We start from the raw sequence: 43,486 nt of genomic DNA, 5'->3' as shown, positions 1-43,486 counted from the left end.
CTCTACCACTGAGCTATTTCCGCATCTCATCTTTTGTTTTCGTTCAGCCTCAGGAGAACTTGTGTCTCGCTGACTGACAAAAACTATTTTACTCAGTCCTGCCCTATTTGTCAACACCTTTTTTGAAAAAAGATAAAAAAATATCGCCTCAGCTTGAGGCGATATCCAGGAAGTCATGCTTTCGGCGGTTTCCTGCGGCGGAAGATGCGGCTGCTCGGCCTTGGATGGTAGAGCTGCCATCCGTAATGGATCGCAAAGCCGCGCAGCAGCAACACAAAGAAGAAGCAGAGCCAGGATGCCGTATCCGCTCCCCAGCGCGGCCAGCTCCAGCACATGAGCCAGGCTCCGGCCAAAGAGGCCACGGCGTAGACATCCATGCGCAGGACGACGGGCACGCGCTGCGCCATGAGATCGCGCAGCATGCCGCCGCCGACAGCCGTGATGACGCCGAGCATCATCGGGAAGACATAGGGATCGCCCGTGCCGAGCGTCAGTCCGCGCAGCGTTCCCGTGACGGTGAACGACGCAAGGCCGATGGTGTCCGACAGCTCGTAGAGCAGCGTCATCGTGTGGCGCTGCTTGCGGTCAATCGAGAGCGCCGCGTAGCCGCCCGAGACGAGGACGGCCATCACCACTGACAGCAGCAGGTCAGTCGGTTCCGTCAGAGCCACAGGCGGCGTGATACCGGCCAGGACGTCGCGGACCATGCCGCCGCCGACAGCCGTCAGCAGGGCCAGCACCGTGACGCCGAAGATGTCCATGCGGCGCGACAGTCCGACCATCGCGCCGGACACAGCAAAGGCCAGCGTCCCAGCCCAGTCAAACAACATCCAAGTCATACGTTTCCCTTTCTCTGCGCATCAAAGCCCTCTCAGCGCATCTCAGCGGCCTCCATGACGATGGCAAGTGCCCAGGCCGCCGCGCGATAGAGGTCTTCTTCCTCGATGTACTCATCCTTCGTGTGGCAGTTCGTCATGCCGACGCCGAGCACAACGGTCGGCACGCCGTACGTGTTGAAGTGATTGGCATCCGAGCCGCCGCCCGACTCCTCGAGCTCGACGGGGAAGCCGAGCTTCTCTGCCGCGCGCGCCGCCGCCTTGATGGCAGGCGCATCCTTCGCGATTTCATAGGGGCCATAGTCGGGGCTGACCTCTGCCGTGATCTTGCAGCCCGTGCTCTCCTCACCGAGCCTGAAGTGGTCGATGATGCGCTGCGTGATGCGCTCGAGCTTTTCCGTGTCGCGGCTGCGCGACTCGTAGTAGATATCGCAAGAGTCGGCTACGACATTCGTCGCACTGCCGCCCGCGATGCGGCCGATGTTGCACGTCGTCTCCACGTCGATGCGGCCCTGCGGTGCATCGGCGAGCAGTACGCCGGCCGCCTGTATCGCGTTGATGCCGTTCTCCGGTTCGACACCGGCATGAGCGGCCTTGCCCGCGATATGGATGTGGATCTGGTTCTTGCCCGGCGCCTTGTAACTCATGACGCCCGGATGACCGTGCGTGTCGAGCGTGAAGCCCATGTCCGCGTGCAGCAGGCTGCTGTCGAGATGCTGCGAGCCATGCACGCCGTTCTCCTCGGCCACTGTGAATACGACCTGCAGCGGGCCGTGCGGAATCGCGTGCTCGCGCAGCTGGCGCAGCGCCTCCAGGATGGCCGTGACGCCCGCCTTGTCATCCGCGCCGAGGATCGTCGTGCCATCCGAGCGGATGATGCCATCCTCGATGACCGGGTGGATGCCCGCACAGGGCTCCACGCAGTCCATATGCGCCGTCAGCATGACCGTCGGCAAGGCTTCAAGCCCATCTGTAGCCGGGAAGTCCGCGACGAGATTGCCACAGTTGCCGCCGATTGCCTCACCGGCCTTGTCCTCGCGCACCGTGCCGCCGAGCTCCTGCAGGCGCTTCGTCAACAGGTCACCAATCTGCCGCTCGTCATGTGTCGAACACGGAATGGCGATGAGCTCCAAAAACTCCGAGAGCACGCGCTTTTTATCGATCATATCTTCATATCCCATCGAAAAAATCTCCTTTATAAAACCTACACGTCCATTATAACAGAAGCATCAGCACAATGGCAGAGGCCAGGCACGGCAAAGCATTGCGCTTCGACACCTCGATCGGGTTGACCTTGGCGAGGCCAGCACAGATGATAGCGGCACCGGCAATCGGCGACATCGAGCGGCCCATCGCACCAGCGATCTGCGCGAGCGAGCCGAGGTCCATGATGGAGAGGCCGAACTGCTCCGCAAACGGCGTGATTGCTCCGTTGAAGGCAAAGGCCGCCGCATCGCCGGAGCCTGAGATGACGGCGATGAAGAACGGGCCGAACGTGCCAGCAGCCGCGGCGGCCGCCTGCGAGCCCTCCATGAGATCCGTCAGTGCGCCCGTCAGACCGATGGCCGTCATGCCCGTCGTGAAGACGCTGGCGCAGACGATGAGGCCGATGACATCAGCATAGGCATTGCCCATGCCCTCGAAGAACTTGCGGCAGATCGCCTGCGCATCCTGAAGCGTGACGAGGAAGCCGAGCGCGACGCCGATGAGCATCGAGAGCGGCACACTGATCTCCGGCAGCAGGCCGACCTGCTTCGAACCGAGGATCAAGAGGAAGAGCGGCACAAGCGGCACGATGGCAAGCAGCGGGCGCACGTGGAACGCCTCTTCCTTCGCCCCTTCCTCCCCGAGTGCCTCAAGATACGCAAGGCGGCGTTCTTCCGTCGCGCCTTCCTGGCGAAGGACAGCATAGACCGTCATGACAGCGACGCAGGCGATCGAGGCAATGACAGACGCCGGCGTCTCATTGATGATGACCGTCATCATGTCCGTACCCGCAAGATCGGCTACAAACGGGTTGTGAGCATTGCCCGGGCTGATGGCGCTGCCCCAAGTGCCCGCGAGCACCGTCGCCGCTGCCATCGCCGGATGGACACCAGCTGCGATGAGTGTCGGGATGAGGATACTGCCGACAGCAGCCGAGCATCCCGACGCCGACGGGATGGCCAGGCTGATCCACCAGGTCAGGAAGAACGAAATCGGCACGAGCAGAGCCCGGCCGCGCTTCAGGATGCCCGAGATGGACTGTACGAGGTGCTGGTCACACGTCGTTAGGCGCATGACGTACGAGAAGCCCATGACGGTGCAGATCGTCGGCACAAGCGAATTGTTGACCATCGCCTTCGTGAACGCCTTCATGACATCCCCCGGCAATCCCCCAATCAGGCACATCAAGAGACCGGCCAGGAACAGCACGAGTCTCGCTTCGTACTTCTTGACGATCAGCACGAACGTCAAGATGACAATAAGACCTCCAGCAAATAACATAGTGAAAACCTCCGTTCAAATTTATTTGACTTTTCAGTTCTTTACTATGTATATATTCTATATATTTTCTGTTTATCTTTCAATAACTATAAATAATTTTATTGTCCATCATGAGTGTACCAGAAAAGGATGCATCCTGTAATCGTGTATCATCTTTGCCATTCCCCCACGGAAAATCACATGCTATAATGAATCAGACAAGCAAACGAAAGGATCATGCCATGAAGAAACAGAAATTACTCTTTGTCTGCCACGGCAACATCTGCCGCTCGACGATGGCGGAATTCGTCATGAAGGGCCTCGTGCAGAAAGCGGGGCTTGCGGATGTTTTCACGATCGACTCTGCGGCCTGCCGGCGCGATGAGATCGGCTCCGATACCCATTGGGGCACGAAGCAGAAACTCCGCGAGATGGGCGTTCCCTTCACGCCGCGCCATGCGCGCCAGATCACGAGCGCAGACTACGCGAAGTACGACTGGATCATCGCCATGGACGGCGAGAACATGCGCGACCTCCAGCGCCTGACGCACGGCGACCCTGCGCACAAGACGGCCCTGCTGCTCGACTTCGCCGGCGAGCACCGCGAAGTCGCCGACCCCTGGTACACCGGCAATTTCGACGCGACATACGACGACGTCCTCAAGGGATGTCGGGCCCTGCTGTCTTCCCTTACGAAACCAGCGCGATAAGACAAAAAAGCCTTCCCGAGAGGAACCCCTCTCGGGAAGGCTTTTTGCAAGATGCGATTGGCCCGCTGGCCAGCTGCGCATCAATAATTCTCGGCGTGAACCTCGAAGAAGCTCTGCGGATGAGCGCAGGCCGGGCAGATCTCCGGCGCTTTCGTGCCGATGACGATGTGACCGCAGTTGCGGCACTCCCAGACCTTGACTTCGCTCTTCTCGAAGACCTGAGCCGTCTCGACATTCTTCAAGAGGGCGCGATAGCGCTCCTCATGATGTTTCTCGATCTCTGCGATGAGGCGGAACTTCGCTGCCAGTGCCTTGAAGCCCTCTTTCTCGGCCGTCTCAGCAAAGCCCTTGTACATGTCCGTCCACTCGTAGTTCTCGCCTTCAGCGGCGCTCAGCAGGTTCTCTGCCGTCGTGCCGATGCCGAAGAGCTCCTTGAACCAGAGCTTTGCGTGCTCGCGCTCGTTGCTCGCCGTCTTGAGGAACAGAGCGGCAATCTGCTCATAGCCGTCTTTCTTGGCGCGAGAAGCGAAGTACGTGTATTTATTCGTCGCTTCACTCTCACCTGCCAGTGCTGCTAAAAGATTTTTCTCAGTCTGCGTGCCTGCATACGGATTTTTCTTCTCTGCCATTTCGTTTCCTCCTAATCAATAATTGTTATTTTTTATTTTAATTCATTATAACATAATCGATTTGATAAATCCAGCCATTTTGAGATTTTCTTGATACTCAGTCAAGGCTGATGACATCGCTGACGGCCGGGATGCGGCAGAGACGCTCCGTACCCGGATCGTGATGGTGGAATTCCTTCAAGTACTGGCTCTCGATGCGGTAGACATCGATGTCGAGGCAGGCTGCTGCCATAGCCGCGGCCGGCGCGGCGAGCGACGAGCCGCCCGTGATATCGATAGCCGTGCGCCCGACCGAATCCCAGATATCGTGCTGCTTCTTCATGACACGGTAGAGCGACGGGATGTCCTCGCCCTGGATGTAGGTGCAGCATAGGCTGCCGTCATCGAGGCCGAGGTTCTGCTGCAGGAGCTTGACCTGCAGTGCCTGCTCCTTCCGGCAGAAAATATGTACGTTCTGCGGCTCGAACAGCGCGACCGTGAAGGTCGAGAGCTCCCAGAGCGGCCCCATGAGCAGGAAGAGGCCGTAGTAATCGCGCTTCTCCGCTGCGTAATGGCCACGGAAGCGCTCCTGTGCCATGGGCATGAGCTCCGCATCGTAGTAGTTGTCCGCCCAAAGCTGCTGTTCCGGCGTTTCCTGAGGCATGCCGCGCCATATCTCTTTCTTGTCTGACAAACTCATCATGCCACATCACCCCTGAATCACTTTACTCTATAGGAGTATTCGACCCAGCCCCCGCTCTTCCCTGCTTGTCTGAAAAAAACTCTGCCACCCCGGCAAATTCTCGCAGCTCGCGGCAGAAAGCGGCGTATACATCTGTGTAGATGCTGCCCTTCTCCCAGATGAAGTCGAAATCGTGCTGCATGGAGAAACCCGCGAGCGGAATCTCGCGCAAGAGGCCTGCCTGCAGCTCTTGCTCGACGGCAATCCTGTAGAGAAAGGAGATGCCGGCATCGCGCATCAGCAGGCCGATGATCGTGTGCATGTTGCCGACCTCCGTATAATGCACGAAGTCGCTGACCTTCATGCCGCAGAGCGCGAGGTTGCGCTCGAGGATGTTGCGCGTGCCAGAGCCCGGCTCGCGTATGAGCAGGCGCTCTGCCAGCAGGTCGTGGAAGTGCCTGGGCTCCGGCATGGCGAACGCGTGATGCGCGGCGCAGACGCCGATGTATGTTTCCGTACTATAACGGACGTGCTCGTACTCATCCTGCGGGTAGTAGCCCTCGACGAGTGCGAGCTGTATGCTGCCGTCTGCAAGCATCTGCAGCAGCTGTTTCGTATTGCCGAAGACGAGACGGACATTGCGCTGCGGATGGGCGCGCAGCATCCGTGCAAGCGGCTCCATGATGGCGTACTCGCCGACTGTCATGGTCACGCCGAGCGAGATCTCCTCGATGCCAGACACCTGGTTCCGGAGTTCTGCGAGCAGTTCCTCCTCGTCGTTCTTCATCGCGACGAAGCGCTTGCGCAGGATCTTGCCGGCCGCTGTCAGCGAGAGCTTCTTGTTCTCGTAGCGGAAGAGCGCCATGCCGTAGGCCTCCTCCAGGAAGTGGATGTGCTGCGAGACAGCCGGCTGCGTAATGTTCAGGATGCGGGCCGCCCGCGTGAAATTCATCGTCTGGCAGACGCAGAGAAAGGTGCCAACGCGAAAGTCCAGCATTGTATTCCCCCTTATCGATAAGATTATCTTATCGATATATTATAATACATCATTTTACATATTCAATCCCTTCTCCTATAATTCGGATTGTCGCAATCACATTGCACGGAAATCTGCAACCACCACGAAGATAAGGAGTTATACTATGCAATCCATTCATCTCTACTGGCGCCGCGCGAGCATCGGGCTCATCGTGACGCTCATCTGCTCGATTGCCGGCCAGGCTCTCGCCAAACTGCCAGGCTTCTCGCTGATTGGCCACCTCGTGCTCGCCCTCGTGCTCGGCATGTGTCTGCAGTTCGCGCGCTCTCTGACGACCGCCGCTCAGCAGAGCACGCCGTTCATCGCCAATAAATTCCTGCGCGCGGGCATCATCCTCCTGGGCTTCAAGCTCAACCTCGTCATCCTCATGAGCGCCGGCCTCAAGAGCCTCGAGGCTGCCGTCGTCATCGTCGCCGTCATGATCCCGCTCAACTATTTCGTCGCCCGCTTCTTCAAAGTCGAGCACACGCTCGCCATCTTGACGGCCTGCGGCTGCAGCATTTGCGGCGCAGCGGCCGTCATGGGCGTCTCGAGCGCCGTCAAGGCCAAGACTGACCAGTCTGTCCTCGCCGTCGCCATCGTCGCCATTCTCGGCACGCTCTTCACGCTCATTGAGGTCGGCCTGCAGCCATTCCTCGGCTTCACGGACGCGCAGTTCGGCGTCATGGCCGGCCTGAGCCTGCACGAGATCGCGCATGCCGTCGCCGCCGGCGGTGCGGCCGGTGCCGTCGGCACGGACAGCGCCATCATCGCCAAGCTCTCCCGCGTCCTGCTGCTCGCGCCTGTCGCCATCATCATCGGCATCCTCGAGGCGCGCCGCTTCCGCAAGCAGGACGGCGCGAGCGAGGGCAAGATGACGGTGCCGATCCCGTGGTTCATGGGCGGCTTCATCCTGGCCAGCGCCGTCGGTTCTTACCTGCCTTTTGTCAACGATTTCGTTCCGTCGCTCGTCCAGCTCGCCTATTTGCTGCTCGGTATGGCCATGGCCGCGCTCGGCCTCAACGTCAACTTCGGCGTCATCCTCGAGAAGGGCGTCCGCCCGATGCTCGGTGCCATCCTCTGCTCCTTCGTCATCATGGGGCTCGCCATCAGCATCGTTCACATGTTCTTCTAATAATAAACTAATCTGGTGCTGAGCCAAAATTCACACCGTTTTGCTATCATAGAGGCAGGTAAAGAAAGGAGGAACCATCATGAAGAAAATCATCATGGCCATCACCACGGCTCTTGTCGTGGCTGTCTCTGTACCTGTCCTGGCGGCTTCGTCCGAGGACAACACCTGCCCGGTCGAGAGCTGCTGGCAGAACAATGCCTCCTGCAACAACGGAGCGTATTGCCGGAACGGCCGGTCCTATTGCCAGGATGACTCGTACGGCTGCGCACCGGCTCGCGGCTGCGGCGGCTCGCGCTACGCCTACTGCCGCTGAGCGGCAAAAAAAGAGAGATGCCTCATGGCATCTCTTTTTTATTGCACATCTTTCTTGCTGGACTTCTCCGCATTCACCGCCTTGCCGGCGCTGTCTTTCGCATCGGCCTTAGCGGCCTGCTTCTCTTTCTGCTTCTTCTTCCAGGCCTCCTCGCGCGCCTTGTCCTTCGCGGCCTTCTCCTTCTGGTACGTCTTGTAGTCCTTCGCCGAGATCTTCTCGAGATATTCCGGCGGGATGCGGCGGAAGGCAGTGGGGCGCAGGCGGTGGAATTCCCTGTAGTCGGCCAGCGCTTCATCTGTCTTTGCCATCTCGTCCTCGATCTGTGCGCTCATGAGATAGCTGTAGGGATTGTCGGCATCGACCTTCTTGGCCTGCGCGCAGTCGGCGAGTGCCGCCTCACGGTTGCCAATCATGCGGTAGATGTCGGCACGGTTCAGGAAATTGTAGACGTTCTTGCTGTCCTGCGCGACGCCGCGGTTGGCGTAGTCGAGAGCGCCTGCATAGTCGCCCTCGACGGCCTTGGCGCGGCCGCACATGACGAGGCTCGCCGCCTCATCATCCAGGTTCTTGGCCGAAAGCACGCGCGCAAATTCCCAGAGCGCCTGCTTGCCCATAGCGTAGTCGCTGTAGGCGTCGCCGTTCTCGCGCATCTTCTTGACCGCCTTTTCATCGGCCTCATAGACACTCTGGAGCGCATCAGAATGTTCCTGACGGCGCGCCGCTTCTGCAGTCTTCATCTTGGCCCGCGCGCCGGAGGCAGTCTCGCCCGCGTACGCCTCTGCTACGAGCTGCTGCAGGCGGCCGCCGAGATTGCCCGCAGCCACGAAGTGGCGCAGCGGCCCGTAGATGCGGTCATCCGTCAGGAAGGTAACGCCGCCCTCGCCGTCCGGGCGGAAGTCCCAGCCTGCAAGCGAGTCATAGTCATGGAAGGCCCTGGCCAGGCCGCCCGCAACATAGTAGGCATTCTCGACTGTATTGTCGTAGTCATCGCGCGTCCAGTCCGCCGTCAGGAGTTCCTGCCCGTCAATATAGACAGTCTTGCGATCCTTGACCGTCACATGGCCGCAGCCGTAATCCGTCATCATCTGCGCCAGGCGCTTCTCGCGCAGCTCCGTCTCCGGGTGATCGGAGAACGTCTCCTGCCCCTTCGCCTTTTCGTCGAGGTCCTGGTATTCGAGCACATTGCGCGTCTCATACGTCAGGTAGTAGGCCATGCGGTACATGGCCGCCGCAGGGCCGCCCGGGTTGAAGCCGGCGCTCGTCATGATGTAGAAGCCGCCTGCATCAGCCTCGTACTCCGTCGGCAGCGTGACGTTCTTGGCGATGGAGTAATTGGCCAGCGCATTGAGCTTGTTCCAGTCCATGAGTCCGGCGTCCATGTTGAGGAAGCTCATGCCGTAGTACTGCGCGACAGCCTTGGCATAATTCTTGGCGCTGTGCTGCTCGATGCCATGCGTCATCTCGTGGGCGAAGACGGCGGCGAGCTCATCTTCATCGCACTCGAGGCCGCGCACGAGCGCCCTGTTGATGCTGATGTAGTCTGTCGGGAAGCAGGCTGTATTGAAATCGTTGCTGTTGTTGACGCCCCAGACGAACGGCAGCGAGTTGACCTTGAGCACGTAGTCGCCCTTGTCGATGAGCTGCTTCATGACCCGGTTGACAACCTCGACATCGTGGTGGTTGTCGTCCTCCCCGTTCTCACGCAGGTCCTGACGCGCGCTCTGCACCTGCGCGCTGACATCATTGCCGAGCGCGAGGATACTCGCAAGGCTAGACTTGTAGGCCGCAAAGATGCCGAGCGACTGCGCGGCAACGGCCCAGGCATCAACGGCCTCCGCCCGCCCCGCCGGCAAAGAGACTGCCGAGAAGCCCAGCATGCCGCAGACGAGCACCGTCAGCAATTTCTTCTTCCAAGGATACAAATAAAGCACCTCCTCGTTTCTACTGCCCCGATTATAACAGATAGAGCCCCTGATGGGAATACTTTGTTGAGTCAATTATTAGCCATGCCTTGAAAGCCCCTGCCCTGCATTGTATAATTTTAATGGAATTTTATCTAGTATAGTCTCGCTTCATGAAGAACAGCAGAAAAAGGAGGCAGGATCATGGAGACGAAAGACGAAAAGGTGCTCAAGGAGCCCTTCGCCGAAATCGGCACGAAGATGCATCTCTTGCTGCACACGGGCCAGATGTTGATGGAGAACGGCGCGGACAGCGACCGCACGGTGCGCGACATGATGCGCACCGCGGCCTACATGGGCATCCCGAAAGACCGCATCCACCAGCATGTCATGTACACGACGCTGATGCTCAATGTCAACGACGAGCAGCACTCTTACACGGAATTCCGCAAGTGCACGACACACGGCATCAACATGACGACGTTGACGGCCATCAGCAAGCTGACTTGGCGTGCACTCGAGAAGAATTACTCGCTGCACGAATTCGAGCGCCATCTCTTGCGCATCAAGAACAAGCCGCGCAACTACCCGGTCTGGCTCACGGCCTTCGGCGCCGGCGCGGCCTGCGGCGGCTTCTGCAAGCTCTTCGGCGGCAGCTGGCTCGACTTCGTGCTCACGGCCGTCTGCGCCTTCCTCGGCTTCTACGTCAGGAGGCTCTGTGCCAGCTATGCGTTCAACACGTACGCCGTCATCGCCATCACCTCGTTCGCGACGACGATGTTCGCCTGGGCCACGCAATTCCTGACGGGGTCCATGAACTGGTATCCTCTGATCTCCTGCACGCTCTTCCTCGTCCCGGGCATCCCGCTCATCAACGCCGTCGACGACTTCCTCAACAACTTCATCGTCTCGGGCATGACGCGGGCCATCCACACCCTGCTGATCGTCGGTGCGATGACGTTCGGCATCGTCATCGCCATCCGCCTCGGCAATGTCGCCGACTTCACGACGGTCAGCCTGCGGCCCGACAACATCTACTTCTCGCAAGCCATCGCCGCCGCAATCTCCGCGATGGGCTTCTCCATCATCTTCAACATCCCGCGGCGGCTGCTGCCCGTCGTCGCCGTCGGCGGCATCATCACCGTCCTGCTGCGCAACATCATGGTCCTGCAGCTCGGCTTTTCGCAGACGGCTGGTTCCTTCCTCGGCGCGGCTGTCGTCGGCGTCCTCGCGCTCAAGGCCATCCACTGGTTCCACGCGCCGAACATCATCCTGACCATCCCATCCGCCATCCCGATGATCCCTGGCGTGCTGCTCTACCGCGTGCTCTTCGCCCTGCTCAACATCCAGGACATCACCGCATCTGCCCTGCTCACTATGATGCGCAATGGTGTCGAAGCCGTCACGATCATCATCGGCATCGCCATCGGCGTCGCCATCCCGAACATCTTCATCCACCGCTACATCGAGAGCAACAAGCAGCGCACGGTCAAGGATCTGCTCGACAAGCGCTACATCCAAGAAGATTGAGGAGGCTCTGAAGCTATTCCCGCACGATGCTATCCAACTATTCCTAAAAAGAATCGTTTGGATAGCATTTTTCTATTGAAAAAGTTCAGATATTTCTATATCATAAGATATGTAACACAAAGACATGCGCAGTCAACAGGATATCCACTCAACATGAAACACGACATACAGAAAGGGAGGCATCATCCATGAACAAGATCAATCAAGAAGCCCTGGCCGTCAAGCGGGCGGAGCAGCTCTTTGACCGCCGCCGCCGCACGGTTGGCCTGTTCGGCGGCCCGCTGCTGGCCCTGCTCGTATTCTTCACGCCGATCGACGGGCTGACGCTCGAAGCGCATAAACTCCTCTCCATCATGGTCCTCGTCGCCATCTGGTGGATCACGGAGCCCGTCTCCATCCCCGTCACCTCGCTCATCGGCCCGACACTCGCCGTCATGACGGGCGTCGTCCCCGTCAGCATGGCATTCGCCGCCTTTGCCAATCCCATGATCTTCCTGTTCATGGGCGGCTTCATCCTCGCGAAGGCCATGATGACGCACGGCATCGACAAGCGCTTCGCCTACTGGCTGCTCTCGCGGTCCTGGGTCGGCTCCAATCCGCGCCGCATCTTCCTGGCCATCGGCCTCGCCGCGGCGCTCTGCTCCGGCTGGATCAGCAACACGGCCACGGCGGCCATGATGTTCCCGATCTGCCTCGGACTGCTCGCCTCCATCAAGGAGATGTTTGCCGCTAACGGCCGCAACATCGACCTCTACGACTACAAGTACGCGACTGGACTCATGCTCATGACGGCCTACGCCTGCTCGATTGGCGGCGTCCTGACGCCGATCGGCACGCCGCCGAACCTCATCATGCTCGGCTTCCTCGACCAGATGTGCGACATCCACGTCTCTTTCTTCGAGTGGATGACCTGGGGCGTCATCGCGATGATCCTCTACTTCATCATCGCCTACATCGTGCTCGCGCGCATGTTCCCGGCCGATGTCACGAAGATTGAGGGCGCTGAGCAGTTCATCCATGACAAGCTTCGCGAACTCGGCCACTGGACGCGCGCCCAGAAGAACACGGTCATCTGCTTCGGCGTCTCCGTCATTCTCTGGATCCTGCCGGGCTTTCTCTCAATCGCACTCGGCAGCACCTCGCCGGTGCTCAAGATGTACAACCGCCTCTTCCCTGAGGCTGTCGCCGCCATGCTCGGCGCCCTGCTGCTCTTCCTACTGCCCGTCAACTTCAAGAAGCGCGAGTTCACACTGACGTGGAAGGATGCGCGTGACGGCATCGAGTGGGGCACGCTGATCCTCTTCGGCGGTGGCCTCGCGATGGGCGGCATGATGTACAAGACAGGCCTCTCGAAGTGGGTCGGCGACAGCATCATCGCGATGATGGGCGGCGAGCCGTCTGCCATCGCCATGGTCGCCATCTTCTCCATCATGGCCCTGCTGCTCTCGGAGCTCACGAGCCACACAGCCGCGACAAACATGATCGGCCCGCTGGCCATCACGGCCGCCATCTCGGCCGGCATAAACCCCGTCCCCGTCTCGGTCGCCATCGCGCTCTCGGCATCGCTCGGCTTCATGCTGCCGGTCTCGACGCCGCCGAACGCCATCGTATACGCCTCGGGCTACATCCCCATCACGAAGATGATCCGCACGGGCGTCTACATCGATGTCATCGGCATCGCCTGCGTGACGATCCCGCTCTGCATCTACTTCGTCTCCTGGATCATCGGCTGACCGGCCAAAATTGCAATAAGAAATGCTACACCATGGATATGATGCAGCATTTTTTTGCCTCAATTATTGATGCGGTAATCCTCGAACGAGGCGATCATGCCGGAGTCGAGGCCCGCGATGAGCTCGCGCAGCACAGAGGGGGCCGTGTAGTCGAGCGGCAGGAAGCAGTCCTTCGCCTCATTGTAGTGGCGGCGTATCGTGTTCTCGATATCGCGGATGGCGCGCTCGTTCTGCCGAAGACACGATGCGTAATGCGAGGCGGAACGGCTGTAGCCGAAGTAGGAAATCACGCCCCAGAGCACGACGAAGATCCAGGCGGCCATCGCCGGCAGGTGGATGCCGACGATCAGGTAGAGCAGAAGCGCCAGCAGGAAGCCGCCGATAATCCAGCGCACCTTGGACGGCTGCTGCCAGTAGGCCGACTTGAGCCAGAGGTCGGCGAGCGTCGCGTACTTGTCGTCAAGCTCCTCAAAATACGGCGCAAGGCGCCGCAGCTCCACGAGCGTCTCCTTGCGCGTCGCCGGCACCGGCGCCAGATCCTTGAGCAGCACGAGCTCCGGCATGCCCTCCGAGACGGGGCTGGCCGCCAGCGTCGCGGGCTCGCCGCAGAAGGGGCAGATCCGCGTCCCCGATTCCAGCATACAGCCACATTTCCTGCAGATCATGATTGATCCCTTCTTTCTCACTTAACTCACTGAATCGAATACATTATTGATATTCGCCAGCCCACGAAAAAATCCTGCTGCAAAGCGATGCAGCAGGATTTTTTTATGGAAAGATGGGCAGATGGATTGCCTCGCTCATTTGACCGTGCGCTCCACTGTCTCGAGCTTGCCCTCCTTCTCGAGGCCCTCGACCCATTTTGCATGGTGGTGCTTGGCATAGCTCTCCTTGACCGTGCCGTCGCGCATGCCCTGGAACGAATCCGGGTTGACGCCGATGGCCAGGTAGATGTGGCCGATCGCTGCGGCAAAGCCGAGGCCGGCGCAGATGCTGTGCAGCGGGATCATCCAGGTGCGGATGGCCGGCGAGATGTGACCGGCACCGAGCCAGAGCGTGAGGCCCGAGACGACGAAGCCGAGCCACAGCAGCGCCTGCAGCAGGATGTTCATGCGCTCACCGCCGTTGTAGAAGCCCTGTTTCGGCATGCCCTCCGGCTCCTTGCCAATGAGCTCTGCCGGGAACTTCACGAGGAACTTCACATCGTCCTTGTCGAAGTGCAGGACCTCGCGGATCAGCGTCAGGATGCCGGAACGCGCCGTGATGAGCAGGGCGACGATCGGGTTCAGGATGAAGATGACGCCGAGCATGTGGTGCATGGTCTGCAGCGTCTCTGCACCGAAAGCCTCGTAGAGGAACAGGAACTTATTGGTGTAGAGCGGCATCGCCGTCAGGAATAGCAGGAAAAACGTCACGGCGTTGATCCAGTGGAAGTAGATGAACCCCTTCTTATGGCGCTTGATGTAGGTTACGTTCTTGGACATCACTTCTCCCCCTTCCCGTTCTCGTCATCGTCTTTCTTGCCCCTCATGCCCTTGACGGCAGCGAGGCCGAGCACGCCGACGAGCGCGCCGACACCGGCGACCTTGCCGAGCGGGCGCACGACGTCCTTCCAGATGTCGATGGAGACAGGCGTCTTGGCCTGCGGCTTGAAGCCGTAGACTTCCGGCTTCTCCGGCAGCACGTAGATCATGTGGACGCCGCCGACGCCCTGCGGGTTGAACACGTTGGCATCCGGATAGCCGTCTTCCTGGAGCTCCTTGACGCGCTGGCGCGCGATCTCCTCGATCTCCTCGTACGGTGCGAACTGCAGGGCATCGGCCGTGCAGGTCTTGGCGCACGACGGCGTCATGCCCTCTTCGATGCGGTCGAAGCAGAGGTCGCATTTCGTCGACTTGTGCGTCTCCTTGTTGATTTTCGGGACATCGAACGGGCAGTTGGCCACGCAGTAACCGCAGCCAACGCACTTGTCGGCGTTGATGACGACAGCACCCGAGTCGAGCTTGTCGATGGCTTCTTCCGGGCAGCCCTTCGCACAGGCGGGATCGCCGCAGTGCATGCACTGGACTTTGACGAAATCCCAGTGGAATTTGCCTTTCGCGTCCGTGCGCTCCGTCATGCGGATGAGGTTCCACGTCGTCGGTGTCAGTGTGGCATGCGACTGGTACTGACCCTCGAACGGGGTCGACATGTCAGCCGGCAGGTCATGCCACTGCTTGCAGGCGACCATGCAGGCCCTGCAGGCGCTGCAGCGCGCGATGTCGTGCAGCATTGCCATTTCTTGTGCCATTTACTTTTCCTCCCCTTCATCGAAAACCGGCGCAGCGGCCAGCAGTACACTGCCCCGCTTCACGAGCCCCTGCTCCTGAGCCAGGAGGTCAAGGTGGAGCGTCGCCCAGTCATGCCGGTAGATGATCTCAGATGCATCCGGACCGTCCGGCGCTTTCGGGTCCATCTGCTTGCCGCCCTGATACGTCTTGAGGTATGTGTGGCATTCCTCGCAGACATCGAGGCGCATCTCTTCTTCCCCCTCCGGCTCCAGCACCTTCATCTTCTCGAGGTCCTGGTTGCCGCAGTAGGCGCAGCCGACGCGCGCGTACGGCCAGACCGTGTGGCAGCCGTCACAGACGAGGAAGCGTGCGCGGCCCTGCTGCTCCTTGCGCAGGACAGCCAAGACAGGTGGCCTGCCGCAGACCGGACAGTAATTGCGCTTCCAGCCGATCTCTTCCCAGACGGCTGCATCCTTGGCCTCTGCCGGCACGAGCGCATCGACGACGGCCCAGCCGAGGAGGCGCAGGCCTGTCTCATGGAGTCCGCGCGCTTCTGCGAAAGCATGGATGCGCGCATCCGCCTGCTGAAGAAGCAACGCAAAGAAGGCAGCTGCCTCCTCCGGTGTATCGGTAAATGTGCGCATCGAGGCGAACGACTGGCGCAATCCATCCGGCATCGTCAGCTGCTCGCTCGCGAGCAGCTCGGATATGGCGCGGCCGAATGAGGCTGCCGCTGCTTCGGCCATATGCTCTTGCAGCTCGCTGTGCTGCAAGAGCGGCAGGCCGTCCTTCGTCATCGCCTTCCAGGATGCTTTCTCGGGGAACGCGACAGGCGTCAGCGCTTCGCCAAGCAGGCCCTCGAGTGCGAGCTGCCAGCCGGCCGTCTGCTCGAGATAGCCATGCTGCGCGAAGTAGTCCTGCCACATCGCCTGGCAATCCTTTCGATTCTTTTCCATCATCAATACCTCATGCCTTCTCTACGTTGACGAGGCAAGCCTTGAACTCCTGTTCCTCGGAGTTCGGGTCGAGCGCATCATTCGTCAGGTAATTCGTGCTCGGGCCCGTCGAGAGGCCCTTGAATCCGAAGGAGTACGGCATCCAGACCATGTGCGTCTCCTCGCCGTTGACCGTCAGCGGCTGCGCGCGCTTCGTGACCATCGCCTTGACGACGACAGAGCTGCGGGCCGAGCTGACCTTGACCTTGTCGCCGGCCTTGACGCCGATCTTCTTGGCGAGCTGTTCGCTGATCTCGATGAAGTTCTCCTTGACGAGCTCATTGAGCCACGGGATGTTGCGCGTGACCGTGCCGGAGCACCAGTGCTCCGCGATGCCCGAGCTGCAGAGCACGTACGGGAACTTGTCCTTCGTGCCGATTGGCTGCTTCTCCGGCAGGCGCGGGTACTTGATGCACGGGTTGTGCTGTGCGTTCTCATTCTCGTGCATCGCATTGTGCGTCGGGCTCTCGAACGGCTCGTAGTGCTCGGGGATTGGACCGTCGACCGGCGTCGAGGATGCGTCGCGCGTCGTACCGTCCGGATTCTTATCCTGATACGGTGCAGCGTAGATGCGCGCGATGCCCTCACCGTTCATGCGGAACGGCTTCTGGCCTGCCGGCGTCGAGGGACCGGCCGTGCGATTGCCGACATCCGGCACATCGTAGCCCGTCCACTTGCCCGCTGCCGCATCCCACCAGACAAGCGGATGCTCTTTGTCTGCGGGGCTGCCGTCTGCGAGGCACGAAGCGCGGTTGTAGAGGATGTGGATGTTGTCCGGCCATGCCCAGCCGAACTTCGGGAAGATGCCGACATTGCCCGGGTCTTCCTGACCGCGGCGCGCCGTCATATTGCCCTCGCGGCCGTAGTAGCCTGCGTAGATCCACATGCCAGAGGCCGTCTCACCGTTGTCCTTGAGCTCGCCGATGCCGTTGACGACCGTTCCCGTCGCGACATCGTAGCCGCTGATCTCCTTCATGATGTCCTCGAGGTAGTGGTCCTCACGGTAGTCCCAGGTCATGAACTTGATCGGATCGTCTTTCGTCTCCGTCGAGTCCGCGTAGAGCTCGCGGATGCGCTTCCAGAGCATGTCGTTGATCTCGTAGTCCGGCTTCGAATCGCCGAGTGTATCCGGGCCCTTCATGCGCCACTGGATCAGGCGCATCGAGTTCGTGATGGAGCCCTCGCGCTCGAGGTAGGAGCAGGCCGGCAGGAAGATGACCTCCGTCTGGATGTCAGCCGGATTGTCTCCCGGACGGTTCCAGAACTCCGCCGTCTCATTGATGAAGATATCCTGCACGATGAGGGAGTCCATCTTGCAGAGGCCGTCGTGGACGAGGCCGGCATTGGCATTCGTCACGTGCGGGTTCTGGCCGCAGAGGTAGAGCGCGTGCATCGTGCCGCGCCATGCATCCTCGAAGATCGCGTAGATGGAATCTGGATGATTGCCGTTGCGGATGGCGCCGTAATTGAAGCCGTAGTCATTCTCGGCCGTCGCGTGCTCGCCGAACCATGCCTTCGTCATGTTGACGTACCACTTGCGGCGGAACGTGCCGAAGGCATCCGTCCACTTCGCGAGCGTGTTCGTCTTGTGCGTCGGCGCGACGAGGTAACCCGGCTGCATGTTGAACTCGATGCCAAAATCCGTCGAGGCCTGAACGTTTGGCTGCCCGCGCATGGCGATGATACCGCCGCCCGGGATGCCGATGTTGCCCTTGAGCAGCTGCATGATCGTAAAGCAGCGGATGTTCTGGACGCCGATCGTATGCTGCGTCATGCCGAGCGCGTACATGATGATGGCCGGGCCCTCGTGGTTGACCCAGATGTCGGCAGCGCGCTGGATGTCATCGGCCGGCATGCCCGTGACATTCGAGACCATCTCGACCGTGTAGCGGCTGTAGAACTCCTTGAGACGCGAGAGGACCGTGTTCGGTGCAAAGAGATCATCGGCCTTCTGCGGCTTGCCGTCCGCGCCGAGCGCATAGCCCCAGCTCTTCTTGTCCGTGTACGACTTCTTGGCCTCATCGAAGCCGGAGAACAGGCCGTCGTGGAACGAGAAGTCGTCGCGCAGCAGGCAGGCAGCGTTCGTATTGCGCAGCACGTAATCCTTGTCGAACTTCTCACGCTCGAGCATCTGCGAGATGATGTAGCCCATGAAGGCGATGTCCGTGCCCGGGCGCAGCTGGAAGAACTCGTCCGCGATCTTCGACGTGCGCGTGTAGCGGACGTCGACGTGGACGATCTTGGTGCCGTTCTGCTCACGCGCCTTCATGACATTCTTGAGGCCCATCGGATGGCATTCCGCGAGGTTCGAGCCCTCGATCCAGACGAGCTTCGTATTCTTGAGGTCGCCCCACGGGTTCGTCATGGCACCGCGGCCAAAGGCAGCGCTCATGGCAGGCGGCGTATTGGCATGGCAGACGCGCGTCTGATTGTCGATGTAGACGACGCCGAGTGCGCGGGCCATCTTGATGTTCTGGTAGCATTCCTCGTTGTTGATCTGAGAGCCGCCGATAAAGGCGAGCCCGTCCGTGCGGCGGACCTCATACGTCTCGCCGTCAATCTCTTCGGTCTGCTTCCAGCCCTTCTCGCGGGCATTCTTCATGGCATTCGCCGCGCGATCGATAGCCTCATCCCAGCTGATCTCCTCCCAGTGATCGCTGCCCGGTGCACGGTACAGCGGCTTCGTCGCGCGCTCCTTCGAGTTCGGGATCGTCGCGTAGCCGAGTCCCTTGCTGCAGAGCGCACCGCGATTGATCGGGCTGTCCGTCGCACCCTCGAGGTTGATGAGCTTGCCGTCCTTCACATAGCCGATGACGCCGCAGCCGCAGGCGCAGAAGTGGCAGATTGACGTGAACTCACGTGCCCCCTTGAGCTTGAACGTATGAGCTGCTGCCTTGGCCTCATTGAGGTCGAAGCCGAGGCTGGAAAGTGCCAGACTGATGCCGCCGATGCCGGTGGCCTTGAGAAAATCGCGTCTGCTCAAATCCATCTTAATCTCTCTCCTTTGATACGTGTATTTATGTAAATGGTATTTACATCGACTTAAGCGACCGGTCAGCAGATGATGCGCTGCGGGTTCGTGTAGATGCAGAAACTGCCCGGGGCCATGCGCGCGACGAGCGTGATGCCGAGCTTCTTGGCGAGAGCCAGCGAGAGCGTCGTCGGCACGGACTTCGCCGCAACCGTCGAGATGCCCATGCGGCCGAGCTTCATCATCATCTCCGACGAGCAGCGCCCGCTGAAGATGATGATCTTGTCCGTGATGTCGACATGGTTGCGCAGCGTCCAGCCGTAGAGCTTGTCAAAGACATTGTGGCGGCCGATGTCCTCGCGGAAGACGAGGATCTTCTCGGCCTGCTGGTCCCAGATGATGCCGCTGTGGACGCCATTCGTCTTCTCGTGCGTGGCCGCGAGTTCTGCGAGCAGCTTGTCGGCACAGGCGAGGATATCGCCGGCCCTGAAGCGCACATCGCGCGGACGTTCGAAAATCTTCTCCGGCTCGCAGTCCAGGATCTCGCGGGCGCGGAAATAGCGCGGGTCTGTCGCATTGCCGGCGGCCCATGCCTGTGCCTCCGCCGTCGTCACGACCGTGGCCTGCAGCGTCTCCTCGTCGATATCCATGCGGACGATGTCGTCGTACGTGCGAATCTGGCCCATCTGCGCCAGGATGCCGATGACGAGGTCCGTGTGGTCACCCGGTGAACAGAATGATGTCGTAAAGCGCTTTCCATTGAGGTAGATGTCAAGATAGCACTCCATAGATGTGTACTTGTGATCGTCCACAAAGGAATCCTTCTCGCTCACATAGCGGATGACGGGGTAATCGATGAGTTCTTCCTCTCTTGCCTGCACCATAGCTTCCTCCTATTTTGCATTATTAAAATTTATTGATATGTTTTCGTATCATTTTTTATTATTATTGCACTTCTTAATCCGCTTGTAAACAACTTTTTTCACAGATGCGATGAAAAACTAGCCTGACACAAAAACAGCCTGCTCGAATGAGCAGGCTGTCACCTGATTTCAAACACCTATTCGCTTATTCCCCATGAGGAAGACGATGACCTCTGCCGCCTTCGCCGCATCGTCGAGGGCGTATTCCCTGACCTCCGTCAATCCCTGTTGCGGCTTGGTGAAGCAGGCCGCTGCATCACAAGGCAGCGTGAGCTCGCCGCGCTCGCGGAAGAGCTCGATGCGCGGGGCCGTGCCGTGGCGGCGGCTCTCGATGAGCACGAGGTCAACATCTGTGAGCCTTGCGGCTATTGCGGCGAGATCAGCCCTCGTTTTAGTCCGCTGCTCGATAAAGTAGCCGTTCGGCGAGACGACGGCGACGCCCGCAGCGCCCGCCTCCTTGAAGCGCCAGCTGTCCTTGCCCCGCTCGTCGACATCGTAGCCGTGGCAGTCGCCCTTGACGACACCGACGCGGATGCCCCGCGCGCGAAGCTCCGGCAACACGCGCTCGATGAACGTCGTCTTGCCCGTGTTCGAGACGGGCGCCGAGATCGTCACGAGCGGGCGGCTGCGCCGTTCGTTGGCCATGCGCCCGCAGGCCAGATGCCAGTCGGCAACGGTGTTGACATTGAAAAACAACGCCGCGTCCGGGAAATCCACATAAGCGTGCGGGACAGATTCTATGACGATACCGAGCTTGCGCTCCCCCCTCGCGAGGGCCTCTGCAAAGCGCGCTGAGAGGTCCCGGCGATAGAGGGCTGCCAGCGGCTGGCGGCGCCCTGCGCGAGGCAGGACGGCCTGACAGCTTCCCTCCTCCGCTGCCTTCAAGAGAGGCCGGAGCTCCGCGAGCTCGAGGAACGGCATATCGCACGAGACGGCCAGCGCATAGTCCGCTTCGATCTGCGACAGGCCGCGCATCAGGCCTTCCATCGGACCCCGGCCCTGCACACCGTCTTCGACGAGCGTCAGGCCATAGCGCTCAGCAATATCCTGCAGGGCAGGCGTCCTTTGCTCCACGCAGAGGCAGCGCTCCGCAAAGGGCAGGGCTGTCGCCCTGCGCGCGAGCCGCTCGAGCAGCCCCTCGCCATCATATGACAGGAAGCGCTTATCGCGCCCCATGCGCGAGCTCTTGCCGCCCGCGATGATCAGCAGTGAAGCATCCGAAAATTCCACGATTGTCTCTCCTCTATCGCGTCACTTGCGCGCACATTCGCTGGCATCGCCGCGCAGGATCTCGATGCCATGCAAGAGCTCCGGCAGCACGAAGCTCAGGCATTCCTCGACGGCCTTGCGGCTGCCTGGCAGATTGACAATGAGCGTGCGCTTGTAGATGCCGGCCTGTGCGCGGCTCAGCATCGCGCGGTGCGTCACCTGCATCGAGAGGGCGCGCATCGCTTCAGGGATGCCTGGCGCCAGGCGCTCGCAGACGGCAAGCGTCGCCTCGGGCGTGACGTCGCGGACCGAGAAGCCCGTGCCGCCCGTCGTGACGACGAGCGCGATGCCGCGGTCACCGAAGGAGCGCATCTTGTGCTCAAGGTCGTGCTGCTCGTCGGGCAGGATGACCTTCTCGGCCACCGTGTAGCCAGCTGCCTCGAGCATCTCCTGCACCTTCGCGCCGCTCTCGTCCTCGCGCAGCCCCTTGCTGCCCTTGTCGCTCGCCGTGATAATGGCCGCATCGAGCGGCATCTTCTCCTCGACGATCTCGAGCGAGTCGCCCTCTTCGATCCAGCCGCCGTGCAGCACGCGCGCGAAGACGCCCTCGCGCGGCATGATGCAGTCGCCGACCTGACTCCTTATCGCGCAGCTCTTGTGGCATTCCTTACCGATCTGCGTGATCTCGAACCAGACCTCGCCCGCGCGCAGGCGCGTGCCGACCGGCAGTTCCTTGAAGTGGAAGCCCTCCGCGACGATGTTCTCGCCGAAGGCGCCGAGCTTGACATCGATGCCGCGCTTGCGGAACTCCTCGATCTCCGCGAGCCCGAGGAAGCTGACCTGACGATGCCATCTGCCCGCGTGCGCATCGCCGACCATGCCCCATTCCGTCTGGAAGAGCGCCTTGTGTACCGGCGTCTTGAGCGTGCCCTTCTTCTCACTGATGCAGAGTGCCTTGATCGTTCCCATGAGTATCCTCCATTCTATCCGGATATGCTTCTATCTCTATCCGCTTGCCATCAGCCGCCGACCTGATACATGGCCCGGCTGTCCTTCTCGTCATACGATGCCGCCTTGAAATAATGTTCCTGCGGCTTGTGGTAGATTGCCTGCTGCAGGGCATGCCTGAGCCCGTCATCGCTCATGCCGCTGCGCAGCAGTCCCCGGAGGTCCGTGCCCGTCCTCGCATTGAGGCAGAGCTTCAGGAAGCCCTCCGCCGTCAGCCGCACGCGGTTGCACGAGGAACAGAATTGATGCTCCATCGCGTCGATGAAGCCGACCTGCCCCGCAAAGCCATCAGCTTGGTAGTAGACGGCAGGGCCGTGAACGCCGCGCTCCGGCAGGACGGGCCGCAGCGGGCCAAACGCAGCCTCGAGGCTGCTCCTGACCTCCGCCATCGGCAGGCCTCTGAGTCCCGCCTCGTAGGCGCAGCCAATCGGCATGAGCTCGATGAAGCGGAACTTCCAGGGTCGCTCACGCGTGAAGCGCGCGACGAGCTCCGGCAATTCCGCCTCATTGACGCCTGCGATCGGCACGCAGTTGAACTTGACATCGCGAAGCCCCGTCGCCGCGATGGCCTCGATGCCATCTTCGACGCGCGCGAAGAATGGGCGCCGCGTGAGCTCCGTAAAGGAAGCCGCCTTGAGCGTGTCGAGGCTGATGTTGACGCCCGTGAGCCCGGCTTGCACGAGGTCTTCAGCCATGTCCGCGAGCAGGACGCCGTTCGTCGTCAGCGCGACGGACTCGATGCCCGGCACAGAGCGGATCTCGCGCACGAGCTCGACGACGTTTCGCCGGATGAGCGGTTCGCCGCCCGTCAGCCGTACCTTGCGCACGCCGAGCGAGGCCAGCGCCCGCACGATGCGGACGATCTCGTCAAAGCGCAGGATGTCCTCGTGCCGGAGTTTCTCGACGCCATCTTCTGGCATGCAGTAGCGGCAGCGCAGGTTGCAGCGGTCCGTCAGCGAGATGCGCACGTATTCGATTTTTCGTTGGTAGCGGTCGTACATACTATCACCTCAAAGAAGAACGCCCTTGACCCGCGTGCCGGCCATGAGAGGCCCCGTGCCGGCCGGGATGTCAATCAGCGCATTGCAGCCAGCCGCCGAGAAGAGCGAGCCCGAGTCGTGCTGCGCCGGGATCTCGAAGATGCCCGCCTCGTAATGCGCGCGGATGAAGCGCCGCCCGTAGCTCGGCTTCGGGAATGCATCGGCGAGGAAGCCCTCGACCGCACGGCCTGCGACAGAGCTGCGGCCCGAGAACGCTTCGAGTACGGGGCGCGTCAGGAGCTCGAACGTCGCGTAGGACGCGAACGGATTGCCCGAGAGCGCGATGCCGAGCATATTGCCGACCGTGTAGGCGATGACAGGAGCGCCCGGCTTGATGCAGACGCGCCAGAAGAGGCGCGTGCCGATGAGGCGGACGACCTCGTGCATGATGTCCTTCTTGCCGACCGAGACGCCACCCGTCGTCAGGAAGAGGTCCGCCTTCGCCTGCCAGTCAGCGATGACAGCAGCCGCCTGTTCGGCGTCATCCGGCAGGATACCAAGCACCTCCGGCTCAAAGCCGAGTTCCCGCAGCCTGCCCGCAAGAGCGTAGAGGTTGCTGTTGTAGATCTTGCCGGGGCGCAGCGGCTCACCCGGCAGCACGAGCTCATCGCCCGTGCTCGCGATTGCGACGCGCGGACGGCGGAGGACCTTGACCGTGCCGAAACCCAGGCTCGCAAGCACGCCGAGATGTGCCGCCGTGAGCTCCGTACCACGCTCGACAGCCCGTGTCCCCTTGCGGACATCCTCGCCCGCAAAGCAGTAGTTCTCGTGATGGTGGAGCTCGTACGGCACAAAAATGCGGCCATCCTCCACCGTGACATCTTCCTGGCGCACGACGCAGTCACAGCCCTTTGGGATGGCCGCGCCCGTCATCAGGCGCACAGCCGAGCCCGCTGGCACTTCTGCCGCGAAGAAATCCCCGGCGCACTCCTCGCCGATGACCGTAAAGGCAGCCGGTGCCTCCTTCGTCGCCCCCTTCGTGCCGGCGGCCGCAAAGGTGTAGCCGTCGAGCGGCGAGCGGTCGAACGGCGGATTGTCAAATGTCGCGACAGCATCCTCAGCGAGGACGCGCCCGAGCGCCTCTAAAAGAGGCACCTCCTCGACGGCTTCGATTTTCTTCGTGTGTTCGAGCAGGACCGAGATGGCCTGCTCCAGAGAAATATCCTGCATGAGCAACCTCGCTTTACTTCTGGAAGGGGCAGATGGGATAGCGGCAGACCTCGCAGCGCATACAGAGGCCGCCGATGCCGAAGTGGCGGATCTCCTTGCGCGTCACGCGGTCACCGGTAATCGCGCGCGGCAGGATCATGTCGAAGACCGTTGCCTTGTCGAACATGACACAGCCAGGCAGCCCCATGACCGTGACCTCACGCCCCTCGCGCGCAGAGTAGCCGAGCAGGAACATCGCGCCCGGCAGCACAGGTGCTCCGTACGTCACGATGTCGACGCCGGCATCGCGGATGGCCGCCGGCGTGCGGTCGTCGGGGTCGACACTCATGCCGCCCGTGCAGAGGATGATGTCCATGCCGAGGTCCAGGAGCTCCTCGATAGCCGCCTTCGTGTGCTCCGTCACGTCATCCGACAGACGGTGCTCCGCGATCGTCAGGCCGAATTTCTTGAGCTTTGCCGCGATGACCGGCGTGAACGTGTCCTCGATGCGGCCGAGGAAGACCTCCGTGCCTGTCGTCACGACGCCGACCTTGAGATCTTTGCGGTACGGCAGCAGGCGAAGGAGCGGCTCCGTACCTGCCGTGCGGCGCACCTCCTCCATCTTCTCGCGTGCAATGAAGAGCGGCGTCACGCGCATGCCCGCAAGCTTCATGCCCTTCTTGACCGGCATGTTCTGCGCGAGCGTCGCGATCGTGACATCCTCGAGCTCATTGACCGCATCAAAGCGGTCTTCATCGACCTGGAATACGCCGTCGCAGTCCGCGATGAGCTCGATCTTGCCCTCCTTCGGCGCCGTCGCCGTCATGTGCTCGTTCTGGCAGAGCTCGCGCAGGACATCGGCCGCCTCATTCTCGTGCATCTCCGTCGCATCCTCATCCCAGACGTAGATGTGGTCCTTGCCGAGCGAGAGCAGTACGGGGACGTCCTCTTCCTGGATCACATGGCCCTTGCGGAACCGCGCATTCTTCGTCACGCCGCGCACGATCTGCGTGATATCGTGGCAGAGCACCTGCCCGACTGCATCGACTGTCCTGATTTCCTTCATCGCGCTCATCTCTCCTATCTGCTGCACACGCTCATATTGTGCGAATCATCAAAAATCAATCAAAAAGACCATCCTCCCGCAATTGCAAAAGGATGGTCTTCGCCCCTTGGATTTCGCCCCTTTTCAATCACGGAAGGCCCCGGCGTTTCCCCCGGGACCCTGGCTCGTCCACATAGCCAGCCCATGATGCCCGGCCTTAGCGGATTTCGCTCGGAGTCGTATCGTATCTTTTCTTATTTTAGCAGACTTGCTGCCCTTTTCCTATAATATTTTTCACACCTCATCCTCTTTATCGCCATCATCCGCACGTTCTCTCTTGAGCAGATGCGCCTTAGTGATGCCCTGCTCTCCGAAGCGCTTCTTGATGGAATCGATGGCAGCGTAGAGATTCTCCTTGCGCACCTCCTCGTGAAAGAGTGAGATGGCGCCTGAAGTTTCAAAGCCGGAAATAGCGATGCCGAGCAGGCGGATGCCCTGATGCACGCCGAGCGCCCGGTAGAGCGCGAGCGCTGTCTCGTAGATGTCGCGGTCGTAGCACGTCGCCTCCGCCAAGGTGCGGCTCCTCGTGTAGGTGCGGAAGTCGCCGAGGCGCAGTTTGAGCTGGATGGTCCGCCCCTTGCAGCCCTTGCGGCGCAGGCGGTAGCCGACTTTCTCCGCAAGGTCGAGAAGTACCCGCTCCACTTCCTCGACGGACTCGATATCCGCGGGGAATGTGACTTCCTTGCCGATGGACTTCGCCGCTTCGCGCGGCGCCACAGGCCGCGCATCCATGCCCGAGGCCAGCGCGAGCAGATGGTCCGCCATATGCGCGCCAAGGCTACGGACGAGCTTCTCGCGCGGCGTCCGCCGGAGCTGGCCAATCGTGCGGATGCGCAGCGCTTCGAGCCTGGCTGCCGTCTTCTCGCCGACACCCCAGATGCGGCCGACTGGCAGCGGGTCGAGGACGGCCTGCTTCCCCTCCTCCGTGATGATGACGAGGCCGTCCGGCTTCTCGAGATCCGAGGCCAATTTCGCGAGGAATTTATTCGGCGCGATGCCGACAGAGGCGACGAGGCCCGTCTTTTCGCGGATCTCCGCCTTGAGCTTCTCGGCATAAGCGCGCGGCGACTCCATCAGGAGCTCCATGCCCGTGATATCGAGAAACGCCTCGTCGATGGACAGCGGCTCGACAACGGGCGCGTAGCGCGCAAAGATCGCGAAGATCTCCTGCGACACCGCGCGGTAATGCGCGTAGTCGCCTTCGATAAAGATGCCCTGCGGGCAGAGCCGCTTCGCCCGCACGATTGGCATCGCCGAGTGCACGCCGAACCGTCGCGCCTCGTAGGAGCAGGTCGAAACGACACCGCGCCCGGAAAGCCCGCCGACAATCAGCGGCTTCCCGCGGTACTCCTCGTGATCGCGCTGCTCAATTGAAGCAAAGAACGCATCCATATCCACATGCATGACAAGCCGCTTCATCCAATCGCCCCCTTTCCTCTATTCTAGCGCAGGCCGAAAGTCCCGCGCAACCTTCTAAGACAAGACACCTGCTGGCCATTTCCCTGCGATGATCTAAAAAAATACACCCCACACTGGCAAGCAAGTCTTGCAGCGCGGGGTGTTCTGTTTGGATGTAGCAAATCATTCACTCCAGCACATAATCACAATCCATCGCATCATCGGCATAACTGGAATTTCCCGTGTATACCGTCGGGATGGGCTGTACTCGTTCCGTGCTCTCGGCGGTGCCAGCCAAAGCGATATTGACAGAAACCGGCAATACAAAAAGGATTGCTGCTGCGATGCCGATCAGGATATTCTTCTTCGTCATGATAATCACTCTCCATTTCTCCTATGATGCATGTATCTGTTTTCAGAGCTCTTTTCTTTTGACATCTTTATTATGACATGGAGAAGGCGATTTGAAAAACGGATAAATCCGATAAATCCATCGGTTAAACCGATTGGTTTTTCGACAGAGGTGCGGTACAATTGTATGGCAGCCACAACATAACGTCTGATAGGAGATGATTCCATGACGATTCAGCAAATGCGCTATTTCCTGGTCGTCTGCCGGCTTCAGAACATCACACATGCCGCAGCAGAGCTGCACATCGCCCAGTCGACACTGAGCCAGGCCATGCAGACCATCGAAGATGAGACAGGGCTCAACCTCTTCCTGCGCGCCGGCCGCACGATCCGGATCAGCCAGGACGGGCAGAAGCTCTATCAGAAAGTCACCGCGCTCCTGCGCGAAGTCGATGCATTCGAAGACGGCGTGCGCGAGATGAGCTGCCGTCACGGCAAGATCAGCCTCGCCATCCCGCAGCAGCAGGCCTCCTTCTTGATCCCGCGCCTGCTTCACACCTTCCAGCACGAACACCCGGAGATACAGCTCGACATCATCGAGCCGTACGGGGTGGAAGCAGCCCGCTTCGTGCAGGAGGAAAAAGTCGATCTCGCCGTCGTCAACTACGATGGCTCCACGCTTCCCGACCTCCAGTATCGGCGCATCGACTCCCGTCCTGTCAAATTCATCGTCTGGCCCGGCCATCCACTGGCAGACCGCCCGAGCATCAGCCTGGCAGAAGCCGCCCGGGGACCTCTTGTCCTGCTGTCGGAGGAGTTCTACGTCACGCGGCTCCTCATGCGCACCTTCGCCGCGGCGCGCATCGAGCCAAATGTCGCCTACTACTCGCCGCACCTCTCTACACTATACAGCCTCCTGCGCACCCACACGGCCCCCAGCATCCTCTTTGAGCAGGCCGTCACCGCTCTTTCCGATATCGTCACGATCCCGTTTGACACGCCGCTCTCGCTGACGAGCTGTATCATCACCAAAAAGAGCCGCCAGATCTCAAAAGACCAGCGGCTCGTCATGAAATTCATCCGTCAGCAGCTGCTTGCCCGCCAGGCAATGCCCTGAACACGAATTTATTTTTCAGCAGAGGCATGATTCACAGAATGGACGATGGTGCTCTGCCGCACGCCCGGATGAGGCGTGCGGTATTTTCTTCGTCGTACTCAATCTGCTCCGACCAGCGGCGCACGGCCTCAGGCAGGTCCTGCGTCTCGGCGGCCAGCAGGTAGATGAAGACGACGTTGAAGCGCGCGTAGCGGCAAAGCGCCTCCATGCCGTACCGCTCGGCCTTGTCGAGCTGGCGGTAGAGGATGTAGGAGACGAGCTTCTCTGCCGCCTCCGCTCCCTGCGCAGCGAGAAGTTTCGCATAGCGCGGCAGCAGCTTATGGCAATCCAGGCGCAGGGCTGTGAGCTGCTGTGGCCAGGCGTCATCGATGGGTTCCGTATCCTTCATCTGCGCGAGCAGAAACGAGAACTGCGCGAGCGTCAGGCGAGCGGGCGGCAGCAGCCACTCGCGCGGCACCGCCTTGTCGAGGAACGCCAGCAGCGCGCCAAAGTCAAAGGACTGGCTCTCGCCCTCCGCCCGCAGGCGCAAGCTGTCCGCCGAGAGCAGCAGTTCGACCGCCTTCTCGCAGGCCAGGCCAAAGCCCGCAAGCTCGACACCGCCACTCATGATGAAGAAGCGCGGATGCATCGTGCAGACTTCGCATAGCGCCTCCTCGCCAATCTCGCGGATCAGGCGGCAAAGGCCGTCCGCGCGCAGGAAGGGGCAGTGCTCATCCGCCGTCAGGTGGAAGGCATGCGTGCCGTCTGCCAAAGCATCGATGTTCGCGCGCAGCGCTTCACCCAAGGGGCCGTCCAGCGATGCATAATACGCCGCCGTCGCCTCGTCGATATCAATCTCCCAGCCGCGGCAGCAGCTATGCTGGCAGCGGTCGGCCTTGCAGGCGAAATCCTCTGCAAAGTCAGGCCAGACCGTGACGATTTCCTGCGGCTCACTCATAGCGCGTATCGATCACGCGCTTCGTCTTCTTCTCGGAGCGCGGTAGAACACCGATCTCGACGACCTTGACGAGCGGCGTGAAGCCGATGCGGCTCTTGACGCGCTCGGCGATGCGTTTCGCGAGGTCGAGGAAGTCAACGCTGCCGTTCGTCTCCACGTAGAGGCGCATCGTGTCCTTGCCGTCAAGGTGCGAGATGTGCATCTGGTATTCGCTCGAGACCTCGGGGAAGGTCTTGAGTATCTCCTCGATCTGGCTCGGGAAGAGGTTGACGCCCTTGATCTTGACCATGTCGTCCGTGCGGCCCTGGATCGTGTCGAGGCGCGGGAACTTGCTGCCGCACGGGCAGTCGCCGGGCAGGATGCGCGAGAGGTCGTGCGTGCGGAAGCGGATGAGCGGCGCGCCCTCTTTGCGCAGCGTCGTGATGACAATCTCGCCCCACTCGCCATCGGGCAGGTTCTCGCCCGTCTGCGGGTCGATGATCTCGATGTAGACGAAGTCGTCCCAGTAGTGGATGCCGTCGTGCGCGTCGCAGCTGATGCCGATGCCCGGTCCGTAGACTTCCGTCAGCCCGTAGATGTCGTAGGCGTCGATGCCGAGCTTCTCGCAGATGGACTTCCTCATCTTCTCGCTCCAGCGCTCCGAGCCGATGATGCCCTTGCGCAGGTGTATCTTGTCCTTGATGCCGCGCTTCTCGATCTCCTCGGCCAGCAGCAGTGCATAGGAGCTCGTCGCACAGAGGACCGTGCTCTCCATGTCCATCATCATCTGGAGCTGCTTCTCCGTGTTGCCCGGGCCCATCGGCACGGCCATGGCACCGAGCTTCTCGCAGCCGGCCTGGAAGCCGATGCCGGCCGTCCAGAGGCCGTAGCCCGGCGTGATCTGCACGCGGTCGCGATTCGTCACGCCTGCCATCGCATAGCAGCGCGCAAACTGCGTGGCCCAGTCCTCGACATCCTTGGCCGTATACGGAATGATGACGGGCTTGCCCGTCGTGCCCGACGAGGAGTGCATGCGCACGATCTTCTCCTCGGGCACGCTCATGAGCCCGAGCGGATAGGCGTCGCGGAGGTCCTTCTTCTCCGAGAACGGCAGTTTCTTGAAGTCCTCCGGAGAGGATACGCCGTCGATGCCGTGCTCGCGCAGGCGCTTGCCGTAGAAGCTGTCTGCGTGGAGGAGCTGGGCGATGCGCTCATTGACGAGCGCGAGCTGTTCATTCGAGATTTCCATAAAAATACCTGCCTTTATCTTCGACAAAATCCACACATCCGTCACGGACGAGCCAACTCAAACGCATAGCGCAGGGCTTTCTCGTTGAGCGCAACGAACTTCGGCTTGACCTTCTCGCGGATGGCTTCGAGCACATCTTCTTCCGTCAGGAAGTCAAGCGCACCGCTCTCGAGAGCCGCGCCGAGCATGATGACGTTGAGCGTCTTCGGGTTGCCGATCGTCTCGACGGCCTCCTGACCGTCGAGGACGAGGACATGCGCCGCGTTCTCCCGGAGATAAGCGACCATCTCCGCCCCCGTGTAATCCGTGCCCTTGAGCGCCGCCGTGACGGGCATGATGGGATGCGAGTTGACGACGACCATGCCGTCTTTCTTGAGGTACGGCAGCATGCGCACGGCTTCCGCCGACTCGAAGGCCAGCAGGAGGTCCGCCGTGCCGCGCCGTATCATCGGGCTCCTGACGCCCTCGCCGATGCGCAGGTGGCTGAAGACAGCGCCGCCCTTCTGGGCCATGCCGATCGTCTCCGCGCTCATGACGGGCAGCCCCTTCTTCATCGCGGCCGCCGCGATGAGCTTCGAGGCGAGCACCGTACCCTGTCCGCCGACGCCCGTCAGGATGATATTCTTCTGCATCATTTTGCGCTCCCTTCTCGTTTCTCAAACGATGTGACCTCGATGGCATCGAACGGGCAGATGTCCGCGCAGATGCCGCAGCCCGTGCACTGTGAAGCGTCGACCATGATCTTGCCGTCCTCGACGACGATGCCGGGGCAGCCGATCTCGCGGATGCACTTCTTGCACTTGCGGCAAGCGTCCTGAAGGACCTCGGCCTTGCCGAGCGGCTTGACGATCGCGATGCACGGCGACTTGAAGATGATGGCCTTGACGCCTGGCTCAGATGCCACATCCTTGACGGCCTTGATGGCTGCCTCGAGGTCGAGCGGATCGACCGTGCGCACCGTCTTGACGCCGATGCCCTTGAGCGTCTCTTCGATGGAGACCTTGTCGACGATCTGGCCCATCATCGTATGGCCCGTGCCCGGATGCGGCTGATGGCCCGTCATGGCCGTCGTCGAGTTGTCGAGGATGCAGACTGTGAGATCCGCCTGATTGTAGACACCGTTGACGATGCCCGTGATCGACGAGGCGAAGAAGGTCGAATCGCCGACAAAGGCAAAGCACTTCATGCCGGGCGTCACGGCGCCGATGCCCTGCGCGATGTCGATGCCCGCACCCATGCAGAGGCAGGTGTCGACCATGTCGAGCGGCATGGCATTGCCGAGTGTGTAGCAGCCGATATCGCCGCAGAAGACACTCTTCTGGCCCTTCATCGCGCGCTTAACCGCGTAGAATGAAGCGCGGTGCGGGCAGCCAGCACAGAGGACCGGCGGACGCACGACGGAGACGGGCGGCTCCGGCAGCGCCGAGGTCTCCGCCTTCGGCCATCCCATAAAGGCGGCGATGTCGTCGTAGACCGTATCGCGCGTGTTCTCGCCGGCCCGCTTGACATCGCCCGTGAGCTTGCCGCGAATCTTGACGGGTAGCTGGTACTTGCCGCAGAGGAAGATGAGCTCGCGTTCGATGACGGGGTCGAGCTCCTCGATGCAGAGCACCTCGTCGAGGCCCTGCAGGAACTCCACCGCCAGCTTCTCGGGGAACGGGAAGGGCGTCGCGACCTTGAACACGCGCGGCATTCCTCTCGCCTCATCCGCCCGCTCTGCGAGCGTCTCCGCGACGTACGAGTAGCTGACGCCCTGCGTCGCGATGCCGCGGCGGCACGAAGCGCCGCCCAGCTCCAGCTGATTGCGTGCATACGACGAGAAGACCTCACCAAGCTCCTCATTGCGCTGCTCGATAGCCTGATGCGCCCGGTACGAGAGGCGCGGGAAGATGACCCAGCGCGCCGGATCGCGCTCGAAGCCTTCCGGCTCATGGACGCAGTACTCGCTTTCATCCTTGACCGTGATGGAGGCATAGCCGTGGTCGATGCGCGTCGTCGGGCGCAGGAAGACGGGCGTGTGGTAGCGCTCCGAGAAGTCGAACGCCTCCTGGATCATCTCGTACGCTTCCTGCACGCTCGAAGGATCGAAACACGGCACCTTGGCAAACGAGGCGAAGTGACGCGTATCCTGCTCCGTCTGTGAAGAAATCGGCCCCGGATCGTCGGCGACGAGCACGACCATGCCACCCTTGACGCCGAGATACTCGAGGCTCATCAAGGGGTCCGAGGCGACGTTGAGGCCGACCTGCTTCATCGTCACAAGTGCGCGGGCACCCGACCAGGCAGCGCCCGCCGCCACTTCCATGCCGGCCTTCTCATTCGTCGACCACTCCACGTGGATCTTGCCATCCGGATTGTGTCGGGCAACCGTCTCGAGGACCTCCGTCGAAGGCGTGCCCGGATAGCCGGCGACGACATTGACGCCGGCTGCAACAGCCCCCATGGCGATGGCCTCATTGCCCATCAGATATTCTACATGCATAGCTTTCTCTCCCCAATTGCGATAATACTCCTCTATTATACTATGTGACACAACAAGATGCCACCTGTCGTAGATACATTTTACAACAGGTGGCATCTTGTCATTCTGGTATGTCTCTCTTATGTCATTGTCTGCTCACTCATCAGCAGGTGCGAGGTAATTCTCCTCATCGTCCCAGTCATCGGGCATGCCCTTGACGATGAGCACGGGGCAGTGCGCCTGCTGCAGGACGTAATGCGAGACAGAACCGACGAGCATGCTGCGGAACGTGCCGAAGCCGCGCGAGCCCATGACGATGAGATTGCTCTGCTCCTCGTCGGCTACATCGCAGATGACTTCGCTTGGATTGCCGACTTCAACGCGTGTCCTCGCCTTGATCTCCGACGGGATGACATGCATGAGGTCCGCGAGGAACTGGTATGCCGCGATCTTGAGTTCTGCCGGCACGTAGCCGCTGAGGCTGACCTGTTCAAAGGCCGCCACATGCTTGTTGAGATCGACGACCATGAGGAGCGTCAGCTGCGCGCCCGTCACTGCGGCCAGCTGGATGGCCTCATTGACGGCCCGGAAGGCCTGCCCCGAGCCATCTGTCGGCACGAGGATGCGGTCGCAGTGGATGGGCTGTGGCTCTCTTGTCTTTATCTCCTCGATATCTCCTCGATCAGTGTTTCTCTTTCCATCAGACTCTCTCCCTTACTCCGCCTGTCCCATCGCTGTGCCATCGGCCAGGTTCAACTGCTGCAGGCGATGCTTCTCTTCCTTTGCCCTGTGCTTCAGCAGCGCGCGCCGCGCCGAGAAGAACTTCGCGCAGAACAGGATCAGTGCGACAGCCATGTAGATCAGGAAGGCGCCAAACTCCTTCGAGATGTCGCCAAAGCCTGCGCCGCGCGAGATGATGTCGCGCACGAAGTGATATTCCCAGGTCAGCGGGAAGAGATGCGATGCGGCGACGACCCAGTCCGGATAAAACGAGACCGGCCCCGTCGGCCCGCCGAAGATAAAGCCGCCCGGGATGAACAAGATCATGCGCGAGGACGCAATGCCCGGATTCGCCGCCGTCCAGCCGAACAGCGTGCTCAGCGTGCCGACCGTCATGACGTAGAAGATCTGGACGGCGAGGAACAGCAGCAGGCTGCCCGTGAACGTCATATCGCCCAGGATACGCAGGATGGCCATGCCGAAGACGAAGGAGACGATGAGGCAGGCACCGTACGGCACGAGGCGCACGAGGATGTCCCACGGCGTGCCCTCGAGCAGGATCTTGTCGAGCTGATGCGAGAGGCGCAGCCGCGGCACCATGCCGATTGTCGCGAACGTGAAGAACATCGAACCGAAGAAGAACAGGAAGCCCTGCACCTCGACATTGTAGTTGGAACCGTTCGGATTGAAGAGATTGCGGTCTGCCAGCCCGATCGTGCCGTTCAGGCTGTCGTTCGTGCTGCCCGGGTCACCCTGTGCCGCCGCATTGTCGAGGCCGATGAGCTCGTTGAGCGCGATCTTGATGTCAGAAGTCTGCGCCGTATTCTTGTTGTCGTAGAATACGCCGACGTGATTCGCCGCACCCGTATAGCGGTCCTTCTCGAGACCGCGCGGGAAGTAGATGACGGCGACCGCCTGATCGCGGTAGAAGAGCGTCGAGGGATCGACCGGCGTGTTGAGCACGGCCGTGACCTTCATGTACTCCGAGGCGTCGATACGGCTCGTGAGCTCGTGACTGTAGGCCGAATTGTCGAGATCGATGACGACCACCTTCGCATCGTGCGAGAAATTGCTGCTGAGCATGAAGCCCAGGACGATGCAGACGACAGCCGCGACCATCAGGCAGACCTTCTCGTACGGCATGCCCTGTCCCGAGAACAGGAAGCGGATCTCATCTCTTAGTGAATTCACGTTCGTTCACTCCAATCGTCATGCCTGGCATCACGCCGTCCTGCGGCTCCACGTAGATGCGGACCTGGAAGGCCGTGAGGTCGGCCTGCCCCTTTTCGCGCGACTGCTTGAGGTCAGCAAAGCCCGGCGCCTTCGTCAAGAGGCGGATCGTCCCCGGCACAGACTTGTCGCCCGCGACCGTGCGGCCCGTGATCGTATCGCCCTCAGATAGGCCCTGCGCCTGCTTCTCGCTGATGTAGATGTCGTAGTAGCTGCGGTCGCTCTCCAGGAGCACGACAGGCGTGCCAGCGGCGACCATCTCGCCCTCCTTCGCGAGGACCTTGATGACGCGGCCGTCCTCCGGCGCGCGCAGCGTCAGGCGCTCCTTCTGGACTTCGAGCTGCTTGAGCTGCACGACGAGCGCCTGCTTCTGCTGCGTGAGCGCATCGATGTCGTTGCTCATATTGCCCGCCGCTTCGCGCTGCTGCGCGATGGTCGGCAGGCTTATGGAATCCGTATTGCCCGTATCCTGCGCGCCCGACAGCAGCTTGTCGAGGAGCTGCTGCTGCTGCGTGACATTGGCCTCCGCGACATTCAGGGCCATCTCCGCATCGTCGAGCTGCGACTTCGCGATGGCACCGGCATCGAGCAGTGCCGACTTGCGGTTGTAGTCGATCTGGCTGTTCTTGAGCGTGGCCTGCGCCGCCGAGACGGCTGCGCGCTGCTGATCGATCTGGCGGAAGCTCTGCTGTTCATCCGAGTCCGCCTTCATGTAGTTGACCGACTGCGTGCCGCCGGTCGAGCGGATCTGTGCGTCGAGCTGTGCAATCTGCGCCTTCGTCCGCTCAATCGAGAGATCCGTATCCGTCGGGTCAAGCTCCATGATGACATCGCCGGCCTTGACCGTGTCACCCTCCTTGACCGCCTCCTTGAGCAGGCGGCCGCTCACGCTGTCGAACGACATCTTGACCTGTTCTGCCGTCAGGATGCCCTCTTTCTTCTCCATGCCAATCGCCACTGCATCATTGCCCTTGTAGAGCAGCAGCAGTCCCGCCACGATGAGCACCGCGATAAAGATAGCCCCTGTGCGCAGGGCCTTTTGTCTCGTATTCATGTGTCAAATCCTCACTTTCCTCTTCTCTCTCATGCATGCACCCGGCCCGACATCTTCTTGAGCAGGTGGATGAGCTCTTTCTGCTCTGCCTCACTCAGGCGTTCCATGAGCTTCGTGACGCGCAGATAATGCGGCGGCAGGATCTCATTCATGAATGCCCGCCCTTTCTCTGTCAGACAGACGATCTTGGCCCTGGCATCGTCGGGTGACGGCTTTGTCACAATCATGCCATCGCGCTCCATGCGCATGAGCATGTTGCTGATCGTCGCCTTTGTCACCCCGATCTTCGCGGCAATCTCAGACGGCGCAATGCCCTGCGGATTCTGATGCAGCACGATGAGCATGCAGAACTTCCCCTCAGACAGATGGTACTCTTGCTGCAGGATGTCCAGGACGCTGTGCTGGATCTCTTCACCGACCTGCTTGATCTCGAGCATAGCGATGACGGCCGCCGGATTGATTTCCGGCACAGTTTTCTTATGTGCCTCGAGTTCCTCCCAGCTCGGTATGAGTTCTCGCTTCATGATTCTCCTCCATTTAGTTAGCTTGCTAACTAATAGTATAGAGCTTATGCACACAAATGTCAAAAAGAGCTGCTGCGCGAGCAGCAACTCTTTCCTTCCCCGTTTCATGATTTCTTTTTCCAGCGGTCCAGCAGTGCGGCGATGATGTCCTCGTAGAAGTCCGACTGGTCCTGCGGATAGGCCATGTGCATCTCGACGAACAGCGTGCAGCTGCACTGGCCAAAGCTGTGGATAGCCTCGATGCCCGTGCGCAGGCGCTGGCCGAGGTCGCGCACCTCCTCCTGCGAGGTATACTGGCTGAACACCAAGAACTGATTCCTGTCAAAGCGGCCGGATGCGCCGACAGGGCCCACGATGCGCCGGATCTCGTCTGCGATGCAGCCGAGCAATTCGTTGCAAGCCTCCTCGCCGTAACGGCGCAAGAGCCTGTCAATGGCGCGGATGCGGATGAAGACCGCGACGAAATTGCGATGGCCGAACCGGTACTCATCGAGGTACTGCGCGAGCAGGAACAGCAGTCCCTTGACATTGGCGAGTCTCGTCACGCGGTCGACAAAGAGGGCCTCGTGCGACTGCTGCTGCACATGAGCCAGTGCCTCCGCAGAGACGAAGTAACCCATGAGGCCCGCGATATTCCCCTGCACATCGTAGACCGGCCACTTCGTTGCGAGGATATTGCGCTGCACGCCGCGCGCCAAGCACTGCCCCGGCACGTCGCGGATCGTGATGCCCTTCTCGAGCACATCGTGCTCATCGCGCTCAAACGGCTCGGGATGGACGTGCCAGTTCATGTCCTCATCCGTTCTTTCCAGGAGCTCCCGCACGGAATCGAAGTCGTAGAAGTCCAGGAACTTCTGGTTGACGCCGCGGAAGCGACGCTGATTGTCCTTCCAGAAGGCCGGCAGCGGGAAGCCCGTGATGAAGTTCTTCCAGAGCAGCTCCATGCTGTCTTCCGCGCCGTCTGACGGCAGGACGTACTGCGCGCGGCACTTCTCTTCGTAATGCGACATGTCCTGCGCATCCGACACGCGCACGACACAGAAGTAGATGTCCTGCTCGCTGCTGGCGATGCGCGTGATGCGGTGCGTCTTCCAGATCAGCGTGCCGTCCGGCCCCTTCGTGCGGAATGCCTCGACAATGCTGCCGAGCTTCGACGCAGCCACGCGCTCCGGGATGGTCTTGAAGTCGAAGAAGTCGGCAAAGCGCTTGCGATCGGCATGGTAGATGGACTGCTCCGCGTACTCGGCCAGTGCTTGCCCGAGCGGCAGCTTGTGGAGCCCAGACCGCAACTGCGGCTGTGTCAGCTCGATGATCTCGTGCTTCGTCAAGTTGATCGTCGCCACCTTGTCGTAAAGGTAGAATAGGTTGCGCAGGAAGTACGCCGGCCGGAACAGATCGCCCTCGTGCGCGATCTTGTGCAGGCGGCAGTCCACGGCGAGCAGGCAGCGGCCGCTGTAGGAGATGACGCGGTGGCAGTCCATCATGACGAAGTCGCCGTTCAAGGGATACGCGAGCTCCTCGTCCTCGCCATTGAGCATGACGCGGTGCAGGCCGCGGCGCAGGTAGCGCATGGAAGGCTGCGTGTAGGTATTCAGCGCTTCTTCCCACTGCCGGTACCGCTCCGCATCCCCCTGCCAGAAGAGCTCGCGGCTCTTCTGGTTGGCAAACAGGATGTGGTAGGCATGGTCGCGGTACTCGATGAGCAGCAACGCATGCCCCGTGAGGAAGTTGACATCCATGATGGCATCATAATAGGCCTTCCAGCAGCCCAGTTCGACCGTGATGCCCTTCTCGAGGCAGTTGTGTATCGTCTCGTCGTAGGGGCGCGGCCGTCCGAGATAGTAGCCCTGGATTTTCTCGCAGCCGATCTCGCGCAGGAACTCGAACTGCTCCTGCGTCTCGACGCCCTCCGCGAGCGTCCGGTTGCCGATGCGCTTGTCCATCGAGATGATCGAGATGATGATGTCGCGTGCCCGCTTCGTATCGCTCTTGAGGAACGCCATGTCCATCTTGAGGACATCGAAGCGCTGATCCTTGAGGAACTTGAGGCTCGAGTACCCGCTGCCGAAGTCATCCATCCAGATCTCGTAGCCAGCCGCGCGGAAGCGGTCGAGCACCTCGCCGATCTTCTTGTTGCGGTCGGTCAGGATGTTCTCGACAATCTCGAGGTGCAGGAGGTCGCGCGGCACATTGTACTTGCGCACGGCGCGCTCGACAATCGCGAAGATGTCGCAGTTGATGAAGTCGAGACGCGAGAGGTTCAGCGAGACCGGCACCGACGGCAGTCCCGCCTTCCTGACGCGCGCCTGATTGCGGCAGACCTCTTCGATGAGGAAGGCGTCGAGCTTGTGGATGAGATTGTGCTGCTCGAGGATGCTGATGAAGAAGGGCGGCGTCAAGAAGCCCCAGTTCGGGTCATCCCAGCGCGCAAGGCCCTCCATCGCGCAGAGCTGCCCCGAGATCGTGCGCACGATGGGCTGGTAGTGCACCCTCACCCAGTGCTTCGCGATGGCTTCATCGAGGTGCTCGATGACGTATGACGGCGGCATGTCGATCTGCCTGCGCTTCTTCCTCATTTAATCTTCACCAACTCATACGAGCGCGTGCCCATGCCGATCTTCTCGCCGTGCTCGAGCGTCTCTTTCCAATGGATGTTCGGATTGCTGTCGAGGAAGTGGTCGTGATGATGATGCCAGTCCGGTTTCGCGAGATTGTCCGAGAGCTGGCTGTTCGGCAACGGCGTCGCCTTGAGGCACGCATCCGCACAGGCCTGGTCGAGTGCGACGGGGTCAAACGAGGCGAACATGCCCTGGTCCGGCAGGATCGGCGCATCGTTCTCGCCATGGCAGTCGCAGTTCGGCGAGATGTCGCGCACGATGTTGATGTGGAAGCACGGGCGGTCCTGTACGACGGCCTGTGCGTACTCCGCCATCTTGCGGTCGAGCAGATCACCAGCATCCCACTGCTCGTTGCGGATGGCATCGTACGAGCAGGCGCCGATGCAGCGGCCGCAGCCCTTGCAGAGGTCTTCATGGATCACAGCCTTGTTGTTCTCGTAGGTGATGGCATCCGAACCGCACTCCTTTGCACACTTGCGGCAGCCGCGGCAGAGTTCTTCGTTGACGACGCACTTGCCCGACGAATGCTGCTCCATCTTGCCAGCGCGGCTGCCGCAGCCCATGCCGATGTTCTTGATGGCACCGCCAAAGCCCGTCGCCTCATGGCCCTTGAAATGCGAGAGGCTGATGAAGACGTCGGCATCCATGATGGCGCGGCCGATCTTGGCCTTCTCGATGTACTCGCCGTTCTTGACCGGCACCTCGACATCATCCGTGCCGCGCAGGCCGTCGCCGATGATGATCTGGCAGCCTGTCGTCACCGTGTTGAAGCCGTTGAAGTTCGCGCAGTCCATGTGCTCGAGCGCGTGTTTGCGGCTGCCCGGATAGAGTGTGTTGCAGTCCGTCAGGAAGGGCATGCCGCCCTGCTCTTTGACGAGGTCCGCGACGACCTTCGCGTACTGCGGGCGAAGATACGCCATGTTGCCGAGCTCACCGAAGTGCATCTTGATCGCGACGAACTTGCCGTCCATGTCAATCTTCTTGATGCCAGCAGCGAGGCAGAGTGCCCGGAGCTTCTGCATGATATTGCGGCCGACCGGCACGCGGAAATCCGTGAAATAAACTTTTGCCTTGTCCATGATTACCCTCCTGAAAGACCTGGTAGACACAAAATACACATAAAAAGGAGGCTCTGCGCCTCTCGTTTTTATTGCTTGATATGATGAAATTAATTTCGACAGCCTGCACCGATTTTCCTGTTTGGACAAAAATAAATAACCATCAGCAGCTTTCTCGTCACCGCTGATGGTTATCTGTGAGATAGTAACCTTCCAATCGTGTTGTTCATGTCATGCATGGGATACACTGTGTTCCACTTGGACTCGTTAACTAGCCCATTGGACTCTCCTCCATCCTGAGTAAGTAAATCGGCTGTCTGGAAAGGGTGAACCTGACCTTTCCTTGGCTTATCTTTATTGTACAGGATGACGGGCTAAAAGTCAAGATAGTTTTCAGAGAATTTTATGTATTCTGTGTTACGAATACTGTATCGAGATCGCGCAACGTCGCGAACTGCAGGTAGGCCACAGCTTCTAGAGGCGTCATGCGACGGTCCGTTGTGCTCTTCGAGACAACTGTGATGAAGATTCCCTGCGCATCGTAGACAGATGTCTCGAGGACGACGCGGACGGTATCGGCCTCATCGCGGCTCCGCTTGACCGATACATGCTGGCGCACGGCGTAGCGGCATTGCGCGGCGCGCGCCTCAGCGATCAGTACATCCATATCTGCGCCACGCTGGCCATCACTCTGCACGGTACAGGGCGCATAACGGGCCTGCCAGGCCCCCTGCAGGATGCGGATGTCGGCCGCATCATCTCCCGCAACAAGCGGGTCAAGGTCGAGCTGCGGCACTGCGACAAAGATCCCACCGCGAGCGGCCAGCGAACGGCTCTCGAGCATGTCGCCATCGCCCACCTCATCCTCACTGAAGTAGAGGCGCAAGGCTCTGTCGAGATAGACAACCATCGCGTGCTCGAAGCGCGACGAGCTGCGATCCTGCTTCCACGCCACGCGCTCTCCGAACTGCACGTAGCGCGTGCCGAGCGACTGCAATGCCGCCGCCACAGGATCGCCATCCATGACGATACGCGTGAGCTGCATGCGCTTCTCGTAATACCTTGCAAAAGCCGCATTGCCGACAGCCGGTGAGCCGAACGTGATGACGCGCAGCTGCTCGGGCCGCACGCCCATATCACTGAGCCGTGCGGCCGTCAGGATGGCAGCTGCACCGCCGAGACTATGCCCCGTCAGGTAGAGCACCTCTGTTGGATGCGCACGGAGCTCCTGCGCGAGGTGCTCGCCCATCGTCTCACACGCTCCACTGCCCGCAAGATCGACAGGCTCATGGAAGAGCGCCGTCATCGTGTAATCGTCAAAGCCCTTGTGAACGAGCGGATACGATGTCGCATGACGGTCCTGCTGCGCAACATCGCGGAATTCCTCGACGCTTGAGCCACCAAACGGTACCGAGCGCGTGCGCAGGTCCACCTTGGCATCTTTGGCGTTCTCCGTGCCGGGGAAGGCGAGCAGCACAGCGCGATGGCCATCAGGCATTTCCTTTGTCACGAGATGATAGCGCCCCTGTGCCAAAGACGTCGCTGTCGTCTGACTCTGGAACTTCCAGCCCGTCTCTGCGAGCCACTCGCGCGCGAGCAGGCTGAGTTCGTCGGAGTACGAGGCCATCGCCACAAGCGAAGAGAGAAGCTCGAGTTCCTGCTCGCCCGTAGCCGCCATGGCCCGCGCCGGGCAGAGCAAGCCTAGTACCAGCACAAGAGGAAGCAGCAGCGCCGCCAGAGCGTGTCGCATCATGATTTCCCTCCAAACAGAATATGCATAGATACAGAAAAAGCCCAGATAAAATCTGAGCTTATACTTTCAAATGGTGCGGTCGATGGGACTTGAACCCATACGTCTTGTGAACACTACCCCCTCAAAGTAGCGCGTCTGCCAATTCCGCCACGACCGCGAGACATGGTGCGGTCAAGAGGACTTGAACCTCCAAGGTGTTGCCACCACTAGCGCCTGAAGCTAGCGCGTCTGCCAATTCCGCCATAACCGCATGATATGTAATTTTATGAAAACAGCACCAGGTGCTGCTTTAAGCAAATGGTGCGGTCGATGGGACTTGAACCCATACGTCTTGTGAACACTACCCCCTCAAAGTAGCGCGTCTGCCAATTCCGCCACGACCGCATGATACAATATGAAGATTTTTGATGGTGCGGTCGAGAGGACTTGAACCTCCATGATGTTGCCATCACTAGCGCCTGAAGCTAGCGCGTCTGCCATTCCGCCACGACCGCATAATATGAAAATGAGAGGTATTGATACAATTGGTGGTGCCGAGGACCGGAATCGAACCGGTACGGTTGTTTCCAACCGACGGATTTTAAGTCCGTTGCGTCTGCCAGTTCCGCCACCCCGGCAGTATCAAATTGCTGACTAATGGAGCGGGTGATGGGAATCGAACCCACGTGATCAGCTTGGAAGGCTGGAGCTCTACCATTGAGCTACACCCGCATAATGCAAAGTGGAGCTGGCGAGAGGAATTGAACCCCCAACCTGCTGATTACAAGTCAGCTGCTCTACCAATTGAGCTACACCAGCTTGAAAAATGGTGCCTCAGAGCGGAATCGAACCACTGACACGGGGATTTTCAGTCCCCTGCTCTACCGACTGAGCTACCGAGGCATTTCACAAGTTAGATAATATTATAACACATTACTGTGCAATAAACAAGTGGCGACCCGAATGGGACTTGAACCCATGACCTCCGCCGTGACAGGGCGGCATTCTAACCAACTAAACTACCGGGCCGTATAAAATTAGGTTTTAATGGTGGGCGATAACAGGATCGAACTGCTGACATCTTGCTTGTAAGGCAAGCGCTCTCCCAGCTGAGCTAATCGCCCATAAAAATGGTGACCCCTGCGGGATTTGAACCCACGTTCACGCCGTGAAAGGGCGGTGTCTTAACCACTTGACCAAGGGGCCATGCAAAGAAAAATTATGGTGATCCACCCGAGATTCGAACTCGGGACACCCTGATTAAAAGTCAGGTGCTCTGCCAACTGAGCTAGTGGATCATATTTGGCAGGGGTAGTAGGATTCGAACCTACGGATGACGGAGTCAGAGTCCGTTGCCTTACCGCTTGGCGATACCCCTGTATGGCTCCTCAAGTAGGACTCGAACCTACGACAAATCGGTTAACAGCCGATTGCTCTACCGACTGAGCTATTGAGG

General features: G+C 60.3%; 37 protein-coding genes, 13 tRNA genes and 1 riboswitch. Of the genes, 6 read left to right on the top strand and 44 right to left on the bottom strand.

Annotated elements, in window-relative coordinates; all coding sequences use genetic code 11:
* Nucleotides 1-173 precede the first annotated feature (173 nt).
* Genes B2X55_RS04395 through dcuC form a run of 3 tightly spaced genes read right to left on the bottom strand, consistent with a single transcriptional unit; the run spans nt 174 to nt 3,323 of the window.
* Entirely contained in the window at nt 174-839 is a 666-nt protein-coding gene (locus tag B2X55_RS04395) for a trimeric intracellular cation channel family protein (RefSeq protein ID WP_036378313.1), read from the bottom strand.
* Between the two features lie 32 nt (nt 840-871).
* A complete protein-coding gene (locus B2X55_RS04390) occupies nt 872-2,002 on the bottom strand; it encodes a M20/M25/M40 family metallo-hydrolase (RefSeq protein ID WP_286821090.1) in 1,131 nt (376 codons plus the stop codon).
* A gap of 49 nt (nt 2,003-2,051) precedes the next feature.
* Nucleotides 2,052-3,323 carry a C4-dicarboxylate transporter DcuC gene (gene dcuC / locus B2X55_RS04385; protein WP_286821035.1) on the bottom strand — a complete coding sequence of 424 codons (1,272 nt, stop codon included), beginning with the start codon at nt 3,321-3,323 and terminating at the stop codon, nt 2,052-2,054.
* Nucleotides 3,324-3,544: 221 nt separating this feature from the next.
* Here dcuC and B2X55_RS04380 point away from each other — a divergent pair, with 221 nt between their 5' ends.
* Entirely contained in the window at nt 3,545-4,012 is a 468-nt protein-coding gene (locus B2X55_RS04380; RefSeq protein WP_286821034.1) for a low molecular weight protein-tyrosine-phosphatase, read from the top strand.
* A gap of 80 nt (nt 4,013-4,092) precedes the next feature.
* On the opposite strand, the gene rbr is transcribed toward B2X55_RS04380, so the two are convergent.
* The 3 genes from rbr to B2X55_RS04365 form a co-directional block, all read right to left on the bottom strand.
* Complete coding sequence (gene rbr / locus B2X55_RS04375) at nt 4,093-4,641, bottom strand: rubrerythrin (protein WP_278822242.1); 549 nt, start codon at nt 4,639-4,641, stop codon at nt 4,093-4,095.
* A gap of 97 nt (nt 4,642-4,738) precedes the next feature.
* Nucleotides 4,739-5,323: a hypothetical protein gene (locus B2X55_RS04370; protein ID WP_036378319.1), complete on the bottom strand. Its 585-nt coding sequence runs from the start codon at nt 5,321-5,323 to the stop codon at nt 4,739-4,741.
* 22 nt (nt 5,324-5,345) lie between these two features.
* Entirely contained in the window at nt 5,346-6,299 is a 954-nt protein-coding gene (locus B2X55_RS04365) for a LysR family transcriptional regulator (protein WP_286821031.1), read from the bottom strand.
* 145 nt (nt 6,300-6,444) lie between these two features.
* On the opposite strand from B2X55_RS04365, the gene B2X55_RS04360 reads away from it, so the two are divergent.
* Both B2X55_RS04360 and B2X55_RS04355 read left to right on the top strand, forming a co-directional pair.
* Nucleotides 6,445-7,455: a YeiH family protein gene (locus tag B2X55_RS04360; protein WP_286821030.1), complete on the top strand. Its 1,011-nt coding sequence runs from the start codon at nt 6,445-6,447 to the stop codon at nt 7,453-7,455.
* Nucleotides 7,456-7,534: 79 nt separating this feature from the next.
* Nucleotides 7,535-7,768, top strand: a complete 234-nt coding sequence (locus B2X55_RS04355; RefSeq protein ID WP_278822250.1) for a hypothetical protein — start codon at nt 7,535-7,537, stop codon at nt 7,766-7,768.
* A gap of 38 nt (nt 7,769-7,806) precedes the next feature.
* On the opposite strand, the gene B2X55_RS04350 is transcribed toward B2X55_RS04355, so the two are convergent.
* Entirely contained in the window at nt 7,807-9,699 is a 1,893-nt protein-coding gene (locus tag B2X55_RS04350) for a M48 family metallopeptidase (protein ID WP_286821028.1), read from the bottom strand.
* Nucleotides 9,700-9,873: 174 nt separating this feature from the next.
* Between B2X55_RS04350 and B2X55_RS04345 the strand changes: the two genes are divergently transcribed.
* Complete coding sequence (locus tag B2X55_RS04345) at nt 9,874-11,199, top strand: threonine/serine ThrE exporter family protein (RefSeq protein ID WP_286821027.1); 1,326 nt, start codon at nt 9,874-9,876, stop codon at nt 11,197-11,199.
* A gap of 188 nt (nt 11,200-11,387) precedes the next feature.
* Nucleotides 11,388-12,932 (top strand): SLC13 family permease, encoded by a 1,545-nt coding sequence (locus B2X55_RS04340; protein WP_286821026.1) that lies wholly within the window; start codon nt 11,388-11,390, stop codon nt 12,930-12,932.
* Between the two features lie 59 nt (nt 12,933-12,991).
* Here B2X55_RS04340 and B2X55_RS04335 read toward each other — a convergent pair whose 3' ends face one another.
* The 13 genes from B2X55_RS04335 to B2X55_RS04275 form a co-directional block, all read right to left on the bottom strand.
* Complete coding sequence (locus B2X55_RS04335; protein WP_036378329.1) at nt 12,992-13,573, bottom strand: hypothetical protein; 582 nt, start codon at nt 13,571-13,573, stop codon at nt 12,992-12,994.
* A gap of 159 nt (nt 13,574-13,732) precedes the next feature.
* The gene (locus B2X55_RS04330) at nt 13,733-14,416 is read right to left on the bottom strand and encodes a formate dehydrogenase subunit gamma (protein ID WP_270528485.1); all 684 of its coding nucleotides are present in this window, start codon (nt 14,414-14,416) and stop codon (nt 13,733-13,735) included.
* A complete protein-coding gene (locus B2X55_RS04325; RefSeq protein ID WP_055160938.1) occupies nt 14,416-15,222 on the bottom strand; it encodes a 4Fe-4S dicluster domain-containing protein in 807 nt (268 codons plus the stop codon). Before B2X55_RS04325 ends, B2X55_RS04330 begins: the two co-directional genes overlap by 1 nt.
* Nucleotides 15,223-16,158 carry a formate dehydrogenase accessory protein FdhE gene (locus tag B2X55_RS04320; protein ID WP_286821024.1) on the bottom strand — a complete coding sequence of 312 codons (936 nt, stop codon included), beginning with the start codon at nt 16,156-16,158 and terminating at the stop codon, nt 15,223-15,225.
* A gap of 10 nt (nt 16,159-16,168) precedes the next feature.
* The gene (fdnG, locus tag B2X55_RS04315) at nt 16,169-19,186 is read right to left on the bottom strand and encodes a formate dehydrogenase-N subunit alpha (protein WP_286821023.1); all 3,018 of its coding nucleotides are present in this window, start codon (nt 19,184-19,186) and stop codon (nt 16,169-16,171) included.
* Nucleotides 19,187-19,251: 65 nt separating this feature from the next.
* Nucleotides 19,252-20,052 (bottom strand): formate dehydrogenase accessory sulfurtransferase FdhD, encoded by an 801-nt coding sequence (fdhD, locus tag B2X55_RS04310; protein ID WP_286821021.1) that lies wholly within the window; start codon nt 20,050-20,052, stop codon nt 19,252-19,254.
* A gap of 168 nt (nt 20,053-20,220) precedes the next feature.
* Nucleotides 20,221-21,321, bottom strand: a complete 1,101-nt coding sequence (mobB, locus tag B2X55_RS04305; RefSeq protein WP_286821020.1) for a molybdopterin-guanine dinucleotide biosynthesis protein B — start codon at nt 21,319-21,321, stop codon at nt 20,221-20,223.
* Between the two features lie 21 nt (nt 21,322-21,342).
* Nucleotides 21,343-22,269 (bottom strand): MOSC domain-containing protein, encoded by a 927-nt coding sequence (locus B2X55_RS04300; RefSeq protein WP_286821019.1) that lies wholly within the window; start codon nt 22,267-22,269, stop codon nt 21,343-21,345.
* Nucleotides 22,270-22,319: 50 nt separating this feature from the next.
* On the bottom strand, nt 22,320-23,309 hold the full coding sequence (gene moaA, locus B2X55_RS04295; protein WP_278521156.1) for a GTP 3',8-cyclase MoaA: 990 nt from the start codon (nt 23,307-23,309) through the stop codon (nt 22,320-22,322).
* Between the two features lie 9 nt (nt 23,310-23,318).
* Nucleotides 23,319-24,518 carry a gephyrin-like molybdotransferase Glp gene (glp, locus tag B2X55_RS04290; protein WP_036378354.1) on the bottom strand — a complete coding sequence of 400 codons (1,200 nt, stop codon included), beginning with the start codon at nt 24,516-24,518 and terminating at the stop codon, nt 23,319-23,321.
* Between the two features lie 13 nt (nt 24,519-24,531).
* Nucleotides 24,532-25,563, bottom strand: coding sequence for a molybdopterin-binding protein (locus B2X55_RS04285; RefSeq protein ID WP_286821017.1), 1,032 nt, complete (start codon nt 25,561-25,563; stop codon nt 24,532-24,534).
* A gap of 100 nt (nt 25,564-25,663) precedes the next feature.
* A riboswitch (molybdenum cofactor riboswitch) is annotated at nt 25,664-25,791 on the bottom strand.
* A gap of 45 nt (nt 25,792-25,836) precedes the next feature.
* Nucleotides 25,837-27,021, bottom strand: a complete 1,185-nt coding sequence (locus B2X55_RS04280; protein WP_286821015.1) for a DNA polymerase IV — start codon at nt 27,019-27,021, stop codon at nt 25,837-25,839.
* 166 nt (nt 27,022-27,187) lie between these two features.
* Nucleotides 27,188-27,373: a hypothetical protein gene (locus B2X55_RS04275; protein WP_155948119.1), complete on the bottom strand. Its 186-nt coding sequence runs from the start codon at nt 27,371-27,373 to the stop codon at nt 27,188-27,190.
* A gap of 204 nt (nt 27,374-27,577) precedes the next feature.
* Here B2X55_RS04275 and B2X55_RS04270 point away from each other — a divergent pair, with 204 nt between their 5' ends.
* Nucleotides 27,578-28,468: a LysR family transcriptional regulator gene (locus B2X55_RS04270; protein ID WP_036378340.1), complete on the top strand. Its 891-nt coding sequence runs from the start codon at nt 27,578-27,580 to the stop codon at nt 28,466-28,468.
* Between the two features lie 31 nt (nt 28,469-28,499).
* Here B2X55_RS04270 and fliB read toward each other — a convergent pair whose 3' ends face one another.
* The 24 genes from fliB to B2X55_RS04150 form a co-directional block, all read right to left on the bottom strand.
* A complete protein-coding gene (gene fliB, locus B2X55_RS04265) occupies nt 28,500-29,405 on the bottom strand; it encodes a flagellin lysine-N-methylase (RefSeq protein WP_286821014.1) in 906 nt (301 codons plus the stop codon).
* Nucleotides 29,398-30,633, bottom strand: a complete 1,236-nt coding sequence (locus B2X55_RS04260) for a phenylacetate--CoA ligase family protein (protein ID WP_055160909.1) — start codon at nt 30,631-30,633, stop codon at nt 29,398-29,400. The genes fliB and B2X55_RS04260 overlap by 8 nt, the downstream gene beginning before the upstream one ends.
* Nucleotides 30,634-30,674: 41 nt before the next feature.
* On the bottom strand, nt 30,675-31,268 hold the full coding sequence (locus B2X55_RS04255; protein ID WP_286821012.1) for an indolepyruvate oxidoreductase subunit beta: 594 nt from the start codon (nt 31,266-31,268) through the stop codon (nt 30,675-30,677).
* Nucleotides 31,265-33,115 (bottom strand): indolepyruvate ferredoxin oxidoreductase subunit alpha, encoded by a 1,851-nt coding sequence (iorA, locus tag B2X55_RS04250; protein ID WP_286821011.1) that lies wholly within the window; start codon nt 33,113-33,115, stop codon nt 31,265-31,267. The genes B2X55_RS04255 and iorA overlap by 4 nt, the downstream gene beginning before the upstream one ends.
* 135 nt (nt 33,116-33,250) lie before the next feature.
* Nucleotides 33,251-33,712 (bottom strand): universal stress protein, encoded by a 462-nt coding sequence (locus B2X55_RS04245; RefSeq protein ID WP_286821010.1) that lies wholly within the window; start codon nt 33,710-33,712, stop codon nt 33,251-33,253.
* A gap of 96 nt (nt 33,713-33,808) precedes the next feature.
* A complete protein-coding gene (locus B2X55_RS04240) occupies nt 33,809-35,005 on the bottom strand; it encodes an ABC transporter permease (RefSeq protein WP_286821008.1) in 1,197 nt (398 codons plus the stop codon).
* Entirely contained in the window at nt 34,986-36,098 is a 1,113-nt protein-coding gene (locus B2X55_RS04235; protein ID WP_036378347.1) for an HlyD family secretion protein, read from the bottom strand. The genes B2X55_RS04240 and B2X55_RS04235 overlap by 20 nt, the downstream gene beginning before the upstream one ends.
* Before the next feature lie 29 nt (nt 36,099-36,127).
* A complete protein-coding gene (locus B2X55_RS04230) occupies nt 36,128-36,622 on the bottom strand; it encodes a MarR family winged helix-turn-helix transcriptional regulator (protein ID WP_286821007.1) in 495 nt (164 codons plus the stop codon).
* A 104-nt stretch (nt 36,623-36,726) separates the two neighbouring features.
* A complete protein-coding gene (locus tag B2X55_RS04225; RefSeq protein WP_286821006.1) occupies nt 36,727-39,198 on the bottom strand; it encodes a bifunctional diguanylate cyclase/phosphodiesterase in 2,472 nt (823 codons plus the stop codon).
* Nucleotides 39,195-40,319 (bottom strand): DUF362 domain-containing protein, encoded by a 1,125-nt coding sequence (locus B2X55_RS04220; RefSeq protein WP_172674673.1) that lies wholly within the window; start codon nt 40,317-40,319, stop codon nt 39,195-39,197. The genes B2X55_RS04225 and B2X55_RS04220 overlap by 4 nt, the downstream gene beginning before the upstream one ends.
* A 382-nt stretch (nt 40,320-40,701) precedes the next feature.
* Nucleotides 40,702-42,051, bottom strand: coding sequence for a lipase family protein (locus tag B2X55_RS04215; RefSeq protein WP_286821004.1), 1,350 nt, complete (start codon nt 42,049-42,051; stop codon nt 40,702-40,704).
* A 71-nt stretch (nt 42,052-42,122) separates the two neighbouring features.
* Nucleotides 42,123-42,208, bottom strand: a tRNA-Leu gene (locus B2X55_RS04210).
* Nucleotides 42,209-42,214: 6 nt separating this feature from the next.
* Nucleotides 42,215-42,301, bottom strand: a tRNA-Leu gene (locus B2X55_RS04205).
* A gap of 48 nt (nt 42,302-42,349) precedes the next feature.
* Nucleotides 42,350-42,435 (bottom strand) — tRNA-Leu (locus tag B2X55_RS04200).
* Nucleotides 42,436-42,459: 24 nt separating this feature from the next.
* A tRNA-Leu gene (locus tag B2X55_RS04195) sits at nt 42,460-42,545 on the bottom strand.
* A 34-nt stretch (nt 42,546-42,579) separates the two neighbouring features.
* Nucleotides 42,580-42,668 (bottom strand) — tRNA-Leu (locus tag B2X55_RS04190).
* 20 nt (nt 42,669-42,688) lie between these two features.
* Nucleotides 42,689-42,762, bottom strand: a tRNA-Gly gene (locus B2X55_RS04185).
* A gap of 11 nt (nt 42,763-42,773) precedes the next feature.
* A tRNA-Thr gene (locus tag B2X55_RS04180) sits at nt 42,774-42,849 on the bottom strand.
* A gap of 8 nt (nt 42,850-42,857) precedes the next feature.
* Nucleotides 42,858-42,933, bottom strand: a tRNA-Phe gene (locus B2X55_RS04175).
* A 49-nt stretch (nt 42,934-42,982) separates the two neighbouring features.
* Nucleotides 42,983-43,059, bottom strand: a tRNA-Asp gene (locus B2X55_RS04170).
* 19 nt (nt 43,060-43,078) lie between these two features.
* Nucleotides 43,079-43,154, bottom strand: a tRNA-Val gene (locus B2X55_RS04165).
* Nucleotides 43,155-43,161: 7 nt separating this feature from the next.
* Nucleotides 43,162-43,236 (bottom strand) — tRNA-Glu (locus B2X55_RS04160).
* Between the two features lie 16 nt (nt 43,237-43,252).
* Nucleotides 43,253-43,328 (bottom strand) — tRNA-Lys (locus B2X55_RS04155).
* A gap of 5 nt (nt 43,329-43,333) precedes the next feature.
* Nucleotides 43,334-43,408 (bottom strand) — tRNA-Gln (locus tag B2X55_RS04150).
* Nucleotides 43,409-43,486 lie beyond the last annotated feature (78 nt).

The sequence above is a fragment of the Mitsuokella sp. UBA4253 genome, assembly GCF_002395285.1.
Taxonomy (GTDB): Bacteria; Bacillota; Negativicutes; order Selenomonadales; family Selenomonadaceae; genus Mitsuokella; species Mitsuokella jalaludinii.
This window is presented reverse-complemented; position numbering and strand designations above follow the sequence as displayed.

What these genes read in the sequence shown, in the direction of transcription:
- B2X55_RS04395 (WP_036378313.1), bottom strand. Translation starts at nt 839, where the DNA reads ATGACTTGGATGTTGTTTGACTGGGCTGGGACGCTGGCCTTTGCTGTG.
- B2X55_RS04390 (WP_286821090.1), bottom strand. Translation starts at nt 2,002, where the DNA reads ATGATCGATAAAAAGCGCGTGCTCTCGGAGTTTTTGGAGCTCATCGCC.
- dcuC (WP_286821035.1), bottom strand. Translation starts at nt 3,323, where the DNA reads ATGTTATTTGCTGGAGGTCTTATTGTCATCTTGACGTTCGTGCTGATC.
- B2X55_RS04380 (WP_286821034.1), top strand. Translation starts at nt 3,545, where the DNA reads ATGAAGAAACAGAAATTACTCTTTGTCTGCCACGGCAACATCTGCCGC.
- rbr (WP_278822242.1), bottom strand. Translation starts at nt 4,641, where the DNA reads ATGGCAGAGAAGAAAAATCCGTATGCAGGCACGCAGACTGAGAAAAAT.
- B2X55_RS04370 (WP_036378319.1), bottom strand. Translation starts at nt 5,323, where the DNA reads ATGATGAGTTTGTCAGACAAGAAAGAGATATGGCGCGGCATGCCTCAG.
- B2X55_RS04365 (WP_286821031.1), bottom strand. Translation starts at nt 6,299, where the DNA reads ATGCTGGACTTTCGCGTTGGCACCTTTCTCTGCGTCTGCCAGACGATG.
- B2X55_RS04360 (WP_286821030.1), top strand. Translation starts at nt 6,445, where the DNA reads ATGCAATCCATTCATCTCTACTGGCGCCGCGCGAGCATCGGGCTCATC.
- B2X55_RS04355 (WP_278822250.1), top strand. Translation starts at nt 7,535, where the DNA reads ATGAAGAAAATCATCATGGCCATCACCACGGCTCTTGTCGTGGCTGTC.
- B2X55_RS04345 (WP_286821027.1), top strand. Translation starts at nt 9,874, where the DNA reads ATGGAGACGAAAGACGAAAAGGTGCTCAAGGAGCCCTTCGCCGAAATC.
- B2X55_RS04340 (WP_286821026.1), top strand. Translation starts at nt 11,388, where the DNA reads ATGAACAAGATCAATCAAGAAGCCCTGGCCGTCAAGCGGGCGGAGCAG.
- B2X55_RS04335 (WP_036378329.1), bottom strand. Translation starts at nt 13,573, where the DNA reads ATGCTGGAATCGGGGACGCGGATCTGCCCCTTCTGCGGCGAGCCCGCG.
- B2X55_RS04330 (WP_270528485.1), bottom strand. Translation starts at nt 14,416, where the DNA reads ATGTCCAAGAACGTAACCTACATCAAGCGCCATAAGAAGGGGTTCATC.
- B2X55_RS04325 (WP_055160938.1), bottom strand. Translation starts at nt 15,222, where the DNA reads ATGGCACAAGAAATGGCAATGCTGCACGACATCGCGCGCTGCAGCGCC.
- B2X55_RS04320 (WP_286821024.1), bottom strand. Translation starts at nt 16,158, where the DNA reads ATGGAAAAGAATCGAAAGGATTGCCAGGCGATGTGGCAGGACTACTTC.
- fdnG (WP_286821023.1), bottom strand. Translation starts at nt 19,186, where the DNA reads ATGGATTTGAGCAGACGCGATTTTCTCAAGGCCACCGGCATCGGCGGC.
- fdhD (WP_286821021.1), bottom strand. Translation starts at nt 20,052, where the DNA reads ATGGTGCAGGCAAGAGAGGAAGAACTCATCGATTACCCCGTCATCCGC.
- B2X55_RS04300 (WP_286821019.1), bottom strand. Translation starts at nt 22,269, where the DNA reads ATGGGAACGATCAAGGCACTCTGCATCAGTGAGAAGAAGGGCACGCTC.
- moaA (WP_278521156.1), bottom strand. Translation starts at nt 23,309, where the DNA reads ATGTACGACCGCTACCAACGAAAAATCGAATACGTGCGCATCTCGCTG.
- glp (WP_036378354.1), bottom strand. Translation starts at nt 24,518, where the DNA reads ATGCAGGATATTTCTCTGGAGCAGGCCATCTCGGTCCTGCTCGAACAC.
- B2X55_RS04285 (WP_286821017.1), bottom strand. Translation starts at nt 25,563, where the DNA reads ATGAAGGAAATCAGGACAGTCGATGCAGTCGGGCAGGTGCTCTGCCAC.
- B2X55_RS04280 (WP_286821015.1), bottom strand. Translation starts at nt 27,021, where the DNA reads ATGAAGCGGCTTGTCATGCATGTGGATATGGATGCGTTCTTTGCTTCA.
- B2X55_RS04275 (WP_155948119.1), bottom strand. Translation starts at nt 27,373, where the DNA reads ATGACGAAGAAGAATATCCTGATCGGCATCGCAGCAGCAATCCTTTTT.
- B2X55_RS04270 (WP_036378340.1), top strand. Translation starts at nt 27,578, where the DNA reads ATGACGATTCAGCAAATGCGCTATTTCCTGGTCGTCTGCCGGCTTCAG.
- fliB (WP_286821014.1), bottom strand. Translation starts at nt 29,405, where the DNA reads ATGAGTGAGCCGCAGGAAATCGTCACGGTCTGGCCTGACTTTGCAGAG.
- B2X55_RS04260 (WP_055160909.1), bottom strand. Translation starts at nt 30,633, where the DNA reads ATGGAAATCTCGAATGAACAGCTCGCGCTCGTCAATGAGCGCATCGCC.
- B2X55_RS04255 (WP_286821012.1), bottom strand. Translation starts at nt 31,268, where the DNA reads ATGATGCAGAAGAATATCATCCTGACGGGCGTCGGCGGACAGGGTACG.
- iorA (WP_286821011.1), bottom strand. Translation starts at nt 33,115, where the DNA reads ATGCATGTAGAATATCTGATGGGCAATGAGGCCATCGCCATGGGGGCT.
- B2X55_RS04235 (WP_036378347.1), bottom strand. Translation starts at nt 36,098, where the DNA reads ATGAATACGAGACAAAAGGCCCTGCGCACAGGGGCTATCTTTATCGCG.
- B2X55_RS04230 (WP_286821007.1), bottom strand. Translation starts at nt 36,622, where the DNA reads ATGAAGCGAGAACTCATACCGAGCTGGGAGGAACTCGAGGCACATAAG.
- B2X55_RS04225 (WP_286821006.1), bottom strand. Translation starts at nt 39,198, where the DNA reads ATGAGGAAGAAGCGCAGGCAGATCGACATGCCGCCGTCATACGTCATC.
- B2X55_RS04220 (WP_172674673.1), bottom strand. Translation starts at nt 40,319, where the DNA reads ATGGACAAGGCAAAAGTTTATTTCACGGATTTCCGCGTGCCGGTCGGC.
- B2X55_RS04215 (WP_286821004.1), bottom strand. Translation starts at nt 42,051, where the DNA reads ATGATGCGACACGCTCTGGCGGCGCTGCTGCTTCCTCTTGTGCTGGTA.